Annotated in this window: 58 protein-coding genes, 1 tRNA gene and 3 pseudogenes; 25 read left to right on the forward strand and 37 right to left on the reverse strand. The window is 54.3% G+C overall.

What is annotated here, in order from left to right; genetic code table 11:
* Positions 1-56: 56 nt before the first annotated feature.
* Both N5098_RS09225 and N5098_RS17775 read right to left on the reverse strand, forming a co-directional pair.
* A pseudogene (locus tag N5098_RS09225) lies at positions 57-1,337 on the reverse strand (nitrite/sulfite reductase); the annotation flags it as partial.
* Between the two features lie 119 nt (positions 1,338-1,456).
* Complete coding sequence (locus tag N5098_RS17775; protein WP_465261601.1) at positions 1,457-1,873, reverse strand: DUF8134 family protein; 417 nt, start codon at positions 1,871-1,873, stop codon at positions 1,457-1,459.
* A 109-nt stretch (positions 1,874-1,982) separates the two neighbouring features.
* Between N5098_RS17775 and N5098_RS17780 the strand changes: the two genes are divergently transcribed.
* A complete protein-coding gene (locus N5098_RS17780) occupies positions 1,983-2,141 on the forward strand; it encodes a DUF8595 family protein (protein WP_464379773.1) in 159 nt (52 codons plus the stop codon).
* 364 nt (positions 2,142-2,505) lie between these two features.
* Here N5098_RS17780 and N5098_RS17785 read toward each other — a convergent pair.
* Together N5098_RS17785 and N5098_RS09240 are read right to left on the reverse strand one after the other, a co-directional pair.
* A pseudogene (locus N5098_RS17785) lies at positions 2,506-2,784 on the reverse strand (site-specific integrase); the annotation flags it as partial.
* 76 nt (positions 2,785-2,860) lie between these two features.
* A complete protein-coding gene (locus N5098_RS09240; protein ID WP_267637540.1) occupies positions 2,861-3,118 on the reverse strand; it encodes a hypothetical protein in 258 nt (85 codons plus the stop codon).
* Between the two features lie 393 nt (positions 3,119-3,511).
* On the opposite strand from N5098_RS09240, the gene N5098_RS09245 reads away from it, so the two are divergent.
* Positions 3,512-3,778, forward strand: coding sequence for a winged helix-turn-helix domain-containing protein (locus N5098_RS09245; protein ID WP_497007449.1), 267 nt, complete (start codon positions 3,512-3,514; stop codon positions 3,776-3,778).
* Between the two features lie 376 nt (positions 3,779-4,154).
* On the opposite strand, the gene N5098_RS09250 is transcribed toward N5098_RS09245, so the two are convergent.
* From N5098_RS09250 to N5098_RS09275, 6 genes are all read right to left on the reverse strand, one after another.
* Positions 4,155-5,456 carry a hypothetical protein gene (locus tag N5098_RS09250; protein ID WP_267637542.1) on the reverse strand — a complete coding sequence of 434 codons (1,302 nt, stop codon included), beginning with the start codon at positions 5,454-5,456 and terminating at the stop codon, positions 4,155-4,157.
* Between the two features lie 205 nt (positions 5,457-5,661).
* Entirely contained in the window at positions 5,662-7,782 is a 2,121-nt protein-coding gene (locus N5098_RS09255) for an AAA family ATPase (protein ID WP_267637543.1), read from the reverse strand.
* Positions 7,775-8,683 carry a hypothetical protein gene (locus N5098_RS09260; RefSeq protein ID WP_267637545.1) on the reverse strand — a complete coding sequence of 303 codons (909 nt, stop codon included), beginning with the start codon at positions 8,681-8,683 and terminating at the stop codon, positions 7,775-7,777. Before N5098_RS09260 ends, N5098_RS09255 begins: the two co-directional genes overlap by 8 nt.
* Positions 8,680-9,240 (reverse strand): hypothetical protein, encoded by a 561-nt coding sequence (locus N5098_RS09265; protein ID WP_267637547.1) that lies wholly within the window; start codon positions 9,238-9,240, stop codon positions 8,680-8,682. The genes N5098_RS09260 and N5098_RS09265 overlap by 4 nt, the downstream gene beginning before the upstream one ends.
* A 4-nt stretch (positions 9,241-9,244) precedes the next feature.
* Positions 9,245-10,042: a hypothetical protein gene (locus N5098_RS09270; RefSeq protein ID WP_267637548.1), complete on the reverse strand. Its 798-nt coding sequence runs from the start codon at positions 10,040-10,042 to the stop codon at positions 9,245-9,247.
* Between the two features lie 483 nt (positions 10,043-10,525).
* Positions 10,526-10,930: a hypothetical protein gene (locus N5098_RS09275; protein ID WP_267637549.1), complete on the reverse strand. Its 405-nt coding sequence runs from the start codon at positions 10,928-10,930 to the stop codon at positions 10,526-10,528.
* Positions 10,931-11,019: 89 nt separating this feature from the next.
* Here N5098_RS09275 and N5098_RS09280 point away from each other — a divergent pair, with 89 nt between their 5' ends.
* Together N5098_RS09280 and N5098_RS09285 are read left to right on the forward strand one after the other, a co-directional pair.
* Positions 11,020-11,721, forward strand: coding sequence for a hypothetical protein (locus N5098_RS09280; RefSeq protein WP_267637551.1), 702 nt, complete (start codon positions 11,020-11,022; stop codon positions 11,719-11,721).
* Positions 11,722-12,016: 295 nt separating this feature from the next.
* The gene (locus tag N5098_RS09285; protein ID WP_267637552.1) at positions 12,017-12,283 is read left to right on the forward strand and encodes a DUF7692 domain-containing protein; all 267 of its coding nucleotides are present in this window, start codon (positions 12,017-12,019) and stop codon (positions 12,281-12,283) included.
* Positions 12,284-12,306: 23 nt separating this feature from the next.
* Here the strand turns inward: N5098_RS09285 and N5098_RS09290 are convergent, their stop codons facing one another.
* Positions 12,307-12,888, reverse strand: coding sequence for a zinc ribbon domain-containing protein (locus N5098_RS09290; RefSeq protein ID WP_267637553.1), 582 nt, complete (start codon positions 12,886-12,888; stop codon positions 12,307-12,309).
* A 116-nt stretch (positions 12,889-13,004) separates the two neighbouring features.
* Between N5098_RS09290 and N5098_RS09295 the strand changes: the two genes are divergently transcribed.
* Both N5098_RS09295 and N5098_RS17790 read left to right on the forward strand, forming a co-directional pair.
* Positions 13,005-13,193, forward strand: coding sequence for a hypothetical protein (locus tag N5098_RS09295; protein ID WP_267637554.1), 189 nt, complete (start codon positions 13,005-13,007; stop codon positions 13,191-13,193).
* A 115-nt stretch (positions 13,194-13,308) separates the two neighbouring features.
* The gene (locus tag N5098_RS17790; protein WP_465261602.1) at positions 13,309-13,536 is read left to right on the forward strand and encodes a hypothetical protein; all 228 of its coding nucleotides are present in this window, start codon (positions 13,309-13,311) and stop codon (positions 13,534-13,536) included.
* Here N5098_RS17790 and N5098_RS09300 read toward each other — a convergent pair.
* The 3 genes from N5098_RS09300 to N5098_RS09310 form a co-directional block, all read right to left on the reverse strand.
* Complete coding sequence (locus N5098_RS09300) at positions 13,436-14,275, reverse strand: DUF8148 domain-containing protein (RefSeq protein ID WP_267637555.1); 840 nt, start codon at positions 14,273-14,275, stop codon at positions 13,436-13,438. The two genes, N5098_RS17790 and N5098_RS09300, sit on opposite strands and share 101 nt — an antisense overlap.
* A gap of 386 nt (positions 14,276-14,661) precedes the next feature.
* Positions 14,662-14,735, reverse strand: a tRNA-Ile gene (locus N5098_RS09305).
* A gap of 46 nt (positions 14,736-14,781) precedes the next feature.
* Positions 14,782-15,288, reverse strand: coding sequence for an FxsA family protein (locus N5098_RS09310; RefSeq protein ID WP_267637556.1), 507 nt, complete (start codon positions 15,286-15,288; stop codon positions 14,782-14,784).
* Positions 15,289-15,377: 89 nt separating this feature from the next.
* Here N5098_RS09310 and N5098_RS09315 point away from each other — a divergent pair, with 89 nt between their 5' ends.
* Positions 15,378-15,881, forward strand: coding sequence for an SHOCT domain-containing protein (locus N5098_RS09315; protein WP_267637557.1), 504 nt, complete (start codon positions 15,378-15,380; stop codon positions 15,879-15,881).
* 19 nt (positions 15,882-15,900) lie between these two features.
* On the opposite strand, the gene N5098_RS09320 is transcribed toward N5098_RS09315, so the two are convergent.
* The 5 genes from N5098_RS09320 to N5098_RS09340 all read right to left on the reverse strand — a co-directional run bounded on the left by N5098_RS09320 (position 15,901) and on the right by N5098_RS09340 (position 20,547).
* The gene (locus N5098_RS09320; RefSeq protein WP_267637559.1) at positions 15,901-16,635 is read right to left on the reverse strand and encodes a proteasome assembly chaperone family protein; all 735 of its coding nucleotides are present in this window, start codon (positions 16,633-16,635) and stop codon (positions 15,901-15,903) included.
* Between the two features lie 25 nt (positions 16,636-16,660).
* A complete protein-coding gene (locus tag N5098_RS09325; protein ID WP_267637561.1) occupies positions 16,661-17,338 on the reverse strand; it encodes a G protein-coupled receptor family protein in 678 nt (225 codons plus the stop codon).
* Positions 17,335-18,891 carry a methyl-accepting chemotaxis protein gene (locus N5098_RS09330; RefSeq protein ID WP_267637562.1) on the reverse strand — a complete coding sequence of 519 codons (1,557 nt, stop codon included), beginning with the start codon at positions 18,889-18,891 and terminating at the stop codon, positions 17,335-17,337. Before N5098_RS09330 ends, N5098_RS09325 begins: the two co-directional genes overlap by 4 nt.
* A 167-nt stretch (positions 18,892-19,058) precedes the next feature.
* Complete coding sequence (locus tag N5098_RS09335; protein ID WP_267637563.1) at positions 19,059-19,487, reverse strand: DUF3054 family protein; 429 nt, start codon at positions 19,485-19,487, stop codon at positions 19,059-19,061.
* A 106-nt stretch (positions 19,488-19,593) separates the two neighbouring features.
* Complete coding sequence (locus N5098_RS09340; protein ID WP_267637564.1) at positions 19,594-20,547, reverse strand: M48 family metallopeptidase; 954 nt, start codon at positions 20,545-20,547, stop codon at positions 19,594-19,596.
* An 81-nt stretch (positions 20,548-20,628) separates the two neighbouring features.
* On the opposite strand from N5098_RS09340, the gene N5098_RS09345 reads away from it, so the two are divergent.
* Both N5098_RS09345 and N5098_RS09350 read left to right on the forward strand, forming a co-directional pair.
* Positions 20,629-21,732: a PAS domain-containing sensor histidine kinase gene (locus N5098_RS09345; RefSeq protein ID WP_267637565.1), complete on the forward strand. Its 1,104-nt coding sequence runs from the start codon at positions 20,629-20,631 to the stop codon at positions 21,730-21,732.
* Positions 21,733-21,838: 106 nt separating this feature from the next.
* On the forward strand, positions 21,839-22,123 hold the full coding sequence (locus tag N5098_RS09350) for a DNA-directed RNA polymerase subunit L (protein ID WP_267637566.1): 285 nt from the start codon (positions 21,839-21,841) through the stop codon (positions 22,121-22,123).
* A gap of 65 nt (positions 22,124-22,188) precedes the next feature.
* Here N5098_RS09350 and N5098_RS09355 read toward each other — a convergent pair whose 3' ends face one another.
* The 3 genes from N5098_RS09355 to N5098_RS09365 all read right to left on the reverse strand — a co-directional run bounded on the left by N5098_RS09355 (position 22,189) and on the right by N5098_RS09365 (position 24,676).
* Positions 22,189-23,022 (reverse strand): hypothetical protein, encoded by an 834-nt coding sequence (locus N5098_RS09355; protein ID WP_267637567.1) that lies wholly within the window; start codon positions 23,020-23,022, stop codon positions 22,189-22,191.
* A gap of 52 nt (positions 23,023-23,074) precedes the next feature.
* A complete protein-coding gene (gene hisF, locus N5098_RS09360) occupies positions 23,075-23,890 on the reverse strand; it encodes an imidazole glycerol phosphate synthase subunit HisF (RefSeq protein ID WP_267637568.1) in 816 nt (271 codons plus the stop codon).
* A 216-nt stretch (positions 23,891-24,106) separates the two neighbouring features.
* On the reverse strand, positions 24,107-24,676 hold the full coding sequence (locus tag N5098_RS09365) for a DUF7978 family protein (RefSeq protein ID WP_267637569.1): 570 nt from the start codon (positions 24,674-24,676) through the stop codon (positions 24,107-24,109).
* A 95-nt stretch (positions 24,677-24,771) separates the two neighbouring features.
* Here N5098_RS09365 and N5098_RS09370 point away from each other — a divergent pair, with 95 nt between their 5' ends.
* Positions 24,772-25,347, forward strand: a complete 576-nt coding sequence (locus N5098_RS09370) for a response regulator (RefSeq protein WP_267637570.1) — start codon at positions 24,772-24,774, stop codon at positions 25,345-25,347.
* Positions 25,348-25,420: 73 nt separating this feature from the next.
* On the forward strand, positions 25,421-26,329 hold the full coding sequence (locus N5098_RS09375; RefSeq protein WP_267637571.1) for an MBL fold metallo-hydrolase: 909 nt from the start codon (positions 25,421-25,423) through the stop codon (positions 26,327-26,329).
* Positions 26,330-26,349: 20 nt separating this feature from the next.
* Here the strand turns inward: N5098_RS09375 and N5098_RS09380 are convergent, their stop codons facing one another.
* Both N5098_RS09380 and N5098_RS09385 read right to left on the reverse strand, forming a co-directional pair.
* The gene (locus tag N5098_RS09380; protein WP_267637572.1) at positions 26,350-26,856 is read right to left on the reverse strand and encodes a PaaI family thioesterase; all 507 of its coding nucleotides are present in this window, start codon (positions 26,854-26,856) and stop codon (positions 26,350-26,352) included.
* A gap of 134 nt (positions 26,857-26,990) precedes the next feature.
* Positions 26,991-28,130 (reverse strand): thiolase family protein, encoded by a 1,140-nt coding sequence (locus N5098_RS09385; RefSeq protein WP_267637573.1) that lies wholly within the window; start codon positions 28,128-28,130, stop codon positions 26,991-26,993.
* Between the two features lie 210 nt (positions 28,131-28,340).
* Here N5098_RS09385 and N5098_RS09390 point away from each other — a divergent pair, with 210 nt between their 5' ends.
* Together N5098_RS09390 and N5098_RS09395 are read left to right on the forward strand one after the other, a co-directional pair.
* On the forward strand, positions 28,341-30,617 hold the full coding sequence (locus N5098_RS09390; RefSeq protein ID WP_267637574.1) for a sensor histidine kinase: 2,277 nt from the start codon (positions 28,341-28,343) through the stop codon (positions 30,615-30,617).
* 103 nt (positions 30,618-30,720) lie between these two features.
* The gene (locus N5098_RS09395; protein ID WP_267637575.1) at positions 30,721-31,350 is read left to right on the forward strand and encodes a VOC family protein; all 630 of its coding nucleotides are present in this window, start codon (positions 30,721-30,723) and stop codon (positions 31,348-31,350) included.
* A 63-nt stretch (positions 31,351-31,413) separates the two neighbouring features.
* On the opposite strand, the gene N5098_RS17795 is transcribed toward N5098_RS09395, so the two are convergent.
* On the reverse strand, positions 31,414-31,524 hold the full coding sequence (locus N5098_RS17795; protein ID WP_497007450.1) for a DUF8595 family protein: 111 nt from the start codon (positions 31,522-31,524) through the stop codon (positions 31,414-31,416).
* 192 nt (positions 31,525-31,716) lie between these two features.
* Here N5098_RS17795 and N5098_RS09400 point away from each other — a divergent pair, with 192 nt between their 5' ends.
* The 6 genes and pseudogenes from N5098_RS09400 (at position 31,717) to N5098_RS09425 (ending at position 37,735) form a co-directional block, all read left to right on the forward strand.
* Entirely contained in the window at positions 31,717-32,655 is a 939-nt protein-coding gene (locus tag N5098_RS09400; RefSeq protein ID WP_267637577.1) for a replication factor A, read from the forward strand.
* Complete coding sequence (locus tag N5098_RS09405) at positions 32,655-33,245, forward strand: RPA family protein (RefSeq protein WP_267637579.1); 591 nt, start codon at positions 32,655-32,657, stop codon at positions 33,243-33,245. The genes N5098_RS09400 and N5098_RS09405 overlap by 1 nt, the downstream gene beginning before the upstream one ends.
* A 95-nt stretch (positions 33,246-33,340) precedes the next feature.
* Positions 33,341-33,631, forward strand: a complete 291-nt coding sequence (locus N5098_RS09410) for a hypothetical protein (protein WP_267637581.1) — start codon at positions 33,341-33,343, stop codon at positions 33,629-33,631.
* Between the two features lie 112 nt (positions 33,632-33,743).
* Entirely contained in the window at positions 33,744-34,187 is a 444-nt protein-coding gene (locus tag N5098_RS09415; protein ID WP_267637582.1) for a DUF8146 domain-containing protein, read from the forward strand.
* Positions 34,188-34,339: 152 nt separating this feature from the next.
* A pseudogene (gene purL / locus N5098_RS09420) lies at positions 34,340-36,556 on the forward strand (phosphoribosylformylglycinamidine synthase subunit PurL); the annotation flags it as partial.
* An 87-nt stretch (positions 36,557-36,643) separates the two neighbouring features.
* The gene (locus tag N5098_RS09425; RefSeq protein WP_267637585.1) at positions 36,644-37,735 is read left to right on the forward strand and encodes a DUF7115 domain-containing protein; all 1,092 of its coding nucleotides are present in this window, start codon (positions 36,644-36,646) and stop codon (positions 37,733-37,735) included.
* Positions 37,736-37,760: 25 nt separating this feature from the next.
* Here the strand turns inward: N5098_RS09425 and N5098_RS09430 are convergent, their stop codons facing one another.
* Positions 37,761-38,138, reverse strand: coding sequence for a DUF5830 family protein (locus N5098_RS09430; protein WP_267637586.1), 378 nt, complete (start codon positions 38,136-38,138; stop codon positions 37,761-37,763).
* Positions 38,139-38,244: 106 nt separating this feature from the next.
* Between N5098_RS09430 and N5098_RS09435 the strand changes: the two genes are divergently transcribed.
* Entirely contained in the window at positions 38,245-38,922 is a 678-nt protein-coding gene (locus N5098_RS09435; protein WP_267637588.1) for a TVP38/TMEM64 family protein, read from the forward strand.
* A gap of 7 nt (positions 38,923-38,929) precedes the next feature.
* Here the strand turns inward: N5098_RS09435 and N5098_RS17450 are convergent, their stop codons facing one another.
* From N5098_RS17450 to N5098_RS09470, 8 genes are all read right to left on the reverse strand, one after another.
* The gene (locus N5098_RS17450; protein ID WP_303651903.1) at positions 38,930-39,046 is read right to left on the reverse strand and encodes an HVO_2523 family zinc finger protein; all 117 of its coding nucleotides are present in this window, start codon (positions 39,044-39,046) and stop codon (positions 38,930-38,932) included.
* A gap of 14 nt (positions 39,047-39,060) precedes the next feature.
* Positions 39,061-42,180 carry an adenosylcobalamin-dependent ribonucleoside-diphosphate reductase gene (locus tag N5098_RS09440; protein WP_267637590.1) on the reverse strand — a complete coding sequence of 1,040 codons (3,120 nt, stop codon included), beginning with the start codon at positions 42,178-42,180 and terminating at the stop codon, positions 39,061-39,063.
* A gap of 428 nt (positions 42,181-42,608) precedes the next feature.
* On the reverse strand, positions 42,609-43,259 hold the full coding sequence (trpG, locus tag N5098_RS09445) for an anthranilate synthase component II (protein WP_267637592.1): 651 nt from the start codon (positions 43,257-43,259) through the stop codon (positions 42,609-42,611).
* A complete protein-coding gene (gene trpE / locus N5098_RS09450; protein WP_267637594.1) occupies positions 43,256-44,848 on the reverse strand; it encodes an anthranilate synthase component I in 1,593 nt (530 codons plus the stop codon). The genes trpG and trpE overlap by 4 nt, the downstream gene beginning before the upstream one ends.
* On the reverse strand, positions 44,848-45,504 hold the full coding sequence (locus N5098_RS09455; protein ID WP_267637595.1) for a phosphoribosylanthranilate isomerase: 657 nt from the start codon (positions 45,502-45,504) through the stop codon (positions 44,848-44,850). The genes trpE and N5098_RS09455 overlap by 1 nt, the downstream gene beginning before the upstream one ends.
* On the reverse strand, positions 45,501-46,508 hold the full coding sequence (gene trpD, locus N5098_RS09460; protein WP_267637597.1) for an anthranilate phosphoribosyltransferase: 1,008 nt from the start codon (positions 46,506-46,508) through the stop codon (positions 45,501-45,503). Before trpD ends, N5098_RS09455 begins: the two co-directional genes overlap by 4 nt.
* 157 nt (positions 46,509-46,665) lie before the next feature.
* Positions 46,666-46,869: a helix-turn-helix transcriptional regulator gene (locus tag N5098_RS09465; RefSeq protein ID WP_267637598.1), complete on the reverse strand. Its 204-nt coding sequence runs from the start codon at positions 46,867-46,869 to the stop codon at positions 46,666-46,668.
* 51 nt (positions 46,870-46,920) lie between these two features.
* Positions 46,921-47,376, reverse strand: coding sequence for a DUF2178 domain-containing protein (locus N5098_RS09470; RefSeq protein ID WP_267637599.1), 456 nt, complete (start codon positions 47,374-47,376; stop codon positions 46,921-46,923).
* Between the two features lie 118 nt (positions 47,377-47,494).
* On the opposite strand from N5098_RS09470, the gene engB reads away from it, so the two are divergent.
* On the forward strand, positions 47,495-48,112 hold the full coding sequence (engB, locus tag N5098_RS09475; RefSeq protein ID WP_267637601.1) for a GTP-binding protein EngB: 618 nt from the start codon (positions 47,495-47,497) through the stop codon (positions 48,110-48,112).
* 96 nt (positions 48,113-48,208) lie between these two features.
* On the opposite strand, the gene N5098_RS09480 is transcribed toward engB, so the two are convergent.
* Positions 48,209-48,520 carry a non-histone chromosomal MC1 family protein gene (locus tag N5098_RS09480; RefSeq protein WP_267637602.1) on the reverse strand — a complete coding sequence of 104 codons (312 nt, stop codon included), beginning with the start codon at positions 48,518-48,520 and terminating at the stop codon, positions 48,209-48,211.
* A gap of 373 nt (positions 48,521-48,893) precedes the next feature.
* Here N5098_RS09480 and N5098_RS09485 point away from each other — a divergent pair, with 373 nt between their 5' ends.
* The 4 genes from N5098_RS09485 (at position 48,894) to surE (ending at position 52,341) form a co-directional block, all read left to right on the forward strand.
* Positions 48,894-49,091 carry a hypothetical protein gene (locus tag N5098_RS09485; protein ID WP_267637603.1) on the forward strand — a complete coding sequence of 66 codons (198 nt, stop codon included), beginning with the start codon at positions 48,894-48,896 and terminating at the stop codon, positions 49,089-49,091.
* Positions 49,092-49,158: 67 nt separating this feature from the next.
* Positions 49,159-50,211 (forward strand): quinone-dependent dihydroorotate dehydrogenase, encoded by a 1,053-nt coding sequence (locus tag N5098_RS09490; RefSeq protein WP_267637604.1) that lies wholly within the window; start codon positions 49,159-49,161, stop codon positions 50,209-50,211.
* A gap of 58 nt (positions 50,212-50,269) precedes the next feature.
* On the forward strand, positions 50,270-51,433 hold the full coding sequence (locus N5098_RS09495; RefSeq protein ID WP_267637605.1) for a 5-(carboxyamino)imidazole ribonucleotide synthase: 1,164 nt from the start codon (positions 50,270-50,272) through the stop codon (positions 51,431-51,433).
* 113 nt (positions 51,434-51,546) lie between these two features.
* Positions 51,547-52,341: a 5'/3'-nucleotidase SurE gene (gene surE / locus N5098_RS09500; protein ID WP_267637607.1), complete on the forward strand. Its 795-nt coding sequence runs from the start codon at positions 51,547-51,549 to the stop codon at positions 52,339-52,341.
* A 28-nt stretch (positions 52,342-52,369) separates the two neighbouring features.
* On the opposite strand, the gene N5098_RS09505 is transcribed toward surE, so the two are convergent.
* Both N5098_RS09505 and N5098_RS09510 read right to left on the reverse strand, forming a co-directional pair.
* On the reverse strand, positions 52,370-54,952 hold the full coding sequence (locus N5098_RS09505) for a PAS domain S-box protein (protein ID WP_267637609.1): 2,583 nt from the start codon (positions 54,950-54,952) through the stop codon (positions 52,370-52,372).
* A gap of 273 nt (positions 54,953-55,225) precedes the next feature.
* The gene (locus N5098_RS09510; RefSeq protein WP_267637610.1) at positions 55,226-55,684 is read right to left on the reverse strand and encodes a thiol-disulfide oxidoreductase DCC family protein; all 459 of its coding nucleotides are present in this window, start codon (positions 55,682-55,684) and stop codon (positions 55,226-55,228) included.
* Positions 55,685-55,790 lie beyond the last annotated feature (106 nt).

Here is a 55,790-nt window from a genome sequence, read left to right on the forward strand (position 1 = left end):
AACCGTCTGTTCGATACCCTCGACGATCTTCGTGATGCTGCGCTCTCTGCGCTCGATCGTATCGAAGTACCAGATGTCTTCACGTACTTATATCCGTGAGTATCAGTACCGGTACACGCGATAGAACCACGTTCGAACGGGTGTGGGTCGGGGGAGTACTCTTCCAAAAGCGGTTCGTCGAGGAACGACTCCAGATCCTCGTCAGCGATGTCGGCGACGACAAGGTTCTGCCGCTGGGTCACGCCAATCATCTCGGAGCCATAGGTGTCGGCCAGGTCCGCGAGTTCGACCACCTCTTCGACGCCGACGCGCCCGGTGAGCACGGACAAACCGACGTAGTTCTGGCCGTCTTTCTGGTCGAAGACGCCGACGTAGTCGCCCGGGGCATCACTCCGGCCAGCGTTGTAGTCATACTGGTCGCGCAGGTCCCGGCCCGCCGTCGGCAACTCGTAGTCGATGTACTCCTCTTGGAGGACCCGGCGGAGTTTTTCCGGGCCCCACTCGTCGACGAGGAACTTGATACGCGCGTTGAACCGGTCGTCGCGGTCCCCGTAGTCCCGGAAGAGCGCACTCACGCCGGCGGCGACCGCGGTGACATCCTCGGGCCTGCAGAAGATGTCCACGTCGCGGGCGAACCGTGGCTCCTTCCGGGCGAGTCCACCACCGACTCGGATGTTGAACCCCGTCACCTCCTCGCCGTCGACCTGTTTGAGGGCGGGTTCGATGGCGAGGTCATTGATGTCGCCTTGGCCGGCGCCGCGGGTGTCACCAGTGACCGACACCTTCCACTTCCGTGGGAGGTCCGAGTGAGCCGGATTCTGCTTGAACTCGTCGTTGAGTTCCTGAACAAGCGGCCAGACGTTGACGTGTTCGTCAGCGTCCCGGCCGGCCATCGGCGACCCAACGATGTTTCGCCAAGAGTCGCCACAGGCCTGCACCGATGAGAGGCCGACCGCCTCGATGCGCTCGAAGATCTCGGCGACATCCTCCAGTTTGATCCAGTGAAGCTGGATCGACTGGCGGGTGGTGAAGTCCGCGTAGGCAGCGCCAAACTCGGGGTTCTCGGCTGGCCCACGGGCAAACTCGTCGGCGATCTCACCGACCGTCCGCAACTGTTCTGGCGTGAGACGCCCCATTGGCACCCCGATCCTGAGCATGAAGTACGACTCCTGACCCTTCCGCTGGTGGTACAGTCCCCACCATTTGAAGCGCTCGAACCAGGCGTCACGTTCGTCTTCCGGGAGCGTCTCCCAACCCTCTCGCGCGAACTCTTCGACGTAGTCTCGGATCTCGGCCCCGTACACTTCCTTTTTCCACGTTTCGACTTCCGTCGGCATGCGACATATCAGCGTCCACAGTAGTAAAGGGGTGTCCGCGGCGACAACTTTTCCCGGCGGGCCGAGATCCCGGCGATTTCTTCCCGTGACGGTGAGCAGTTACCCATCCGAGTGTGCGCTCAAACGGGCTCGGAGAGCCGATGTCTGCGTCGTGGCACATGGATGCTATCCGGGATAACGGCCCTGAACTGCCCGCTGGTGTGGTCGACGCGACCCAGTTCGATCCAGTCGGTGACCCCGTGTTCGCCACAGCCGACACAGACGCCGGCGATTCGCCCCTCAACGGAGCTGGCCTGCACCCCTATATCTACGAACGCCTCCGCCAGGAAGTCGGCGGGCTGACAGTCACAGACGTCGTGGCGAGCGAGCATCCAGAGGTTACTGACCGGGACAGTTCGGCTGTCGTCGACGCTGAGCCAGGCACCATCGTCCAGTTGCCGGATGGAAGTGACCACAACATGAAGTAGGCATGCCGACGGGAAACCGTGACGCCCCACGCGATCGTTGCCGGTCTCGACGACGGTCCGGGCTGACACTGCGCGCTCGATGAACGGGATACCGGCAACAAGAACCGTCGTCCCCAACCGATGACAGAGTTTTCCCCGGGGAGAGTCTATATACTTCGATGGAATTGATACCTACTCGATGGCCGATACAGAGTCCGAGGACCAAGCGCCGGAGGAACCGGATCAGAATCACCTGCAACATCTCTCGGACGGCGCGGGGTGTACAGAAATATGGGAACATCTCTCGGACTTCCGAGACGCGGAGAACGAAGAGGAGACCGATGGCGACAAGACGTAGCGACTGGACCCGTCACAGCCCCCCGGGTGGCCTCAGGACCAGCGATACCGGACGCCGTTTCTCCCTGTGACGCGGTCAAGAGGCGGCGTGGTGCCGTCAGCGCGATGACCCAGTCGAATCGCGGTCCCGACGGCAGCGACGGGGATGATGCCGGGGCCAGTCGTCGAACCGAGCGCCGGGAGCCGGTGGGAGAGCCTGTTGTGCGTGGCGACCCCGAGATAGCGGGTGGTGACGGTCGGGACGCAGTCCGGTACGACCCGGCGGACCCCGAGAGCCTCGAATCGGCTTCCGAGACGTGCGGTAGAAGGATTTTTTCGTGTAGTCCCTCCTCTGCCGCATCAATCGACTCACAAAAGTTCAGGAACACGCGCAGCGTCGATAGCTGGCCTTGCAGAGTCACAGGCTTCAGCCCGTCATTGTCCTGACGGTGGACCCGGAAGCGGTGTAGGTCTCGCCCGGTCAGGTTGTTGAGGTTGTGAATACCGTCGTCATCGCACCACTCGGCAAACTGCTGGAGCCTGTACCCGTGTGACTTGAGAGTTTCAGACGAAATCTCGCCTTCGCGGTGCTGGACGTAGAGTTTCACAGCATCCTCGGGGGCGAGCGCTTCGAGCTCGTCGCTCACGCTCGCGCACCCCCGCATTTAGACCACCCACACTCGGGGCAGAACGGACACCCACCCGACGGGTGGACGTTCGTGCTTCCGCATTCAGGGCAAGTCATGCTGACCCCCTCCGGTCGAGATCACGGTCGTAGGGACCGGCGGCTGTGAGTAGCTTCACGTCCTCACGTTCGTATTCACGGCCAGTCTTCCGGTCGACCAACTCATAGAACACGCCGTCAATCTCGTGCTGGCGCGCGCAGTTGGCACACCAGAAATGGTGGTTCGTCGGTTCCCAACTCCGGTGGCCGCGTGGACAGACGAACCGCCAACGGTCCAGCCGATCTTCGATATCGATAGTTTGCTTGTCCGACATAGCTGGTCGAAACTGACGGACGGGGTTGATAAACGACCTGTCCACACGCGGACAGTGAAAATGAAATGGTCGTTTTCGACGCGTGACGTGTCCGCTACGCCGGTGAGTCGCCGGTAACAGGTAGGTGAAAGTGATGAAAGTGGTTCGCGGGCTGTATCGACTTGTGTTAAATGCGCTTGCGTCTCGTGGTTTCATGTGTTCGCTCCAGTGCGAACACGCGGCCGACTGCTCTTTTTTCGGAACCAGATCGGAAGCAGATTCGGGTGTCGCCATATCTCGCACTGTTGCGGCCACTTCACTTAAAATCAACGTACGTTGTAGTATGACTATCTATATGTTAGTTTGTAGAGTACCCACCGATGCTACTATAGTACAGCCTCAAAACCAGAAAGTATGCGCCGTCCAAGGGTTTCATGGATGACACAGGCAGATGATAGAATTCTTGAAGCCCTCGAAGATAGTGGTCTAAGACTCTCACCGCGTATTCTTGCAGCTAATGTTGATTATTCCCGCCATTATATCGCGCGGCGGCTTGCGAAATTAGAGGAAGGTGGTTTGATTGAAAAAGTCGATGAAGGTCTTTATGAAATTACAATCCAAGGACGAAAATATCTGAGTGGTGATCTGAGTGCCGAAGATCTCGAATTTAATGAGAAATAAGACGTGAATCTGGCCTTTCTTGACCAAGAAAAATCGCAGTAACGCTAGTGTCTATTTTTACGATGAGACTGCAGTTGCAGCTCCGCCCGGTGTTGCATCGTTTAATCCGAATATAGTACGACTTATACCAAACGTCGGGTTTCAGAACTAATAGAACTTGAACTGATTGAATGAGTTGATGACGGCAAGGGTACTATCAGATTACAGACTACGGTATCCAGACGGTAGCGCTACAAAGGAATAGATAGAAGAGAGTTGACAACAGAGCCGCCACTATATGTTTAACCAGTGGGGCTCCAAACCGTCAGACAGTCTACTGATATATCAAGCTCAACTCAATGAATGGTTGCTATAGAACGACGTAGGAAAGGTCTCATTATCCAGTCGATTGCTCCCTGGTGTCCTGTTCTGCTTCTTCAGCAAGTGTGTTTTTCCACATTTCCGGCTCCTCAGTTGGGTCCGTAAAGCGCCGGACCCACACCCGTTGGATGTCGTGGTGGCCGTACTCGTCCATCTCGAATACTGGTTCTTCCGACCGATGCCAGTATGCTTCGAGAAACGTACCGGCATTGTCAGAGTTGATCTCAACGAGATCGACAACAGGCCAGACGTCCCAATCGCGTTTCGTTAGAAACTGTCCCATTGCGTGTTCAAGATGTTCGACCGAGCCATCGTAGTTCGCGAGGCCTGCCAACTCCGCCGTGTACTCGTACTTGTCCTGAAGCGTCGTTCCCGCGTTCGTTGACTCAATTACCTCCAGACCCGCATCTGACCCACTGCCGACTTCTACCCCAAACTCGTTAAGCCACGATTCGATCTTGTCTCGCTGTTCCTCTGTGGCATTCGGAGCCAGTATGAGGCGGTTGGCCATCCATTCAGTTGCTGCCGGTAGCTTCAGAAATGGATCCTCCTCAAGATCAGGCCGGAACGCGACCGGGGTCCCGTCTGCCGCTGACTCAATGAAAACGTTGCTCGTAAATGGATTAACCAGTATGCGGAACTCGATTTCGTCGTCGAAGTCCTCGCCTTTAAAGAAAGTGATAGCCGCGTTCCAGCCCGCTGGTTGGTCCTGAGTGGGGTTTTCATCCTGTTGATATTTACAGGTTCCAAACCGGATGTCGCACGTGTCCGTGGTGAACGACAGGTTCCATTCAGAGGTCTGTGTAATGTTGTTCGGACCGAAGCCGTCGTCTTCGTCTTGAATCACTGGCCAAGACGGCAGGGCTGCAACCAGCTGGCCGACGGTAGTCTCGATCGCACACCCGGCTTTCATCTCGGCATCCTGAGTGTAGCATTTCCAGATGTTGTCTTTCTCTTCGGTTCCGAGTCGCCAGCAGTTGGCAAAGTGCTGGTGGCGGGAGTCACGATGGTACTGGTCGAGCGCCTCTTGGAATTCTTCGTCAGATACTATGTCAATACCTTCGTCCATGCGCTGTCGTTTTCGCCTGGAGTCTGCTGCAAGACTGCCTTTGAGGTTATTATATCCGCCGGGATGCTCGAGGATTCCTTCGTTATTATCGTCGAAGTTCGTGAGGTGGTTGCAGAACAAACCCTCGGTGAAGTACGTCTCAATCTGGCGTTTTTCGCTCAGTGAGCGGTATCGGCGGACAATCATCTGTTCAGAGGGGACAGGTGTATACTCGGAGGAGGGGTTGCGAGAGGGGTTGAGAAAGATCATACGCTTACCTCTACAGGAAGATATAATAACAGTTTGTTTTCAGATGGTGAGGGGGATAGCCGATCGCCCACCGACCACGTGGTTATTTTGTAGAGATAAATGCAAGGGACTTAAACTATATATCAAATTCTCAATAATGGCAACTAAGGTATACTCGACTGGTTTAGCAATCTCAGAACTGGGGAACCTACAATAGTATTCTGACTTAGTCCTCAAACTGCGCCAAGTCTGCTTGTCCTTGACTTGGGTACTTTTTCATATCGTACTCACTGGCGAATGTAGATGATTCAAATCCTTCCGTAGATGCTGAAGTAATCACTATTTGGTAGTTCGGTAGGAAATCAGGAAGTTCATTCAAGAAATTTGTAATATCTTTCTCATTTTCTTTATCAATCTCATTAGTAAATGGAGAATCAATAACAAACATTCTGAACGGCAGACTATTAATTGAACTACTAAGTCTCCGAAGAAGTGCAGTATGGAACAGGAATGCGTGGATATTGGTTTCAGCGGTGCTCGGCTCTGGTCTGCGCGATCTTAGTTCTCGTTCTGGGGTTTGGATTGTGTAGTGGTACGTATCTCCCTCTTCAAAACGTGGGTTATGTGCTTCCGCAAATGTTCCATGATCAAAAACTCCTAAAAGCTCTTCAATCTCTTCCTCTAATTTCCTCTTTTCACTTTCTCGTCTCTTTTTTCGCTGACGCTTGACTATCGGCTTGAATTTTTCAAAGGTATCTCTGCGGCTTTGTTTCTCCTTAGCTATTGGAATTAATCGTTTCTGGGCACTGATTTCATAGTCTATACGTTGCAATTCGTCCTGCAGATGTTCAATATCTGATTCAATAGAGAATATATCTTTCCTCAAGTGGTCAATTTCGTCTCTTAATTTGGTTTTTTCCTCTGCAAGATCCTTCACTTCGCTATTTCGTAACTGATTCTGAACAGATTCTAACTCTTCTTCAAGATCGCTTATTTGTTTTCGTAGGTGTTTCTGTTCCCCTTCCAAGTCCCGTTTCTTCTTACGGTAATCTTGAATATCGTCATCATCGGGGAGTCTGCTGTCAGTGAGTGAATCGGGAGACTGGTGCTCATGTTCCACCAGCATCTTCTCTTCTGGCATTTCTTTGGCACAGAGCGGACAATCGCCATCGTCAACGAGCCTTGACCGCTGCTCTGCATCAACCTCGTTGGTACAAACAGGACAGGTATTCGGCACTGTCATCAGATTTCGCAGATCGTCTGCGATTCCAGACAAATCTCGATGTAACTCTGTGCTGTCGTGGCGTTCAATAAGCCGCTTTATTTGACCTAACTCGTCAGTCGTTTCCTCAAGTCTAACCTTCAAGTCGGCTCGCCGACCTCGAAGTTCATCTCTACGGTTTTCGAGGCTTTTTAGTTGGTCTTCTTCTCCTAATGTATCGTCAATTGAGTCACGACGGTCTTGAAGCTGAGTAAGACGGTTTATTTTCTGCTCGCGCGTTAACTTCAGCTCGTCAATTTCTTCTTCTAACTTCTCTTTCTTATTCCGGTATCTCGTAAGTTCTCCCTGTGCATTAGCTTCCTCTTCGCGTAACTCTAGATCATCTATTTTTTCGTCAATTGCATCTACAACTTGTGATACACTAATCCCAAATAACAAATCGATAAACTGTGAATTATCTCCAAAGAATCGCTTGAAATCTTCACCCATTAAGAAAAACAGGGATAGTATCTTGAAGGGAGAATGTCCCCTTATATTCAATCCGTAGAGACCCAATCTTTTCAGTAATTTCTTGTTGCTAATACCCTCTTCTCCGATATGCTTCTCCGGGTTTTCCATCCGATCCACTACCGAGTCAGCTTCCTCAACGAACCCCTCTCTCAAATATGGGCTATCGTATTCTTTCCGTTTACCACCTCGCCCCGTCTTCAGAAGATTTCTCTCAAGCGTATGGGGTTTTTCGTCTAATTGCCAAAATCCTATTGTGCTGAGACGCTCAGAGTTTCCATGTACAAGATTCCTCATCCCGTATTTATCTTCGTCACCCTCTGGAATTCCAGCAATATTGAACTGTATAGCTTTGATGAGACTAGTTTTACCCTTGGAATTTGGGCCGTAAAGGTAGGTTGATCGCTCATCAAAATCAATCGTCTCCGTTCGTCCTATCGCCTTGAAGAAGCGGGTTGAAAACTTCGCTAAGCGAACGTCATCCACGTTATAACGAATTTCATCGAAATTGGAGAGGAAGAACTCTCTAAGACGCTCTATATCTTCAATTGAAAAGTCGTCTCCCTTTGCATCTAACTCCTCTTCAATACGTGTCCAGACGGCGGGTGTTTCAGGCATGTGCGTTGAATTCTCCTTGCTTGGACTGCTTGTCGTTCTCTGTGAAATTCATTGGACGTCCGTGTAGGACGACGTTACCCTCCTGAGCCTGTTGAACCAGGTCGATCGACTGAAGGTATGAATGAAGGCTTTCGATCGACTCAGCAGCGAAGTCGTTCAGGACTTGTCGTTGCTCATCTTCCCAGGTTTTCAACAAGAGACTATCAAACTGGTTTATTTTCTGCTGATACCGTGTAAAGAAGAATTTGCCCCGCTCGCCCATAGACAACTCAAACGGATATTCGCAGTTGCTAAGGTTTGGAACTGTACGCTCATTAAGCAGGTTCCAACCGATAAGACGATTCTTATCTCGTTCTAAACTCTCTGAGAACGGATAGCCACTCTGCTTGATGAAAGAATACCGGTACCCCGTTCGTTGTAGATTGCCAATGCCTAGTGAATCCTCAAACCGCACAATATCATCGTTCTTCGAGAGCCGGTAGTTAACTGTAAATGCAAGATAGTATAGTTTATCTAACGGCATCTGACTATCTTCAACACGACTGCGGTACCCATCTAGTAGTTTCAGAACCATCACAAAATCTACAATTTCGTCAAGGGTGTAGTTTACTAGATGAGTTTCGTTTAGGAATTCCTCAAAATCAACATTCCCACTCCTAATCGCAGATAACTTTTCCGGAGAGAGCCCTTGATTAGTTATCGCTTCCTCGATCTCAGGCGAACTGAGGACCTCCTGATTGAGGAAATGAAAATATTCCGTGTCCATATCATACTGTTGCCCACTTTGTTCAACCGCTTTATTATGAATCTGGCTAGCGAGTCTGAGATAAGTATCTAAGTCATCTCCTTCTAGACCTGCCCATTTTCCGACTTCCTCCAAGACAATCCAATCGTTGCTCATTGTGGATCTATATACTCCAGGATTCTGTGAACTTCTTGGCTCCACTCTTTCAAGTCTTCTTGACCATTCTCAGGATTTGCGGTATGAAACAGGTAGCCCCAGACTTTACGACGGAAATCATTTTCTGAGTGTTCAATATATGCTCTCGGAATGATCCCTGTGAGTTTCTCAGCAACCTCTTCGCGATTGTCTTTACAGTCGACCCAGACTACAACCTGTCCAGTATCCGGAACAAGATTTGCGTTGTTTGAAATCGTTCCGACATGGTCAGAATCAAGCAAACAAGAATAGTGAATCAACCAAAGACTGTTTACATGGAGTTGCATTTGACTCTGATAGTCTTTATCTGCATTTTGTGCGATTTTGAGGCCTTCTGGTTCTGGTGTAGCATCAACTGAATCTGGACATTCCTCAATACTCTTCTTTTCCTCTTTGATCAAATCAAGGGGATCAGTTCCAAAGCACGTGGCGTTAGGGCCACAGATGATGACGACATTTTCATCATGGCATTGAATGTCTTCCCCGTCATCATACGGTCTGAAATTAGCTACCGACATGAACTCACTGTCTTTGTTGACCAGTCACACTCATCATACGTAAATCATTCTCCATGTCCTCAAAACGTGCTACCTGCCTTCTAGTGCGCTCTGTTGTGGGAGATTTTGGACTGTCAGGAATCATCCGAAGACGCGAAATTAGAGTATTTGATTTTGAACATTCCGTGCACCAAGTCTGTATTTTCTCATAACGCTCTTGATCTTCAACCAGAGGTTCTATTTTCATTTCTTTTGCAATATATTCTAGTCCAGAGACCAGATTTTCAGTGTCTTTGAAATCCGCATTTCCATCGCGAATTTTTGTGAGTGAGTTATGAACTAGTCTACCCTCTTCAGTAATTCTAACAGACGTTCTATCAGCCCTGATTACTCTTAATCTGAGGACTGACAGAAAGAGTGCGAATAGCGATGCTATTGCAAATCCGACACCTACGTCTCCAAAAGATGGGATCATTGGCTCACCCAGAGAGACATGGAAGAGGAGATAGCCAAGATAGGTCAGGACGATCGCAACAAGTGTTAGAGATAGAGTGGAGATGACAATTCCTGAGGAATGATGTAAGCGAGGACAAAACAAAACCTCTGCCGCAGATTTCGTGAACCACGCTGTGGACAATAGACATATTATCCCAATAGCAACACTACCTATGAAAATTTCTTGGCTGAACTCTTCTGTACCGGGAATCGGGATAGAAAACAAAGTTCCAACTCCTAGAGTTACGAAGAGCGGAAAAACTGCAATAATCCATCGTGAGAGGAGCTTTTTACCCCTCCCCCAAGTGAGCCAGTGGTGACGCTTCATAGATTATCTTATACCAAAATCAACCATTATTAATACACTCGATACTATAACCACATGACTACTTTGGTTCCCTTGCTAACGATATGGTGAATAACTGGTGTAATTTGATTTACCTATAAATTATAAATCGGATTTAAATAGTCATAGCCATCGGGTCTAAAATGTGTTCGCCGTTCCCCTGTAGAGCGAGGGATAGACGGCTTAATACAACATAGGCTTCGACCACCAGTATACAATTCCAAGAGATAACGATTCAGAGTGGGCGGGCCTGCTGTTGTACTTCAGCGTCGGTTACTTGAAAAGTGGTGATGAACTATATCACTTATATGAGATTATACCAGGGAGATAGATACCCATAAAAAACCTCTATATTACACACTCACGTTCCAACATACAGATACACCCTTAGCCCTATGGGTTGCACGTCGAGAAAAGCCGATTCTGATTTTTGCATATCAGACCAACCAGAACAGCAGACACGTTCTACTCAAACAGACTGCGAACACGGTCAAGAAAACCATCACTGTCGAGGTCGGGGGCACGACGTAGCCGTTCGTGAACGTCCTGGCTCACACTCTGGTGTGCTTCGAGATATTCGTCGAGCAGCCACCGTGACCCTGTACGCTCGTATTTGAACAGCCCCTCGACACCGTATTCGTCACAGATGCGCTTCGCACGGGCAAGCGCGTCTACTTGGGACTTTTCGCGTCCACCGTCCAGTTCGGTATTCTGGTTGGTGACGGTTATCGTGTACTGGTCGCCAGTCTGTTCTACGATAACGCCGGATTGTGTCACCTCGTGGAAACGGTCAAGGCAACTGTCACAGTAGTGGTACTCTTTGTCTGCTTTGTTGTCGGTGAAGTCGTTGCAACGGACACACTCTGGCATAGGCACGGCTTCGGAGCCTACTGTTATAAAATTATATGTCGTCCTAAGAAACGCCCCAATTTATACTCTCTTTCTGAGTATTGAGGCATATGAATTATCAGCAGTTTGGACTCTGGGATGTCTTTGGCAATATCATCCCAGGAACGGTAGTAATGTTTGGAACTGCAAGCCTGCTCAGCGAAGAGTACTTCTCTATTTTGCAAGGTGGATTAGATGCTGGTGGCGCGTTCTTTGCATTTCTCTTAGTGATTTTTAGTTTCGTTGTTGGCTGGGTATTTCAGGCACTAGCAAGAGTAATTGACGGGGCTATGCCTTACACAAAAACTACAATATCGACTTTCCGTGACGAAGTCAGTAATGCGTCCTCTGGGGATGACGGGATTAATTATACTGAGCGATACATGCGTGGAGCCAAATTATTTTTTGCCGATAACCAGGCAGATGAGTTGGATAATCTTGACTGGGAACTGAGTCAGGACTTGGTTTTTCATATGACTTATGGACATATCTACGACAACAATATTGGTCGCTCCCATCGGTTCTATGTATTAATGATTCTTTCTAGAAGCCTGTACGTTGCTTTCGGTCTCACAGCGGTGGCCCACCTGGTTATTTTACTGGCTAATTCCTTCATTGCGTATTCTCCCGTACTAAATCCCGGAGAGTCAGGAGCAATAATAGGGATTACTCTACTGAGTTCCTTTCTTATGTTCTCGACAAAAGATTACATGCAGCGGAGTCGAGTGAAAACGATGATTGGCGATTTCTACAGGTCTGAATTGACTGATTAAACTATATGTAGTGACTACTCATGGTTAACCCAGTGCAGCATCGTTGTACTGTTTTGTAGTTGCTACTGCCTCATCGATTAATACACAGTCGACAATCCCTGAGGGTTGCACGTCGACAGAAGCCGATTCGCGTTTTTGCACATGCCAGCAGCTCGAACCATGTGCAAATTCGCGCTGTTTTCGTCGAGCCTGGAGCCGTCCCATCACGATCTCCCCGGATACCCCCACCGAATCACCCTGAATTACCCCGTTGAGTAACCCCAAAAATCTAGGAACTCGGCCACCATGTGCAAATATGCGCATCAACACAGACGGTAAGAAGGCTTGGAGAAGCGACCTTTACGAACGGACCGCTGACGTACTCGATGAATCCACCAAGGCGGGCGCGATAGATAGCGCGTGCATCCACGCGAAGCAAGACGTTGAGGCAAAGCAAGAAGCAATAGAATATCTTGCCGAGCGATTATCGGCTGGCGAGCTGGAAGAAGTAACCACAAAACTCAGTACAGACACCATTGAGATATCTGCTGAAGTAAAAACGGATGTAGAGCCAACTGCGTAAAAACTCCGTCTGAATGCGGAAAGCTACTTACTCACGGCCACGGCTGACAAAAATCCAAAGAGAGTCACACCAACACCACCACATAGCGTTACATACACACCGGTTCCAATTTCAGAAACTTCTGAAAGTGCTGCAACTTCAAAATCATCAAGATTAGGTTGGAACATGAATGGATCAATTAGAAGAGCAACCATCCCAGCAGTGATACCGAGTCCAAGCAATCCAGCAAAAAGATATAGTGATGACTCCCCAGCGATCAAGCACAAGCATGACACAACGGCCAGAATGGAAACTGCGAGACCCAAATTAAAATCAAGTCCAATTGCAGTGGTACTAACACTTTGATTTAGTACACTGACAAATTCAAATTGGATCCAGTTCATAAACACTCCAACGATGGCCATACCGGTCGATATAACACCTAAGAGTCGAAAGTATTCAGCTTCTGTTGATTCTGCACCAGCTGATCCTGAGCCATCAGAGCGGCCAATCCGCTTCCGGGCACGATTCTCTGAACGAGGTTTTTGTCGTATCTGCGTCCCACAGTTAGCACAAAAAACATCATTTTTACTGACGCTTTCTCCACATTCAGGACAATAATTCATTTCTTATGCAGACACCCGAATGCCATTTAACAATAACTACTCAACTTGGGACCCACTAATTGGTCAAAAGCTACTACCTGTGTTAAACCACCCCGTCTAGTATCAGAAGAGTGACCATGAACTCTGGTCACTCCGTCCCAGAACAGGGACACACGACAGGCGTACAGACACTCCCTAGGCTCGGGCCGACGTGCTCGGGCTGTGGCGCAAAAGAAACTCATTATCTCGGCAGTGAGGGCGTGACGGACAGGTTCATCTGTCTGAACTGCCAGCACGTCGAAGAGCGGGAGGCGGGCCATGCGTAAGGATTTCGCTATCTTCTACGCGTGGCTGTATCGTCAAGTCCACGGCACCCACCCGCTGGGGACACCGATGACCGACGGCGGCAAGCTCGACTTCAACGACGCATTCATTTCTCCGATGTTCGTCTTAAGCGCGGGAGTGGATACCGGTATTTTGGGGATGACTATCTGGGGATTCAATTTCGCAAGTCCACTTATCACGCTATACGAGGGAGCCGGTATATCGGTGGCTACGATTTTGTCACTCATCGTGTTCCCTCTTGGGTTGCGCGAGAGTGGCAGTCACCACAGAGGCAGGCGAGTTCGGCCAAGCCGGGTTCTACTTCGGCGAGAAGTGATGTACTGAGAAGGCCAGCGAGCAGGCCAGCAAGTCCGGTAATCTGGGCCTCGGTAGCTGACCAGGGGCCTGTTATCAGGAAGTCGTCGTCATCCTTGATTTTCTTCGCGCGGCCTTCCTCGAGGGACTGTTCAGAATAGAGTATCGCAAGGGAGTCGTCCACAAGATCAACGAAGTGAACGTCGAACAGCAGACGGTAGTCTTCGATGCGGTTGAGGTAGGATGTAAAACCGTCGACGAGCAGTTCCCGAAGGTCATCGTCGACAGAATCGACGCGAGCGAGGTAGTTACGCAGAAACTCGCGGTCGTACGTCAGTCCTTCCGTATGGGTTGTTTGAGTAATGCCTTCTGTAATCAAGTCAAGAAGGCGCACTGTCGGGGTCACGAAAAGAACACCTGACGACTCCGATTTCCGGACGTATGGGTCGTCTGGTGCTACAAGGTCGTTGATGAAGCGGTATGCAAACTGGTAGTCTGGGTCCGAGCCGTCGACGTGCTCGCAGTGGTTCGGGTTGACGCCTTTAACCGCGTATGAAACAACGTGCGTGAGTGGCGTACCTTCTGGTTTCGACGCAATGAACTTCGCTATCCGAACTCTGTCAGTATCGCGTTGTGTGAGAGTCCCGTCGATAAGTGGGCCGTGGCCGAGCAGGTCACGCTCGTCAAGGAGGTCTGCTAAGACGGGAGTGTTACATCTATCCGCGAGGTCGAGCCCACCGAGGTGTCCTAGAGGCTCAGCGAGACTCATTCAGTCGTGAGAATAGGAGTAGCAGGTTCCGAGTCCTCAGCTGGCAAGTGGTGGGACACGAGAGGAGCATCTTGATTGTCTCGACAGCATTCCCAGCACTGCTTCGTCTGTGCAGCTGCGGAGTCGATATGATTGATACAGTCCTCGCTACAGCATGAGTGCCGACAGATGTACGCGACGAACTGAGTCCAGTCCGTCACGGGTGCGCCACCTCCGCGAGGGAAGTCTTGGCTCTAAAAACCGGCAGACGGCAGAGGGCGGCGCAAGCATGGCTTGTGAATTGCTCAGAATGATAGTTTTCTGAAAAATCCTTATCGCCCGAATATCGAGTATTCAGGCAGTTTAGAGACGAATATAGAAAATCTAAGAACGGGGAGGAATCGAAGTGGGCCGACGCGGATTTGAACCGCGGGCCTCCCGGTTATCAGCCGAGCGCTCAACCTAACTGAGCTATCGGCCCGACGCATCTCACGGTAACCGGCAGGCACTGTTAAACGTTACTTTTCTCATCGGGAGTCGTCAACATCTTCGAAATCGACGTCATTCGACGCTTCAAAGCCGCTCTCACTGGATTCGGGCTGTGTTTCGTCATCGTCCCCGGGGAAACCGCCGATGTAGACGCCGCCGCTGGCGAACCCACCAGTCTTACTGTCGGCATAGGGGACGACCACCCATTTTTTGAGCGCCAGCCGGATTGGGTACCGCGTCAGGGGCACCAACAACAAGAATCCAATGGCGTCGGTGACAAGTCCCGGCGTCAACAGGAACGCCCCGGCAATGAGCAGGAGCGCGCCGTCCATCAGTTCGTCAGTCGGTGCTTCGCCGCGGGCAGCCTTTCGCTGTATCTTCGCGAGCGTATGACGTCCCTCCAGGCGAGCGAGAAACATCCCGATTAGCGCCGTCAACACGACCAATAACACGACCAGTTGCCATCCGAGAGAGCCCGCTAACACGACGAGGAACACCGCATCGAGCAGTGGGATTAACAGCAGCAACCCGATGAGTCTGAGCATACTGGCTCTATTTTCCCCTCACCCAAACGCTTTTCGAGACTCGTCATTACGGGACAGCGTTTTTCAGGCTTCCCTCAGAGGCACACAATATGGTGCCGAGACTATCGATGATGCTCGTCCCGATATTTGCAGTGGTGACACTTCCGCTTGGTATTCTGGCCGGCTTGTACGTGAGCCTCCAAGCCGCGGTGACCGTCTTCGTCGTTGGTTGGTTCTTGCTTACCCCGTTGGCCGCACTTCTGCTCGGATTTATGTACACAAGCTCGTCTCAGATGTCGACGAATGAGGAACTCGAGCAGAGCAGACAGACGAACGAGAAAAGACAAGAGGCGGCGAACGGAGCCGACGGCAGTGACTCCGTTGCTGACCCAGTTGAAAAGCTTCGGGATAGATACGCCCGTGGCGAAATTGACGAAGTCGAGCTAGAGCGCCGTCTCGACACGCTCATCGAGATGGAAGACGTCGACTCGACTGATAAGGAAGTCATCGAGCGTGTGGCTGACACCCTCGATACGGACAACTCAGTCGAGGGGCACAGAGAAAATACCGATACCGGCACTGAGTCGGATGACTTACTCTCAGAACACGAGTGAGTGTTATCTGTGTGGGTGCCTACTGGTACATACCAAGCGGCTGGGCCTGTGTGCTTTCCCCAGTGGCCTGTTCCATTTTTTGTGCAAGCTGTTCGCGCGCCTCAGCAATCTCCTCGGCTTGCTCGACCAGCTTACTGGTTTCGACCTCGATATCAACGAGTGGCTCAATAGCGTTGACCAGCAGTATCCGGGCGGCTTCGGGGTCAGGGAACTGTTTGTTTGCCTGGACAACCAATCCGATAGCAGCAAGGTCGCGTTCACAGACCTCTGCGAGCAATGCGCCCGTTGGGCCACTTACCATCCCGTTTTCGCTTGGTTGGTCGATATCGTGTTCATCTAACAGCGTCAGTCCGTCGCCACAGCCAAACCCATACATTGCTGGGACACCATCTTTCTGTTCGGGTAGTCCACTCAGAAACACCGGTGTGATGTTTTCCTCGGCGAACCAGCCCGCCAAACAGGTTGCAAAATCAGGTGCTGAGTCGGGTGAAACCGGGACATCACTCTGAAGGACAAGCAAGTCTTTTTCCTCGTCGCCGTAGATGCGTACCGGTTGGTGGACTTGCCGGTTGTCCGCTTCGTACACTGCGACACGGGGGAGTCCGTCACAGAAACACGTCGCATACTGGGTCATATCGAGTGTACTCACTAAGTGGTCGGCCACAATTTTTCCGACCAACCCGACGCCAGGCAGGCCTTCGACAAGCATCGGTTCTTCAAACTCCATCCCGTTGTGAATCTCTATGTGCGCCATGTTCACACAAAGAGAGGGGTGAAACTTAACTGTCGGCGGTGACCGACGCCTCGAAATCATAGAAGACACTGATATTCGCAAAGAGGAAGCCTGCAAAGCCGACACGCAAGAGGAAATCGACGTACGCGATTAGTGTGTCGCTAATATCCGAGACGAAGAAATCAAGCGACGTAAAGGCAATGAGGATGAGAAAGCCAATCAAGAACAGAAGCAAGTTCCGGAACTTTCGGTACAGACGCTGGCGCGCACGTGAGGTCTGTCGAACGGTCTCGACAAACGATCGGAAATAGAGCCAACAGAGAACTGGATACCCAAAAATGACGATTAACGCACCGACGAGAGCAAGGATACCGTCGGTGACCGCTGCGCCTTGGAACGCAACGTTCATCGTCGCCGGAAGGGCAACAGCGACCCACAGCTGGCGACGAGTCACGTCAGCCAGCAGTGCTGCAGCCCCGAACAGGACGCCGTATGCGATAGAGCCATCAATCACGTTAAAAACATCGAACTCCGCGCTGCCGAGGTCAATAACACCGACAGTGAGGCCGGATAACGTGTGCGTAACCGCTGCAAGCACAACGAGACCCAGCAACGGGTAACAGTACTCTCGCAATTGGACTGGCACCCGTCGAACCCAAGCAAACAACACGGCCGACGACACCGCGTATGCCACGGCAAACGAAAGCAAGATTGGGTCAGTCATGCACTGTCACCTCTCAATTCGTGCCCGATTTCAAAGGTTGCCAGTGTCTCTCTGAGTTCTTGTGTCCGGTCGACAAGCGAATCCGCACGGGATTGGGTTGTCTTCATCCGGTCGGCAGCCTGCTGTGCAGTATCCGACAGGTCGTCGGACTCTTTGGACATCTCAGTTGCTGTGTCGGAGGCTTCCCGTATCGTCGATGCGACCTCAGCCGTCGCGTTCGCTCCGTCGTCAGTCGCACTGGCTATCTCGCGCATTGCCGTGTCGATATCTGTGACGGTATCAGTGAGTGACTGGAGCGTCTCCGCCGTTTCCTCGACGGTTGCCGTGCCCTCCGTCGTCGCGTCACTCGTGGCCTCCATCTTGTCGCTTACCTCGCGAACGTCACCGCGAACCGACTCGACAACAGTCTCAATTTCGCCGACAACCTCCTGTGATTGCTCAGCAAGCGCTTTTACCTCGTTGGCGACGACAGCGAACCCTTCACCATCCTTGTCGGCCCGTGCCGCTTCGATGTTGGCGTTCAATGCGAGCATGTTCGTTTGCTCGGCAATCTCGTCGATGAGTGTCGTTGAGTCGACAACATGTTCCATCTCCGTATCAAGTCGCTCGACAAGCGAATCGAGTTCTTCAACGGTCGTCTCGATTTCTTCCATCCGTGTTATCGCTTCCGTGATGCGCTGTTCGCCGTCACGGCCGATGTCGGCGGCCTCATCTGTCTGTTGGGCAACGTCCTGTGTCGTCGAGGCAACCTCCTCGATAGTTGCAGACAACTCGTTAGTCTGGTCAGTCGTCGAGACGAGTTCGTCAGCCTGGGCAGTTGCGGTGTTGGCCATCGTCAGAACCGACTCCGCAACCGTCTCGTTTATCGATTCAACCTCGCTTGCGTTCTCGCTGACAGTCGTACTAGCCGATTCTACATCCTCGGCGAAAGTAATCAAGTCACTGACCGTTGCCTCTAACTCCTCAGCCATCTCGTTAAACGCACCAGCTATCTCGCTCATGGCGTCGATATCACTGTTGGCTTCGAGCCGAGCGGTCATATCACCATCAGCCAACTGCCGCATCGCAATACTGAACGACTCGGCGTCGGCAACAAGTTGGTCATTCAACTCTTCTGCCTCCGCTTTGGCGCTTTTGGCGCGTTCTTCGGCCTCTCGCGCGTCTTCAAGCGCTGACTCGGACTCCTCAATAGCGTCACGAAGCGATAGTCGCATGTTATCAAAGGCTTCATACAACCTACCGATTTCGTCAGGCCGGTCAGATTCGAGTTCGAAATCAAGGTCCCCCTCTTCCATCCGACGGGTTCCATCCATCAAATCACCAAGCTCCGCCCGCAGGTTACCACTAAGTACGATACCTAACACCCCCAGATGCATGATGAAGATGATTGCTGTCCCCCCTGCAGCCGAGATGACTGCCTGCTCGTCCGGTTCGCCACGCAACAACACCCACAGAAAGACCCCTGTGAACGCGAGTGACACTAATGTCACAACCACTATCGATGCAACGACTCGGTTTCCGTATTTGTTCCGAACTGCCCCTATATAACCCATACTCCGTTAGAATTAGAGGAAGGGCATAAAAGCACGTCTAAGAATACCAAATATGAGAACAAGAAGGGCCTGTTTGTCACAAAGTAACGATATAAACTATTTAATTAAAAGAAAATGAGAATATCACACACACCAGAGAGATGGCAGTGATTGGTCGTCGATAACTGTTAGCGTCGCAGCAAGGCGACGGCCCCAAGCCGCCACGGAATCAAAACGAGGAGGCCAAAGGCAATATTCACTAGGACAAACGTTACGCCCGCACCACCCTCGAAGAACTGACTCGCTCGGATAGCAGCGGCGACCAGCGCGATGATAACCCAGCCGGGAACGAGCAACAGAAATGTTCGGCGGTAGCTTCGGAGCGTCCGGTGATGGTACAAACAGAACAGTGGTGCGAGCGCGAGCCATGCAGCGAGAAATGGTGTGAGTGTCTCTGCAGTATGTACCGGAACCTCCCAAGCCAGGAGATTATGCTCGTACAGACCCCACGAGACGAACAGGAGTAAGCCAAGCAAGTCTCCAAACAAGACGAGTGCGGCTCCCAGAGAGGCCGGCAGTTGGGGCCGGACATCGAGTGTGCGAACGGAGCGAAGCATTGGTTGATTCTCAGGAGCGCAGTCTTATCAGTCTCACTACGTAGATGTTCGTTTACCCTGAGAAGCCCTGGTCTCGAATATCGAGATTATCTCAAGAGAAACGAGTCTATCTCAGCTGGAGAGTTGCCACGTCGTACTGTGTGCTGATTTCGGTGTCGTCAATCAGTCGGTCGATGCGGTCCTGTAACGGTGGATGGGTCGAAAGCAACCGGTCGCGATTCGTCCGCTGGTCGTCGTGGATGTACAGCATAGATAGCAGCCCCCCACGAGAGTTCGTCACGCGGTGGAGCTTTGCCAGCCCACGGGCGAGTGCAGCTGGGTTGCCCGTCAACTCGGTTGCTCGACTGTCGGCTGCGAACTCTTGTCTGCGCGAATACGCGAGAAAGGCGAGCGTGAAGACGAAAAACAGCCCGCCAAGGCCGAGCAACACCGCCTGTTGGAAGTAGCCGGCGAGACCGACCCGCGACCGCCCAGGGTCACCAGCAATCCAAGCACTTCCTTGGTCGATGCCGACAAGAAAAATACTGACCGGAAGCAACGCAACGAGTACCAGCCCAGCTAGCGTACGTACAGCAGTGACTGCTAGCGTGTTCCAGAAGGTATCGAGCCGCTCCATGTGTGCGAGTTCGTGGGCCAGAATGCCTTCAAGTTCGTCGATACTGAGTAGTTCAAACAGCCGACGGTCGAAGACGACAACACCTTGTCGGGGACTGCCAAGAGAGAGTGCATTCGGTACCCCAAGGTCAGCGACCAACAGCTCTGGCTGACGTACTCGGGACTGTGCACAAAGGCGTTCGATTCGATAGAAGAGTTCCGGGACACGGTCCCGTGACAGGCGAGTGGCATCAAGACTCGAAACAACTCTGACGGTCCCAAACCGGTAGCCGACGTATCCCATACCGAGCACAACGATCAAAAACGCACCCAGCAACGTAGTCAGGGTTGGCGGGTCAGCGAACAGCCACTGCACCAGCACTAGCCATCCAACAGCGACAGCGGCGTAGACCGCAAGTACCGTCACCCCGACAAAGAACATGAGGGTTCGCATCAGGATAGACATACCCCCATTTAGCCGAGGTCGCTCAAAACGGCTTGCTTCAACAGCGTCTGACACCACCATTATGTTGTGGGACATCTAATATTGGAACAAGCAACCCCCATCATGAGCGACGACCACGCCGAGAACTCATCGCCGCCTGCCAGTGACGAGCAGACAACAGGTCTGCACGGACGCATCGTAGAAGCGGTGGGGGACCCGGTCTGTACGTTCAGCAGAAACGGGCAGTTGGGGTATGTAAACCCAGCCTTCGAACGACAGACCGGCTACACTGCCACCGAAATAGATGAGATTACAGCTGTTGTCGACGAGGCGGATTCTCAGGCCCTGCTATCGGCAGTTGAGGACCTACAGATGGCTGCCGACACTGCCAGCACAACGGTCGAAGTTTCGCTCAGGCAACGCAACGGTGACAGCGTCTCTGTTGAGTGTCATCTCACCACATTTGAGAGTGACCACCACGAAGCTGATGTCGTCGCGGCTGTCCGTGATGTGAGTGCACGGACAGCCCGTACGGAACGCCTCTCACGATTCGCAAGCGTCGTCAGCCACGACCTTCGGAACCCACTTGATGTGGCACTTGGGCGGGCTGAGGTACTGCCCGAAATCGCTGACGTCGACGAGGAGAGCGAACAGCATCTCAACGAGATATACAACTCGCTCAAACGTATGGAACGGCTCATTCAGGATGTCTTGACGCTGTCCCAACAACGGGAGGGGTCGGTGAAGACCGGGCCAGTTGCGCTTGAACCCGTGGCACGAGACGCGTGGGGGAACGTCGACACGGCTGATGCAACGTTGGCCGTAACTGCTACGGCCGACATCGAGGCCCATCGTGATGGGCTGCTCAGGCTGTTCGAGAACCTGTTTAGAAACGCTGTCGAGCATGCCAGTCAGGAGTCAGCTGATACCGCCGTCACAGTCGAGGTTGGCATAATCGACCGTGACAGTCAAGCTGGGTTCTACGTGGGTGACAATGGACCGGGCATAGACCATGGGGACCAAAACCAACTGTTCGAAGGAGGATACACGACGACTGCCGACGGAACCGGGCTCGGGTTGACTATCGTCCGTGAGATTGCCGAGGTCCATGACTGGCATGTCACTGTCACTGACCGCGACTCCAAGCAAAGCGGTGCGCGCTTCGAGCTGACCGGGGTAACGCGTCCGGACTCAGAGTCGGGATAACTACCAGAAACAATAGAGGTCGCTGACTCCGCCGATGCGTTGGCTGTGGCCCTTCGACGGGACCGATTCGAAAGCTTGAGATGTGTCCCTCTCAGTATTCGTGTGTATGGAACTACGGGTTATCGACAAACAGGAGAACGAACTCTCCATCGAGATTGCCGGCGAGGACCATACGTTTATGAACGTCCTCAAAGGCACACTGCTGGAAACCGACGGCATCGACGCTGCGACATACGATGTGAACCCAGAGCAGTCGGGCGGTCAGACCGACCCCGTCCTAACAATTAAGACCGAAGATGGTGTCGACGCACTCGACGCGCTCGAAGAGGGAGCAGACGAAGTAATCAACAAGGCAAACGAGTTCCAGGCTGCCTACGACGCCGCAGTCTGAGTGTGTGACGCCACAGGACACCACTGGTATTGGCGAATAGTTTTTTCGACTGCACTCAAGCAGCGCTATCTCCCGTTACAGCTAATCAGTCCGAGATAGATATCACCCCGAACAGAGTGTGCGTCGAGACCAAGCGCATCAGTTTCCGCGGTCAACTCAAGTCCGCGATCGGTAACGATTTTCTCCGCAAGCGCTGCGCCCAGTTTCTCGGCAGTTTCGCCGTCATTGGCCGAGACTCGAACAGTAGTAGCATGTAGCCTAGTCCCGGACTGACACGCATCGCTAGCAAGGCTGGATATCTGTTGCCCGGTGAGGCGCTCACCGTCGGCGTAAAGCGATTTGATTACCCGTTGGGTGTAGCGAGTCGCAACGTCGTCGAGTTGGGTGCTACGGCGCAATCGGTGGTCTGTGAACTGCTCGTTCAGTGCGGTAGCGGAGGTAGTCTCGACAGCATCGAGAGCGATACCGTCAGCGGCGGTCGCGTTGCCTGGAACCCCGTCTACATCCGGGACACCGCCTTGGTCGAAGCCGGGCACGTCAATAACGCCAGTGAACCCAAGCACTGCAACGGCTACGACGACAAGTGTCAGCCCGAAAGCAACGAGATACTGGGGTGTCACGAGGTCGAAATAGCCTGGAGCATCGAGTTCTGACTCCGCAACGCGTTGTTTTTGCTTTTCAAGTGTCGGGTTTCCACATCGGCTACAGGGGGGTGCGTGTTTGGGATGTTCGCGCCCACAGTCTGTACACGCCCAGACGAGCGTTGCTTCCTGCCCGTCTTCGTCGGAAAGGTCAGTCTGTCGGACAACAGCCTTCTCGAACTTCCCGTGTCCGCAGTTGTCACACGGTGGGTCATCCTCTTCGTGGGGCTTGCCACACCACTCGCACCGCCATTCCATTGACTGCTTGTTGTGAGCATGCGACGAAAAGGGTGGCGCTCTGGCCAAACGATTACAGTCGGACCGCCACGTCGCGCTCATCGAGATACTCCTTGACCTCACGGATAGAGTATTCGTCAAAGTGGAAAATCGAGGCAGCTAGCGCCGCATCGGCATCGGCCTCAGTGAACACCTCGTAGGCATCTTCGGGACGACCACAGCCCGACGAGGCGATGACTGGTGTAGAGACAGCGTCACTAACTGCGTTCATAAGCGGGATATCGTAGCCGTTTTTTGTGCCGTCAGCGTCGATAGAATTGACGAACAACTCGCCAGCGCCGCGGTCCTCGGCCTCACTTGCCCATTCGGCAGCGTCAATACCGGTTCCCTCGCGTCCGCCCTTAACGGTACATTCGAACCAACAAGACTCGCCATCAACCTCGACGTACTGTTCTCCCTCACTGTCAAATCGGCGGCGTGCATCGACCGAGATGACGATACACTGGCTGCCGAACGACGCTGCCCCATCCTCGATAAGGTCAGGGTTTTCCAGTGCTCCGGTATTTATCGACACTTTGTCAGCGCCGGCGCGAAGCGTCTCCTTGATATCTGCACGAGTCCGGATGCCACCGCCGACAGTCAAGGGTATAAACACTTCGTCGGCAACTGAGCGGACGGTATCAAGCATCGTCTCCCGACCCTCGGCCGATGCCGTGATATCGAGGAAGACGAACTCATCCGCACCAGACTCGTTGTAGCGTTTTGCCATCTCTACGGGGTCGCCCGTGTACTCCAAATCCTCAAAGTTGACTCCCGTGTACACCGCTGGATTGCCATCGTCGTCGACATCAACGTCGATACAAGGGATAATGCGTTTTGTAAGTGCCATAGAAGCTGGTGAACGTTCTACCTTAGTGTAGCACGGGACTGTACGTAGACCTTTCTATCACCGAGTTCCTGGCATAACAGCAACGCCGACTGTAAAACAAGACTCAGCGCCAGATGTGCGACCGATTTTCCGTATGCTCGAACGATGAACACGGGTGAACTGATAATCACAGGACGGCGCTCGGAGAGCAAAACACGATACCCGTCGCTCAGACAGTTAGGACTGAACGTGGGTCATGTAGCTGCCGATACCACCAAGACCACCGAACACGACTGGGTAGACGAGACCGCCAAGGACCACAGCTCTGGTCGTGTCGATTCCAACGAACGCGAATCTCGCGGTGTTATACAGTGTTGCCAGACAGAGTCCAACAACGAGAGTGTACCCTATCGCTATGCTCGCTCCGTGCAAGAATGCCTCTTGACCGGTATCGGCAGTCAGTCCCGTGTGACACAACCAGCCAAAGTACCCGAGCAAGAGAGGCACAGCAAACGTATACGCCGGCTCGGGAACTGTACCGACACCCGCAACACCGAGGACAACGCCATCAGTGACGCCAATATGTGCGCTAAAAAAGTCACCAAGTGTTGCTCGAAAAAGCGTCTGGATACCGATTCCCGAAAACGTCACATTCGCCGTCGTCAACACGTGTATCCCAACGAAGAGTGTGACTGTGACGTACGTTCCAAGACCAGCGACGACACCGTAGACGGCCCCGCGAAGCGGCAGTGGCCAGCCTTCGATACGCTCATCAGGAGGATTTGCTTGACCGACGCTATCTGCCATAGTCAGAGATAGTGGTGGCGGCAGTAAACAATCTCGTTACACGAGCCGAGACTGTGACACATACACTTATTATACCCGGATAGCCAACTAAGAGTGTGTCCGCCCAGCGTGATACTGCCACGGTGTTGGTCGTCGACGACGAAGAAGAAGTCGCCGACGTGTACGCACTCCGACTCCGGAACCAGTTCGAGACGCGCGTTGCTTACAGCGGGAGCGAAGCGCTGGATGTGATAGATATCGATGTCGATATTGTCCTATTGGACCGTCGCATGCCGGATATCGCCGGCGACGAAGTGCTGACTAAACTGCGTGAGAAAGGGTACGACTGCCGGGTCATCATGTTGACGGCTGTTGACCCTGGCCTCGATATTGTCTCGATGCAGTTCGACGACTATCTCTGTAAGCCGGTAGAAAAAGAGGACCTTGTCGATGCAATCAATCATCAACTCGACATCATCGAACACGACGAGACAGTCTCAGAGTACTTCGAACTTACCTCAAAGCTGGCACTGCTCGAAAGTGAACTGAGCGAAGAAGAGACTGAGACAAGCGACGAAGTCGCCGAACTCCGCGACCAAGTCCACGAACTCAGGGAGGAACTCGACGATGTACTCGATGAGATAGACGATATTGAAGCAGAGTTCAGCAATATTGGACGGTTCCCCGGGTGACCACGGGCGGTTGAGGCGAGCTACGGACTACCGCAAGAGAAACGTTATTGTGACGGCGACGACGGCCTAGTGCATGGCGCTTGGTGACTTACACGAGGCGACTGCGGCAGAAACGAATAATCTCTACTATGTCGACGTTGGGATGTACGATACTCCTGCGTACGGACTGGTGTATATCCTTGATGCGGAGCGCCCGGCACTCATTGACACGGGAACCGGCTTCAATTACAAAACAGTACTCGACGCGATGGAGACGGTCGGTATCTCTCCTGAAGAGCTTGAAGTTATTGCTCCGACACACGTCCACCTTGACCATGCGGGTGGAGCACACCTGCTCGCTGATGCCTGTCCGAACGCCGATGTCTGCGTCTACGAGGCCGGCGCACAGTTTCTCACGGACCCCACAGCAATCTGGGAGGGAACACAGAACGTTATCGGAGACCGTATTGAATACTACGTCGAACCCGAACCGATTCCAGACGACCGGGTCGTCGGACTCGAAGACGGCGAAACGCTCGACCTTGGCGACCACTCGCTCGAAGTCCATCATGCTCCCGGCCACGCTTTCCATCAGGCGGTCTTCTATGACCCAGTTAACGATGGTGTCTTCACCGCTGACGCCGCGGGTATCAACTCACCCCATATCGATGGGATCACTCATACGAGTCCGCCACCGGGCTTTGACCTTTCGGGCTGTCTGGCCGATGTCGAACTGCTCCAAAGCCTCGACCCTGCGGCGCTGTACTACGCTCACTTCGGCGACAGAGAAACCGGCACCCTGCTCGATGAGTACGCTGACCGCCTGGAATCGTGGGTCGACCGCGTCGCGGCCAAACGTCAAGAGCTTGACGACGACGAGGCCGTTTTGGAGTTTTTCGCCGAGCGTGCAAAAACAATGGATGCTTGGGGTAAGGCCCACGCAAAAGAGGAAGAGCGTATGAATGTCAGCGGCGTTTTGCACGACCTCGACCAGCGCGAGTAAGACACAGGCCCGAAGTTGTCTCACTCCGATGGCTCGTTCGTGGAACGGTCGGCTTGTGCTTGCTCGTGGCCTTCCCACGGTGCTTCGTCGCCTTTCCAAGGGGTTGCCTCGCCTTGACCACCAGTTTTGTAGGTCCCCTGGGCACTCGCGACTCGCTCACCCTCGGCGTTATGGATATCCACATGTACCATCGCAAGACTCGACCCGAACCGGCTGACTTCTGCCGTTGCAGTCAGGTCCGATGTGGCCGGTGCAAGATAATCGATACGCATGTCGACGGTCGGAGTCACGTCCCCGGCAAGGGAGATGGCTGCTGCGCCACCGACGGTATCGGCGAGCGCATACGTAGCGCCGCCGTGTGCAACGGAGCCAAAGTTGTTTGACCGCATTTCCTCGCTGAAGGGAAGCCGGCCTTCAGCGTAGCCGTCCTCCGCTTCGGTCAACTCGATACCAAGGTGTTCGACAAACGGTGTCTGATTGAACAGTTCTACGAGGTCCATGTCCTCGTTGAGACGCCACGAACCCATAAAGCCACGAAAACTACGAGAAACGGTCAGCAGGTGGTTTTCTCTCCGTAGCTAGTGTCGCTGCCTCTATCGACTGCCCAGATAGACAACTGACAAAAATATCGCTTTGAGTGAAGCATAGCGCGACCGGTTGCTCAGGGTAAGTGGAGTTCGATAGCCGCACCCTGCCCGAAGCCGACACACTCCGTTGCGAGTCCGAGTTCGGCGTCCCGGCGGTTCATCTCGTGGGCGAGTGTCACTGGCAGACGCGCACCCGACGCACCGAGCGGATGGCCGATGGCGATTGCACCGCCGTTGACGTTGAAGCTGTCGTCGTCAAATCCGAGTTCTTCCTGACAGTAGAGCGTTTGACTGGCAAAGGCCTCGTTCAGCTCAACGAGGTCGTAGTCATCGATATCGCGGCCGGTCCGTTCCGAGAGTTGGCGAACGGCGGGGACCGGGCCAATGCCCATAACTGTTGGGTCGACACCGGCGACGTTGTGGTCGCCAATTTCGGCGAGCACGTCGAAACCGTGCTCGTCGGCGAACTCACGGCTCGTGATGAGGAGACCGGACGCGCCGTCGGACACCTGCGAAGCGTTGCCCGGGGTGACCGTTCCCTCAGCCTTGAACACCGTTGGAAGCTCTGACAGTGCCTCGAGAGACGTCTCGGGACGGATACCCTCGTCTTTCTCGACCACGCCGTCGTCGGTTTCGATTGAAACGATTTCGTCAGCAAAGCGGCCCTCCTCAGTTGCTTTGGCAGCCCGTTGCTGGCTTCGGAGGGCGTACTCATCTTGTTCCTCGCGACTGATATCAAACTCCTCGGCGACCGTTTCGGCGGTCATACCCATCCCGAGTTCAGCGACGTTGTAGTCGTTGTTCAGGCGCGGATGTACGTTGTGCGTGTTCGCGCCCATCTCGACGCGACTCATCGACTCAACACCGCCAGCGATAAGACAGTCACGCTGGCCGGCGGCGATTGAATCAGCAGCACGCATCACGGCCTCAGCCGAGGAGGCACACCACCGGTTGACCGTGCTTGCCGGCGTTTCTTCACCGAGGTCTGACAGGAGCGCGATAACGCGGGCAAGATTGTTCCCTTGTTCGTCGCGTTGCTGGGCACAACCCCAAATCAGGTCATCGACATCCTCACCGGTTACTCCGGTTCGGTCAAGCATCTCATTGATAAGCGGGACTGAAAGGTCCTCGCTACGGACGCCCGCAAAAGCGCCGTCTTCTTTTCCCTGTGGTGTGCGAACCGCCTCGACGATAACGGGAGTGTTTGCTGACATACAACCCTATTGTGTAGTGACAGTGTTAAACACACTGGAACTGCAAACCCGTGGTGAACTGTTGTTTTGCCCGGAAGTAAAAAACCAATGACAGGTCAAATAGTAGACAGAGAACCGGTATCGACGCGTGTCAGACCCCAAAGCTCAATTGTCTCATCAACAAACCTGTGCAATAGTTCAAGAGACGGTCGCCACTACCGGATGTGATCCATGGGCCTTAGAGAGAACATTCCAGACTTCCTCCGTTCGCGGTATGCAGTCAAGCTGTTCATAGTTGCACTGCTCATCGTCGCAGTTATTGGGACAATAAGTACGATAATGGCACTGCAGGTCTCCGATGAAGTAACTGCCGGACAACTACAATCCATCGAGAGTAACACGGAACTCGAAGCGGATCAGCTCGCAAAGTGGTTCGAGGGCGAACAGGAGTCGATTCGTGTCCTTTCTGCTCACCGAGGTATCACCGGTGACAATATTATAATGACGCGAGGGACATTTCGATCTGAGCTGGCTCAACGGTCAGACGAAATCGTGGGTTTTCACCTTGTTGAACGGACAGCTAACTCATCGTCCAACGGGACAACAGAGCAGATTATCGTAAGCACGGATCAGCAACTTGAAGGCCAACAGCTCAGTGCAACAAACATCAATTGGGGCGAGGATACCAATGGTAACGAAATTTCGTTCACGTTCGACGGCCAAGATGACGTTCTTGTCTCGTGGGTGTATCTCGATAACGGTAATATGTCCGTTGCGATGGCGTCACCGACTCCGGACGGAGAACACGTCCTTATTGGCGAATACCAGCCGAGTGTACGCATCGGGGAATCAACACACGTTGTCAACGGGACCGATACTATCGTCCTTGGCGGTGTGAGCGCGTACGTGATGTTCGAAGCCGATAGCCCCAATGAGTTTCGGCCATACAAGGGCAACAGAACAACAACAGACGTTGGCACCCGTATTCTCGAACGCGATAACCAGTTTGCCCCATTGAGCGGGTCGAATATCGACGATAACGAGGTCAGAGGATACCACAGTGTGCCAAGCGAGGGGGTCAACTGGGTCGTCGTCAAAGAGGCACCGCGATCAAAGGCGCTCGCACTGACTGGTCAAGTCCAGCGAGACCTTGCAATCCTGTTCTGTGCGGTCTTTCTGGGGTTCCTCCTTATTGGTGCAGTCATTCACTTTGGACCAATTCGCTCAATCAAACGACTGGCTGGGCAGGCAGACGCCATCGCCGAAGGTGACCTCAGTGTCGAAATCGAAGATGAAGCACGAACCGACGAGATCGGCCAGCTCAGAGAGAGTTTCAGAAACACGAAACAGTATATCGAGACGATTACACGTCAGTCCGAAAAGCTGTCACAACAAGAGTTCGACTCCGAAATCCTTGATAAGGAGATACCTGGCCGTGTCGGCGAGTCAATGGCGGACATGCAGACTGACCTGAAACGATTTATCGACGAGATAGAAGAGGAGCGCGAGCGGTACACGACACTCGTCGAGCAGAGTAACGACGGCGTCGTCGTTGTTCAGGACGGACGGTGTGTGTTCACGAACGAACAGTTCCTCGAAATAACTGGGTACGACCACGATGGGCTCGTTGGTCGTAAGTTCGTGGATATCGTCGTACCGGCCGACCGTGACCTTGTCAAGGAGCGGTATCAACAGCAACTTATCGGAGAGTCGCCGCCGACGCAGTACGAGGTCGATATCGAAACACGCGATGGTGACCGGCGGACCGTCGAGCTATCGATTGCACGGATTGAACACGACGACGACCCCGCAGCACTGATTAATGTCCGTGATGTGACCGAACGGAAACACCGCGAGCAGCGGCTGGAAGTGTTTAATCGCGTGCTCCGTCACAACATTAGAAACCAGTCCGACATCGTCAAGAGTCACGCTGAGGTGTTGAGTGATCGCACGGACGACCGTCATGCACAACAGATTCAGGAATCTGCGGATCGGCTCGCGGTAATCGGGAATCGAGCGCGGACTATCGACCAAATAATATCACGGGACGTTCAGTCCTCGGAGGTTGACCTCTCGGACCTGTTACGGAGAATAGTTCGCCAGATCGATGCCGATGGTGTGACAGTTACGACTGAAATAACCGGCGCAGGATCGCTCGTGACTGATGAGTGGATTCTCGAAGCAGTACTTGAAAGTATGCTCCGTAACTCGTTGCTGTCCGCAGATTCGACGCTGACAATCGCTGCCGACGCGTACGAAGATGGCTACGTCTTCACGGTGGAAGACGACGGCTCCGGACTTCCCGAAGACGCTGTCGCAGCGCTGCAGGCTGGAACCGAAACAACCCACCAGCACAGTCGTCGGCTGCTTGGTCTCTGGCAACTCAAATGGGGCGTAGATAAACTCGCTGGCGAACTTGTGTTCGACGAAGGGCTGGAAACGACTGTCCAAGTGACGCTCCCGGATCGGAAAGAACACCCAGACCACACGCAGGAACGCGCGTCCTGAGAGATGTTTGCCTACGTTTAGAACAGACAATGATGCTCTGTTGAACATTGTCGAGAAAGGAGTTGACCACAGAGATATTGCCACTTCAGCCCCAAGTTACGATATGTCCGAAAAGAAATCCCAGAAGGCTCCAGTCACAGCAACACCGCCAGAGAGTCCGTTTCGGACGCTCGGCACCGACCATATCACCGTCTGGGGCTCTAACCCAAAGGCAACAATCGAGTACTACCGTGACCTACTCGGAATGTCGCTCGTCTTGCGCCAGCCGAACCTCGATGACCCCTCGCAGGAACACCTATTTTTCGATACTGGCGACGGAACGATTATTACGTTCTTCGTCAGTAGCGACCGTGAGGCAAACCCCAAGCCACAGCGTAACGGGGTCGGCGGTGTCCATCATCTCTGTTTCAACATCGACCCTGAGCGGTTCGAGGAAGTTGCTTTGGCGCTTGATGACGCCGGACAGTCCTACAACGTCTTCGACCGTGGAATTTTCTTTTCATTGTACACCCGCGACCACGACGGCTTGATGATTGAGCTTACCGCCGATAAGTTCGATATTCCCGACGACCGGAAGGGTGAGATACTCGCAAAAACCCAAGCGATTCGTATCAACCAAGAGGCCGAATACGCCAAGACACACCATCTCGAAGCTGCGCTTGAAGCGTTAGATATCGAAGCGACAGCCTACGATCTGCCCAACGCCACAAGTGGAGTCGGCGGGGTCAACTAATCAGTTCGCCACCCCAGAGGCAAAGACCGGTCAGTACGGACGGACGACTACCGTTGACACCGACTACTCACCCTTACGTTCATCAGAGAGTTTCTCCCAAATCTCGACACAGCCAATGCCACCATCAATATCGTCCAGATGATTATTCTCATCTGTTTCCTCAGCCTCATCCATATAAGTTGAACAGGACCGAGGCAGTATCTAGGTTGTGGTTGATAACATATCACACAGAACACCGTACAATAAACGAGAAACGGTTTTTGGCCCGAGTTTTACTTTCACTGCCCTTGGGGAGATTTTTATAGGATGGAAAAGCAAGTGTCGTATGTCTCCCACAGAAACACAAGCGGAGACAGTGAGCAACCGATGACCGAGACAGATTTGCATACGCACGCAGAAGAGATACACGAACAGTTTTCAGACCAGGTCGATATTACCGTCGAAGAGGTCGAAGAACGGCTGAATACGCTGGTCAACGAGTACAAAGTTCCGACAAGTGAAGCGCGCCGTAGCGTTGTGAACACGTACCTCGACGAAGCAGGGATGGAACGAGATGACCTTTCGGGCGGTGGCGGAAACGAACAAAAAGCCGTTGCTGATATCGACCATGCCGAGGAGTGGATTGATATCACAGCGAAGGTTGTCGAGCTCTGGGACGCAAGCAGCGATGCTGTCGCGCAGGTTGGCCTGCTCGGCGACGAGACCGGGACCGTCAAGTTCACAAAGTGGTCGAAATCCGACCTGACCGACCTCGAAGCTGGGTCAGTCTACGATCTCCGGAACGTTGTCACCGACGAGTATCAGGGGCGCTTTTCGGTGAAGCTCAATCGGACAACCACCATCGAAAAGCGCGACGAGGAGATTGAGGTTGGTGATGACTCCACCGAGGTCGAGGGGGCACTAGTTGACATCCAGTCCGGTTCTGGGCTTATCAAGCGCTGTCCCGAAGAAGACTGTACGCGCGTACTCCAGAACGGGCGCTGTTCCGAGCACGGTGAAGTCGAAGGCTCGTTCGACCTCCGAATCAAGGGTGTCATTGATGATGGAACCGATGTCCATGAGATTATTTTTAACCGCGAGGCGACCGAAGACCTTACTGGGATTACACTCGATACGGCACAGGAGATGGCGATGGACGCACTGGATACATCCGTTGTAGCCGACGAAATGCGCGAAAAAGTCCTCGGTCGATACTACCGGATCGTCGGCCCGACACTTGGCCGATATGTTCTGGCCAACGAGTTTGAGCAGTTAGAATCGCCAGCCGATTCTGAAGCTGTTCTCATCAAAGCGAGGTCGATATAATGTCGAGTGCACCAACCCGTGAAGTTGCCCGCCGTGTCTTCGCAGCAGAGTTCAACGACGCTACCTACACCTTCAAAGAGAGCGACGACGACCGTGCGCCGGTGTACGTTCTTTTGCCAACCGGCGAGCGTGCCAACCGTGTGTTTGTCGTCGGCACGCTTACAGAAACAGAGGACGTGGGCGAGGACTCCGAATACTGGCAGGGGCGTATTGTCGACCCGAACGGTGACACGTACTTCACGTACGCCGGGCAGTACCAGCCTGACGCCGCATCGATGCTCCGCGAGCTTGATGCACCGGAGTACGTCTCCGTCGTCGGCAAACCACGAACCTACGAGACCGACGAGGGCGAGGTAAACGTCTCTGTCCGTCCAGAGTCAATATCGACAGTCGACGAGGCAACTCGAGACCGCTGGGTCGTCGAAGCCGCCGAACGGACAGTAGAACGCATCAAGCGGTTCGAGGAAGACAGCCCTGATGAGTATGTCCAGATGGCCAAAGACGAGTACGACTTACCGACCGAAAGCTACCGTCAAGCCGCTGTCTCTGCGCTTGAAACCCTGCAGGAAGCCGAGACAAGCACAAACTGACTCCCGGTTTCGGGAGCTGTGAACGCTATCCAGACGGTTTCGGGCCTGGAAACCGCTGCCCAGGCTTCTTTTAATTATCGCTGTAACTCAGTAGTGTGATCGACACACTCGTCCTCGCCACAGTCGGAGTGATTGTCTTGGTTCCCAGCATCGCCATCGTCGGCGGGCGAACCGAGTTGCTGACTCACTACCCTGACAGTGGAGGCTCACAGCGGGTCCGGTACGGGGCCGGTGGTGCTCTCGTTGGATACAGCCTCTTTACCGTCGCCACCGCCTTTGCACTCGTCCGCACCGACCAGACCGGTCTACTCTGGGCTGGCTGGACTGTGTTGACTGTCGTGATTGGATTCGGTGTTAGTGTCTTTTCTGTCTCTCAGGGGGCGTAACTCTGACTCAGTGAGCGTCGTGTCAGCGGCCAGAGCCACGCTGTGACGAGTCACGTCATGCGTTTGTCTGACAAACGATTAAATGTGAGGAGTTATGAGTATCCAGTTGACAATGGGCAACAAGAATAAAACAATCTCCTTTCGCGTGAGCCAAGAGAAATTCGAAACCCTGCGCGACATCGCAGAGGAGCGTGATATTTCGCTTTCGGCAGTCTTCCGAGACTACGTAGATATGCTGGTTGCCCACGATGGTCAAGTTGAGGTCGTCCCAGAACACGAGCTTAAGGGGTCTTCCGAAAGCGACGAAATGAGTCAGAGCTTCCCGCCGAAAGTCAAGGTACCCAAGAGCTTCGTTCGTGAGCACGAGCGCCTCGAACTAGAAGCCGAGCATCTTCGCGAACAACTCGAAGAACACAAACGCTACGTGACAAAGCTCCGTCAGGAGCTCGACGAACACGATCAAGAAGACGTGGTCGACCTCGACGAGCTTGACGGCGACAAAGGGGAAGAGGAATCTCCCTACCGCATCGGAAACGAGTTCGAAGACTCCCTCTAGTTGACGGCGTTCTTTTTATACCCGACTGTCGTGGTTGGTAAGTGGCCTGTTGTCACTTCGTTGTCTATTCAAAGCATGCCACACAAAAAACAGAGTCAGTACCCACCACTATCGCATGGAAAGCGATTTAGCCAGCCTCCAGCAATGAGTCCGTAATGACACTGGCCGATTCAGACAGGGAACTCGTCGTTGCGGAACTCGGCCGCGAGCCGACAACCGCGGAAGCGGCACTCTTCGAAAACCTCTGGAGCGAGCACTGCGCCTATCGCTCCTCACGACCGCTGCTCTCGGCGTTTGATTCCGAAGACCAGCAGGTTGTTGTCGGGCCGGGCGACGACGCCGCAGTCGTCGCGTTACCGTCCGACGGAGACGATAAGACATACATCACGTTAGGCATCGAGAGTCACAATCATCCATCTTACGTCGACCCGTTTGATGGCGCAGCGACAGGCGTCGGCGGCATCGTCCGTGACACACTCTCGATGGGTGCCTACCCCATTGCGCTCGCGGACTCGCTGTATTTCGGTGATTTCGACCGCGAACACTCACGCTATCTCTTCGAGGGTGTCGTCGAGGGGATTAGTCACTACGGTAACTGTATCGGCGTCCCAACTGTCACCGGGAGCGTCGCGTTCCACGACGACTACGAGGGGAATCCGCTGGTCAACGTCGCCTGTGTCGGTCTTATCGAGGACGACGACCGACTGGTGACTGCAGAGGCTCAGGAACCGGGCAACACGCTCGTCCTTGTGGGCAACTCGACCGGCCGGGACGGCCTCGGTGGGGCATCCTTCGCCAGTGAGGACCTCTCCGAGGATGCCGAGACTGAGGACCGCCCTGCAGTCCAAGTGGGCGACCCCTACACGGAGAAACTTCTCATCGAGGCTAACGAACGCCTGATCGACGAGAATCTCATCGAGTCCGCGCGCGACCTTGGAGCTGCTGGGCTGGGCGGTGCAAGCAGCGAGATGGTCGCAAAAGGCGACCTCGGAGCACACATCAAACTCGACAAGGTTCACCAGCGCGAGCCGGGGATGAACGGTCTCGAAATCCTCATCTCCGAATCACAGGAGCGGATGTGTTACGAGGTCGACCCCGAAAACGTCGACCGCGTCCAGGAGATAGCCGAGCGCTACGACCTTGGCTGTTCGGTCATCGGCGAGGTCACCGAAGGCAACTACGTCTGTACCGTCACCGAAGGCGAAGACCAGGAACGCGAGACACTCGTGGATGTGGACGCGGAGTTCCTCGGCGAGGGCGCGCCGATGAACGACCTGACCATGGAAGAGCCGACCCAACCAGCGCGTGACCTGCCCGATATTGCGTTGACCGACGCATTCGAGGCAGTCCTGAGCAGCCCAAACACAGCGTCCAAACAGTGGGTTTACCGCCAGTACGACCACGAAGTACAAGTTCGGACGGCAGTCGCTCCGGGCGACGACGCCGCGGTGCTTGCGGTACGGGAAGCTGGCATAGATGCTGCTGAAGCGGCAAGCGATAGTGACGACGAGACAGGCGTCGGGTTGGCATTCTCGTCCGGGGCCGACCCCAACTGGACCGACGCCGCGCCATACGAAGGTGCACGCGCAGTCGCACTGGAAAACGCCACGAACGTTGCCGCTAAAGGAGCAACCCCACTGGCAGCAGTCAACTGTCTTAACGGTGGAAACCCCGAGAAGTCAGACGTATACGGTGGCTTTGGCAGTATCGTTGACGGCCTCGCCGATATGTGCTCGACTCTCAACACACCGGTCGTCGGTGGGAACGTCTCGCTGTACAATGACTCCCCGAGCGGTCCGATTCCACCGACGCCGACGCTTGCACTCGTTGGAACAAAAGACGGATACGATGCACCGTCACTGTCGCTTGATGGCACGGGCGAGCTTCTCGTCGTCGGCGACTACGCACTAGCCCAAGCGACCACAGCACGGCTCGGTGGCTCAGAGTATCTCGCACAGTTCGACGGCTCCGATACATTCCCGACACTTCCAGAGACACCAGACGAGCTCATCGAAACGATTGCAGCGGTGGCCGACGCCGAGTCAACTTGTGCTACACACGACGTGAGCCATGGCGGCCTTGCCGTCACGCTTGCAGAGATGGTTACCGCCGACGCAGGCGCAGCTGTTGAAATATCCGGCCCGAACGCGACTGAGTTGCTCTTTCACGAGCAGGCGGGGCGCGTCGTCATCGAGACGACCAAACCCGAACAGGTCCGAGACGCGTTCGATGGTGTCGCACCGGTGACACAGATAGGGCGTGCAACCGACAGCGGGACGCTCTCGTTATCGGCTGGTGATTCAACGATTCACGTCGACGACGATACGATTGCCGAGTATCGGGAAACTATCGGGGAAGAACTGGCATAATACGAAGGTACCGACGCGACACAGCAGTTATCAACGAGGCCAGCGAGTACCCTCGGATTTATATCCTCGCGGCGGAACATCCACAGCATGGAGATACCGGACACAATCAAACAGCGACTCGGAGACGAGGAGCTGGAGTCCGCGGTCAACCTCGGGGATGAAGACATTATCTGTTTCACCCCGTCCCGGACACTCCTCTACCGTGGGGAGGGGTTGTTGAGTGACGATTCACTAGACACATACGACCACGATGTCGAGCGCCTAGATATCTCAGAAGGACGGCGAAAGACATCGTTCACACTTACGTACGTCGACAGCGAGAAGCGGTTTACTGTCGCCGGCGACCGGACCGAAGCAGTGCTTGAGCGTCTGATCGCGGGCGTCCTCAAGGACTCAGATGTGACAGCGAGTGGTGAAGATATCGAAGGCGTCTTTCGGTTCAGTGAGCTGACGCTCATCATCACCGACAAGCGCATCATCAAACACGTCGGCTCGTACCTCTGGGACGCAGATTACGAGGAGTATCCGTACGCAAACGTGACACAGCTTGAATTCGAGGAGGGAAGTGTCGCAACCTCCATCGTCATCTCTGTCGATGGAAGGCCACAACGAATCAAGGCACCGCGTGGCGACGATGCAGTCATCCGACGTGCGCTTACAACTGCCCTGTTCAGCTACTATGAAGTCGACACACTCGACCAGCTCAACAGTGTTATCAGCGACGACAGCGCGACGACCAGCGAGAGTGGGTCCTCACTCTCTTCAGATATCGAACTTGACGACACCATTGACCCACTAGTTACGTCCGACGACGACGAAGACGTTACGCCACTCACTGAGGAAGAAACGACAACAGACCTAAACACAGAGACCACTGCCGAGTCCGCTGATTCCGGGCCGACCACACAGACCAGTACCACAGATCGACAGGCAGCCACAAACGAGCCGGAGCCGACACGCACCGTCGATACGCACCCAGAAGAACACACCAACTCAAGCAGTGCCGACCAGACACCGACACCGGTCCAGACCGAGGTAGCAGTTGACCCGGATGATATCGAAGCGATGAAATCGCGCCTCGCGACGCTGACAAAGGTCTCCAAACGCCAAAACGAGCTGCTCAAAGAACAGCAAGAAACGATAACCCAACTCGTCGAGGAGCTACGACGCCAGCAGTGAGAGTCTTACCATCCTGTACCGCCTCTTACTCTCGGCCAGTCACTTTCCGGATACACGACGAGCCGAAAGGACCGTGCTCGCCTGCATCAAACTCGATAAAATAGCCGGTGGTGATACTTGTCCCACAGCGACGGCAAACGAACTCGCCCTCGCGCGAGGTAACGTCGGCCTCAAAGCTTACGAACTGTCCGCTTGTGGAGCGAATCAGGCCATCCTCGCGTTCGATGATGCCACGGAGTTCAGCCGTATCGAGAATTTCTCGTGTCACTGCGGGGTCGGTGGTCAGTGTCTCTAATCGGTCGAGTGCCTCCTTGAGCGAGAGTTTTGGGTCTTCGAGATGGGCGAGCAACTCGACACCGAGTTCAACTGTCTCCGTTAGCGGGTCCTCATCGTGCCCGGACACAAACGAACGCTTGGACGCCGGGTACAAAGTGTTTATCTCGACAGCCGACGCCGCGTGACGAGCGGGACCACAAAACGTTTGTCGTCAGGGGAACGTTGTTTCGATGATGAAACGGGCGACAGTCCGCCAGCTTATTGGACTGACGGGCCTCTGTGGACTCGCCGCCGTGGCCGCAGTGCTGTTCTCTGTCGACACCGTTATCTCCGAACTCGAAGGACTGGCCTCTCGCCCACTGCTTTTTTGCCTTGCGCTTGGAATTGTCTACCTTGTTCGACCGTTCCTGCTGTGGCCCGTCTCCTCGCTCGCGCTCGCGCTTGGGTTCCTGTATGGTGCCGCGATTGCGTTTCCGCTCGCGCTGGCTGGGGCAGCGCTGTCGGCGCTCCCACCGTATCTTATCGGTCGATACGCACAGACCGATATCGGGCTGTTCGGCGCTATCGGTCACTCTGGTGAGGCCTTCGTCGCGACCGTTGGGGAGTTCCGGGGTGTCGTCGCTGCCCGTTTCTCACCGGTCCCAGGTGACCCAATTTCGTACGGTGCTGGGCTGACTGGTGTCTCTCTGCAGCCGTTTCTCTCGGGAACGGTCGTCGGTGAGGTGCCATGGGCGCTTGTGACCGTCTTCACCGGCGCGTCAATGCGAAGCCTGTCGCTGTCAGAGTTCGCCGTAAGCCCAGAACTAGTTGTCGCTCTTGCAGGACTGACAGTCATTTTGCTTGCAGGGCCGCTGTACAACTACTACAGAGGCGAGCGGCGGACAGGTGCACCGACAGTCTCACAGGACTGAGCCCGTGTCAGTAAAACGTATCAGAGCAGTCGTAGACAATACCGTGTTCCGGACAGACGTACTTGCAGTGACGGTGGTTCATCGGTCGGTCACAGATCGGACACGGACGGCCACCGTCATTCATGGCTCCGTAGTGTCTTAGCACTCGCTCCAGCCACAGGACTCACAGGTCTTGCAGCCTTCGGCGTAGTACAGCGAGAGCGAGCCACAGTCAGGACATTCCGGACTTTCGCCCGCCTCGATGATAGTCTGGTGGTCGGACTCGATACTTGCGGCGTCTTGTCCGACAGCACCGCCGTCAGTCTCCGGACCGGTCGACTCGACGGCAGCGTCGTTTCTCTGTTCATCTTGTGGTTCGCCAGCAGTCTCTTCGAGCGTCGCTTGGTCAGGGTATGCCTTGTCGACCTCGTCATCGAGGTAGCGCCGAAGGGCGGTCCCGAAGGCGTCAGGGATCGAGTTGATTTGCTCGCCTTTATCCCAGGCAACCTTCGGTGAGCGGATACCCTGCAGTTTGTCGACGATTTCGTAGGGGTCGACACCAGAGCGCAATGCGACCGAGATAGTCTTGGCTAGCGCGTCAGTAAAGGAGTTGGTGAAGCCACCAGAGTGACCCGTGTTGGCGAACAGCTCGAATGGCTCGCCTGTCTGTGGGTCCTCGTTAGTGGTGACATAGAGCTTGCCGTAGCCGGTATCGATACGCTGTGTGATGCCATGAAGCTGGTCAGGCCGTGGCTTCTTTTCGGCGTAGAGCGAGCCGCTGTCAAAGAGGTCATCTAGGTCTGCTTCGAGCTCTGCACGGACATCTTCGTTGTCGAGGAAGTCCTCAATGCCACCGAATAGCTCCTGAATCTGCTCGACGATGGCTTCGGCGGCCTCGTCTTCATCGGAGAATTCGGTGTTCTGGGCACGGGTGGTCAACACCTGCTTCGAGCGTGTCCCGTCACGGTAGTAGGTGACGCCCTTGCCACCGTTCTCGTAGATATACTCGAAGACCTCCTTTGCATCGGCGACCGTCGAGTCGTTTGGTGCGTTGACCGTCTTCGAGATAGCTGAGTCGACGCCCTGCTGACAGGCTGTCTGGACGCCTGCGTGTTGCTTGGCCGAGAGATCACCGGTCGTCACGAACAGCTCTCCGACAGCGTCCGGAACCGTCTCCAAGCCATCGACACCATCGAAGTTGTTGGTTGCCATCTGCTCTTGGGCTTCTTGCTTGACCGCTTCAACGTCGATGTCGTTGTCCTCAAGCGTGCGCAGGAAGTAGTCGTCAAATTCGACGAGCATCTCGTCGCCCTGCACGTCGTCAGAGACGTTCTTGTAGTAGGCGACGTTGTAGATAGGTTCACAGCCACCAGTGGTGTTACCGACCATGCTGGTCGTCCCGGTTGGCGCAATCGTTGTCGTGTTGTGGTTGCGGATGGCGAAGCCGTCTTCCCACTCATCGGCATCGAGACCGGTTTGTTTTTCGAACCACTCACGGTATTCGGTCGGGTTGGCGAACTTCGAGTTGTCCCACTCAGCGAACGTACCACGTTTCTGTGCAAGTTCGTGGCTTGTCCATTTTGAATGGTGGTTGATGTGAGTCATGAGCTGGCGTGCGACCTCGTTTGCCGGGTCGCTCCCGTATTTCAGGCCGAGCTGGATGTACAGTTGTGCCAGCCCCATGATACCCAGCCCAATCTTACGCATCTCTCGGACTTTCTGTTCGATTTTATCGACCGGGAAATCTGACATGGTGACCACGTTCTCCAAGAAGCGAGTCCCCATTTCGATACGGCGGTCGAATTCATCCCAGTCGATGGCAGCATCGAGGAAGGCCATAATGGCGTCGTCGCGGCTCTCGAACTCGTCAGCGTGCTCATCAGCCCAGACACGCCAGTCGGGCGTGTCCTGAGAAGCGAGCGTCGAGAGGTTGATGTGCCCGAGATTACAGGCTTCGTACTCCTCAAGTGGCTGTTCGCCGCACGGATTCGTCGCCAGAATCTGGTGGTCAGGGTGTTTCTCAACGTCAAAAGAGTGCTCTTTGTTCACTCGTTCGAGATAGATGACACCAGGTTCACCGTTTTCGTGAGCACCCTCGACAATGCGGTCCCACACTTCTCCAGCGGGCACCGAAAGCACCTCACCGACCTCGACGTGTTCGCCAAGACCGAACATATCGTACAGTTCTTTCGTTTCCTCGGTAGCGATATGTGGTTTCTCGGTCCGTGGGTTGGTGAACGTGTACTCTTCGTCGTTTTTGACGGCTTCCATGAACTGGTCGGTGATGCCAACCGAGATGTTGAAATTCGAGAGGTGGCCCTCAACAGCGTTCCGGAGGTGCTCCGGAACGCGCCCGTCGTCATCGATTAGTTCACGAGCTTCATCCAGTGCATCGGTAAAGGAGTTATGTGTGAAGTCGTCGGGATCGTTGAGACGAAGCGTGTTCGCAAGCGAGACATCTTTGTTCTTTGCGTGGATGAACTGGATGACGTCTGGGTGTGAGACACGCATGACACCCATCTGTGCGCCACGGCGTGCCCCGCCTTGTGCGATTGTCTCACACATTTGGTCGTACGTACGCATGAACGTGATTGGGCCGGACGCGATACCGCCCGTTGACCCGACTGCGTCGCCGTAGGGACGAAGTTTCCAGAACGCATACCCCATACCTCCGCCGGACTGGAATACTTGGGCTGCCTCCTTGGCTGTCTGATGAATATCGTCAATGTCGTCGGCCGGCGAATCGACGAAGCAGGCCGACAGCTGCTGGAGTTCGTCGCCAGCGTTCATCAGCGTCGGACTGTTTGGCATGAACGACAGTTTCTCCATACTCTCCTGAAACTCGGCTGCGACGCTTTCGACGTGGTCCTGAACGCTGTCGGGCAAATCCCCAACAATCGTCTCGTAGGAGAATTTGTTGACGTTGTACTCCGAGAGAACGGTTTCAACGTCGTCGTCAGCCGTGACACCTTTTCCGAAGACTTCAGCAGCGAGTTCGTCGCGCCGTGGGTGGTCTGGCTTGAGCTGGTCCGGCGTCACCGTAACTTCGATATCTTGTTTACGCGCCTCAAAAACAGCTTCTGCAAGCGAAATGTTCTTCGCAACGCGCTCGAAGAGGTCTGCCTGTGATTCGGTAACGTCACCGTCGGCATCTTTTCGGAGATATCGGGCCGGGAGAATATTGTGATATGCGTTACCGGTGAGTCGTTCTTCGAGCGTGTCTCCATCCGTTCGTTTGATCGGTAGCGTCAGTTCGTCAGCCGCGAGCTCCTGACTCATACGGAGTCACCACGCTGCGCTGTCTGACGGGCGATACACCCTTCCTGTAGCGTTCCCTTGGCTATCATTTGTGACGGAAATTCCTTTCGTGACGGGACCCAATAAGGGTTCTGTCCTGCGATTGTTAATAACTTCTGACAGTTGCGACTGTGTTGATTACTGCACTGCGAGACACCTCACTCACGGGTGTAACCTCGCTGGCTTATACTGATGGGAGAAAGCCTCTTAACAGTTCGTAGACCAGAGTGAAAGTAAACAGTACACGGCAGATATCGGTGACAGCAGCGGGATATCCAGCTGAACAGATGGGGGGTTTCATGTGGAGGTTTCCCCAGTTGTGGTTACCGAGATAACCGCCAGTTCACCACCAACCACGTGCCAGTTCGTCAAGGCGATAAGCAAACTCGCATCGCTAAATATGTCCGAAATTATATATGTGTTAGGAAATTTCGGATAACATCGTGGCCGACCGCGGTGAGCACCGATTCAGGGTGGAACTGAACACAGGCGAGAGGGTACTCGTGGTGGCGAATTCCCATGACGAGTTCGTCTCCGTCGACTGTCGTTGTCGCAGTGACAGCAAAGCAGTCAGGAACATCCGTCGCAATCAAGGAGTGATATCGCCCAGCTTGGAACTCCTCTTCGAGTCCACGATAGACGCCCGCGCCGTCGTGGTCGATTGGGAATGCCTTGCCGTGAACTGGTTCGGGTGCCCGACCCACGTTGCCACCGTAGGTGTGGACTGCAGCTTCCAATCCCAGACAGACGCCAAGCGTCGGTACCTCAGGGCTTACTTCGCGGAGTACATCGGCGCTGACACCCACATCACGGTCGTTGGCCGGGTGGCCCGGACCCGGCGAAATAACGATTGCATCGGGGTCGGCCTGACGTATAGCCGATAGATCGGCTGTGTTCCGAACGACCGTTACCTCTGTGTGCTCACGTACTGTTTCAGTAGTATCAGCCTCAGAATCAGGCGACGAGGTATGATTCGCCTCCTCGACGTACTCCACAAGGTTGTACGTAAACGAGTCGAAGTTGTCGATAAAGAGAACCCGCTTTGTGGTGGTTCCAGTCATCGACTCACCTCCGGTGTCTCTGTCTCGATTCGCTCTAATGCCGAAAGGACACCGTCCATCTTCTTTTCTGTCTCCTCGTACTCCGCAGTCGGATCACTGTCTGCGACGACGCCCGCACCTGCCCGAACAGTGATACGCTGTGATTCTGCCGTCTCCTCGATAGTTGCCGTCCGGATGACAATAGCGAAGTCGGTATCGCCCTGCCACGAGACGTAGCCGACGCCACCCCCGTAGACGCCTCGCTGTGTGGATTCGAGGTCGTCGATGAGTTCCATCGCACGCATCTTTGGCGCGCCCGCGAGCGTTCCTGCTGGGAACGATGCCCGCACTGCATCGAACGCATCGGCATCGGCAGCCAGCGTTCCGGTCACCGTAGACTCGATGTGCTGGACGTGAGAGTATTTGAGGACGTTCATGAACTCTTGGACGCGGACGCTTCTGGGTTCAGCAACCCGGCGAACATCGTTGCGTGCGAGGTCGACCAACATGGTGTGCTCTGCTCGCTCCTTGTCGTCGGCAAGCATCTCGCCAGCCAGTCGGCGGTCCTCGACAGGACTTGACCCTCGCGGACAGGTACCGGCAATCGGGTTCGAGACAACACGTCGGTTTCCAACCGAAACGAGTGTCTCGGGGCTCGCGCCGACAATAGACCGGTCGCCATACGAGAGGACGTACATGTACGGCGAGGGGTTGATATCTCGTAACGCCTCGTATAATCCAAGCGGGTCAATATCTCCGTACAGCTCTCGCGTGCGTGAGATGACTCCCTGATAAATTTCGCCGTCAAAAACAGCCTCTTTGGCCGTCTCGACAGCATCCTCATACACCGACTGGTCGCCTGCTACCTCGTTGTCTCGCTGGAATCCTTCCGTTTCGAGGGGGTTGGCTTCGGCTAGCAGTGTCTGTATGTGGTCGAGGTCTGTGATAAGTTCGTCGTAGCGCTGGCCAGCGTCCTCGTCGGGACGGACCACTGGTGTACAGACGAGCGAGAGAGTTCCCTCGGCGTGGTCGAATGCGAGCGTCCGGGTCGTGAGCACAAACTGTGCATCGGGTCCATCAGACGCAGGTTGCTCAACGCCGACCTCAGAGAGGTGGAGGTCATAGACAGCATCGTAGGCCAGAAATCCCACAAGCCCGCCATCGAGATGTTGGCGGTCACGGTCAGGTACCCCTCGTAGCTCCACGTCTGGCATGGCATCACGCACTGTATCCAGCGTGTCCCCGCCGTTTGTCGTGACTAATCCCTCATACCGCTCGTCAAGAATATCGAGGTCTGCCTCGCCGTCATTGACCGTAATAACAGCGGCAGGGTCGTAGCCGACAAACGAAAACCGTGCGTGGCGTTCCTCTGGCGCGGCTGTGAAGGCGCCATCGGGGTCACTGGAGGGGACTTTTTCGGCGCTTTCGAGGAGGAAGCTGTACTGTGCAGTTTCGGTGTCAGCCGTCCGACCTGTGACCGCCGCATACACATCAAGCGGGTCGGTGTCAACACCGAGTTCCGCCGCAACTCTGACCACAGCCGGACCATCGGTGTCTGCCATTTCGACGAACTCCTCGCGGTCTACACCAAACGTCGGTCTTGCTGTCATCAGGCAGACACCTCCGGCCGAGTCGCCCGGCGGACAAACGTGGCAATAGCATCGTGGCTCTTGTGCCCGTCCGTACGTTCGACGCCTGTAGCCGTATCAACCGCGAACGGCTCAACCGTTTTGACCGCACGCCCGACGTTCTCCGGTGTCAACCCGCCTGCGAGCAGAACCGGCGTCTCAGCTCTATCGACCAGTTGACGCGTTCGCTCCCAGTCATGGGTATCGCCAGTTCCGCCTGCGCCGTCCGCATCGGTTGAATCGACTAAAACGGCATCAACGACATCTGTAACAGCCATCACATCTTCGTCGTGTACGTCGACAACACCAATGACGGCTGCGTCAACGCGGTCAGTGAGTTGTGCCAACTCAGCCGGTGTGAGGCCACCGTGAATCTGAAGCGTGTCAGCACCGATACGCTCGTGCAGGGCAACTGCATCAGTCACCGACTCGGGCATCGTCACCAACACTGTATTTGCGAGTGGCGGTGCACCCGAAACGAGGGTGGCTGCCTGCTCCGGCGAGAGTTCCCGAGGTGTATCGACGGGAACATCGACAATGAAGCCAAGCGCATCTGCGCCCGCTCTTATGGCTGCGTCGCGGTCAGACCCGTTTGTGAGGCCACAGATTTTGACCCTCGTTCGCTCGCCAGCGGTCATGTTTGTGCAGTCACGCCACAGAGGTCATCAAGTTTCTTGGCCGCACTTCCAGAGTCAATACTCTCACGAGCTAATTCGATACCCTCGGTAAGTGAGTCGGCAGTGTCAGTGACATACAGTGCTGCACCTGAGTTAGCAAGGATGATATCTCGTTTTGGTCCGTCGATTTCGCCGGTGATAATCCCGCGGAGGTCCGCAGCGTTTTCTTCGGGCGTTCCCCCCGCGATGCGCTCGATTGCAGCGCGTTCGAGTCCGAGGTCAGCAGGCGACAGGGTGTACTCGGTGACAGTTTCGCCCTCAACTTCGGCAACAGTCGTCTCGTCGTGAATCGCAATTTCATCAAGCCCGGAGCCGTGAACAACCATCGCTCGCTCGACAGACATTCTCGATAGTGCACGTGCGAGGACAGGGACGAGGTCGGGATCATAGACACCGACAACCTGTGCTTCGGCCTCAGCAGGGTTCGTCAGCGGCCCGAGCAGGTTGAAAATCGTCCGCATCCCGAGTTCCCGACGCGGGCCAATAACAGCCTTCATCGCCGGATGGAATACCGGCGCGAGCATGAAACCGATGCCATCAGCTTCGATGTCAGCTTCGACGGCCGACGGTTCGGCATCGACAGTGACTCCAACTTCCTCTAAGACATCCGCGCTGCCCGATGATGACGAGACAGAGTAGTTGCCGTGTTTGGCGACCGGCACACCTGCACCCGCAACTACCATCGCACTTGTCGTCGAGACGTTGATTGTGTCGTAGTCATCGCCACCGGTCCCACAGGTGTCAACCATCCCGTCACAGTCGGGACGTATCGTTCGGGCGACCGCGCGCATCCCTTGAGCAAAACCCGCAATCTCCGCCTCGGTTTCGCCTTTCGCTCGCAGTGCGCTCATGAGTGCACCCATCTGTGCTTCCGTAGCCTCCTCAAAAACTAGGCGTGAAGCCTCCCGCGCCTCCGCCTGCGTGAGGTCTTTCCCGGCGGTAACACGCTCGATATATTTTCTCATTTTATCTCACCAATGTACGATTTAGGTATACAATGAACAAATAAGTACAACAACTTAAGCGTGTCGTCTGTCACGACGGGACGTATTCTACAGGCGGAACAGGTTGAGTGCCTCGGGGCTTGACCCCGAGCGGTTCACAGCGAACAGTGGGTTTCGTTCATCTGTCTGCAATCTCTGGGTCAAAGATATCCGCAATACTGCAGTCAAAAAACTGTGCAAGTTTGAACGCCAGTTCAAGCGAAGGATCGTATCGCTCGCGTTCGATGGCGTTTATTGTCTGTCGAGAGACCCCAACTGCAGCCGCGAGGTCTCCCTGGGATAGATCGTGCCGGTCGCGTAATTCGGGAAGAGTATTATTCATGCTGTCTCGAAATTTACCGAGGACATCGTCTCAGTCGTCTGTTTTCTGCGGTTAGTGCTGTCGTTTGACCCACCACGACGTGGCTCCAGTAAGCGTGAACAAGAACACGTACGCGATGATAACGCCCCAGAGTATCTCTGGGACATCGAACCAGCCCGTTGTATCGGCTGCCGTCGCCAGCGGTGTAACTGTGACGAAGACTAGCCCGACAATGTAAATTGCGAGTCGGCCTGCCTCGTTTTCTATCTGCATCTCCCGCTCGTCGCGCACCTTCATCGGACTCGCGGAGTTGATTGCAATATAACCGACGTATCCAAGCGGGAGCGCGAACGACCCAGCCCAGAGTACGGCGTCGATATCGAACACCGCCCAGAGAGCCATCGACGCGAAAAGTATACTTATCCCGCCCAGAATGCACCGTTCCATCCACTGTTCGTACCGCTGTCGGCGCTGCTGTCGTTGCTGTGCTGCCTCCAAATCCGCCTGTGGAACTGAGTCGTCTATCATGTGTAAACCTCGCTTTACAGTAAAGGTTACTTTACACTGGTATTTAGTATTGTCGACCTATTTCTCAGGCAGGTTGGCCGATAGACACCCTTATCGGCGGCTCGTTCGAATTACAGGTATGTTTGAGACACGACCAGACCGCAAGCACGAGGTTGCGCTTCTCGGTCGCTCTAACGTCGGAAAGTCGACGCTGATGCGCGAGATTACGGGACATACGTTTGACACTGGGCAGCGGCCGGGTGTTACTCGCAAGCCAAATCACTACGACTGGGCAGGCGAAGATTTCGTTATCACCGACCTCCCCGGGTTCGGGTTCATGAAAGGAACACCTGAGGATGTCCGCGAGCAAATCAAGACTGACATCGTCCACTACGTCGAATCCAACGCAGACAATATCCTCGCAGGCGTCCTCGTCCTCGACGGAAAGGCCGCTGTCGATATCATCGACCGACACTCGGGACCCGACGAAATACCACACACCGTTGAACTGTATCATTTCCTGCAAGATGTAGAGATTCCCACTGTTATCGCTGTCAACAAGATGGACAAGGTTGACGACCGAGACGGGCGGCTAGACGAGATTTCCGAGCGGTTCGGACTGGTTCCGCCCTGGAAGCAATGGCAGGACACGATTGCGCCGATCAGCGCTAAGCGGGGTAATATCGACACACTCAACGATGCAGTCAGAACACATCTTCATGCCGCCAAACGCGACGACCTCTTTCAATTCTTTTAGCTGCTGTTGCTCGCTGGCGGCGATAGAGTGAACTAATGTGTGGCGTGTCAGCACAAAAAATGAGATGTTGCGGCGACAGCTCGTCGTCCAAGTGCCTCAGATTTCGTCGAGGTGCTCGACACCCTCTTTGGAGACATTGCCTTTCGTAATCTCTTGGGGCATCCAGTCTGGCTTGTCATCGGGCGCATTCTCTTCCCAGGCCCACCCCTCATAGATGTGTACTTTCTTTTCGCCTTTTTCCCGGAGCCGAAGCTCCTCGGGGGTAGCATCATCCTCTGAAGATGCTGGGTCAAGACGCCGCGCCGCTTTCAGTGCAGCCTGCCGGGGTGTTCGTCCCGAAAATACGCTCGTTTCTTCGCCGCCATCTTGTCGGAGCGCAAAGTTGCGCTTGTCGTTATCTGGTGCCATGGTTATCACCGCTCCGTGTGAAATCAGCACATGACCCGTAATAAATATATCCCCAAATTCGGGTGCCGTCGGTCGGTCTCTTATAAAAGAACCTGCCAGAATTGATATTTTCGGCGGTTGCCTCGGCAAAAATAGTCTCTTTGTGACGGCTAACAACTGGGGCGCGCCGAAAATCCCCCGATAGCGGTGGTAACAGAGAGTTTGTCGCCTTGATACAACCGGCAGTACCATACGGACAGGGAGGCTCGAAAAGCGCCAGCATATCCAGAAACGTGACTGGGTCTAGTCACCGCGCCGTAGGCGGTCAAACCACCAACCGGAGCGCGGTAGACTTAAGTTTATGCTCCAGTGAACCACAGAATACGATAGCTCGATGGTACGGAAGAAAAAATTGAGCCCGAGTGGTGCAAAGGACGAAGACGGCGAGTACCACAACGTCCACATCAACCTGCACGAGGACGAACTCACCGTAGCAGGAATGGAAATTGGTGATGAAGTATTCGTCCGCGTGCGTGACAGCAAAATCGTTATTCAGAAGGCCGACCCGGACGACCTTGACCACGAGTTCTAACCCGTGGCAATAACAGTATCCGTACTGTCAGAGATTCGACTCCAGAACAGTCACAGACTGATGTAATATGAATCTATACAGCCTCGCAAAACCCCTGTTGTTTCGCCTACCAGCGGAAACGGCCCACCATGCAATTCACACGCTACTTGATGGGTTTCAGCGGACACCGCTTCACTCACCGGTAGCGAAGCAACTCACCGTCACTGACGAGCGACTCGAAGTCTCTGCGTTCGGCCAGACGTTCACAAATCCTGTTGGACTTGCTGCAGGGTTCGACAAAAACGCAGAGTTACCGCGCGCGATAACGGCTCTTGGTTTTGGCTTCGTTGAGGTTGGCGGCGTTACCGCTGAGCCACAGGCAGGGAATCCACGACCACGGCTGTTTCGCCTGCGTAAAGACAACGGCCTCATCAACCGTATGGGGCTGAACAACCACGGCGCGTCGGCAATCGGACACCGTCTCGCTGAGACGACCGTCGACGTGCCGTTGGGCGTCAATATCGCCAAAAGCGAGCACGTTGACCCCGAGGACGCACCAGCAGACTACTGTCAGACGTATGAAGCAGTCGATTCTGCGGACTTTTTTGTCGTAAACATCTCTTGCCCCAACTCACAGGGGTTCGAGGCACTCCAGAACCGCTCGGCAATGGCCGAGATTATCGGTGCACTCCGAGACCGGGGAGCATCACCGCTGCTGGTCAAGCTCTCACCGGACCTGCCAGAGCCTGCTGTCGACGATGTACTCGCAATTGTCGAAGAGTTCGATCTTGAAGGTATCGTCGCAACGAACACCACGACCGAACGCCCGGCCTCACTCAAATCGTCCAACCGGAGCGAGAAGGGGGGTCTCTCCGGTGAGCCAATCAAACACGATGCAACAGAAATCGTCCGCTATATCGCCGCACGGACTGACGTCCCCATTGTCGGTGTCGGTGGTGTATCGACTGCCGAAGATGCGTACCAGAAGATTCGAGCAGGCGCAAGTGTTGTCCAGTTATACACCGGACTTGTATATCAGGGACCGACGATAGCGCGTGACATCAACCGCGGGCTGCTCGAACTGCTCGAACGCGATGGATTTGACTCTATTGAAGCGGCGGTCGGCGTAGACTCGGAGTAAGCACCACAGTCGTCGGTGAACCGAGCTATCTTTTACTCGGGTCGAAAAACGGACAGATATGCAACTGACTGTAGAGGGGACGACTGTCGGTATTGTCGGGGGTGGACAGCTCGGTCGGATGTTAGGTGAGGCTGCAGCTCCACTCGGTATCGACCTTGTCGTTTCCGACCCGACACCGGATGCACCGGCGGCTCCTGTCACAACTGAACAGATTGTTGGTGCCTTTGACGACGAATCAACAATTCAGGAGTTGGCCAAACGGGCAGACTACCTCACCTTCGAAATCGAGCTTGCGGACCCAGACGCACTCGAACGCGTGCGTGAGGAAACTGGAACGCCGGTCCACCCAAAACCTGAGACGCTCCGTACGATACAGGATAAGCTAGTCCAGAAGCGTCGTCTCTCCGAGGCTGGTATCCCTGTTCCTGCATACCGTGCGGTCGACTCCGCTGACCAGCTCCGCGAGGCACTTGAGGAGCTTGGCTATCCAGCGATGCTCAAGGCCCGAGAAGGTGGCTACGATGGACGTGGAAACGTCCCTGTAGAGACTCCATCGGACGTTTCGGCGGCGTTCGATGCTATCAATGGGCCAGCAATGGTCGAGGAGTTCGTCGATTTCGAGCGTGAGCTTGCGGTTATGGCCTGTCAGGGCGACGGTGAGGTCGATACGTTCCCCGTCACGGAAACGATTCATGAGGCAGAAATCCTGCGTCAGATGATTTCACCGCCCCGAACCACAACATCAGTCCGCGAGCGCGCAAAGGAAATCGCACTTGCAGTCCTCGACGTGCTCGATGGTCGCGGCGTCTTCGGTATCGAGCTGTTCGAGACGCCTGACGGTGAGATTCTGCTTAACGAGATTGCCCCGCGACCACACAACTCAGGCCACTGGACAATCGAAGGCTGTCACACCTCCCAATTCGAACAGCATCTCCGAGCAGTTACCGGCCAACCCCTCGGAACGACCGAGCGACGATGTCCAACGGCGTCAGGCAACATCCTCGGAGATGTCGACACACGGCAGCCTGCCAAGCTGTGTGATGTCGAGTCAATCCTCGCTCAGGACCGTGCCGCATTACACTGGTATGGGAAAGGAGAGGTCTATAACCTACGGAAGATGGGACACGTCACACTTCCTGGAACCGACGACGTAGCTCTTGATTCCCTGCTTGATATGCTCGATGCTTGTCTCTCGCCGCTGACATTTACCGACGAGGCGTAACTGTAAGCGCCTCCACAGTCCCAACTGTTGTCTGGAAAACGGTCAGTGAACGTGTTTAGTTGTTTCAGCTATCGAGCGCTAGCTTGATTGCTGTCCCGGCCCGACACAGCGGTATGGATGACCTGGACGTGCTGTTGACGAACGACGACGGCATCGACGCGACCGGATTACAGGTGCTCTACGACAAGCTTTCGCGGGTCGCAAACGTCACGGCGGTTGCGCCAGCGACTGACCAGAGCGCTGTTGGCCGCGCAATCTCTCACAGCGTCACCGCCCGCGACCACGAACGTGGATACGCCATCGAGGGGACACCCGTTGATTGTGTCGTTGCTGGTCTCTCGACGCTCGTCCCGGAGGCAGATATGGTTATCTCTGGGTGTAACTGCGGAGCAAATCTGGGTAGTCACACGCTTGGGCGCTCGGGCACGATTAGCGCAGCAGTTGAGTCCGCGTTCTTTGGTGTCCCTGCCATCGCTGTGTCGGCGTACATCCCAGCCGAAGAGTTCACCGAAGAATCGATTGCCGATATCGAGGTGCCGGCACATCAGTATGCCGAAGCAGCACAGGCAACCGAGTTTCTCCTCAAGCGAACGCACACGGGAGCTGTCTTTGACCACGCAGACTACCTGAACGTCAACGCGCCGATTACTGACCGTGCGACCGGTGAGATGGTGCTCACGCGCCCCTCACACATCTATCGGATGGATGCCAGCCGGGACGGAGAGACAATAGCTCTCGAAGATAATATCTGGGGTATGATGGCCGAGGGGCAGGTACCCGACGAAGACGGGACCGACAGACAGGCAATCATGGAGAACAAGATTAGCATTTCACCGCTGACGGCCCCACACACCACTGAGCACCACGACGAATTGGAGACAATCACAGAAGACTATCCCGCAAACTAACACTGGCCTGTAGGCGGCTACCCTCCAGTCAGCGTGAAGAGGCGTCAGTTGCCGTCGGGAGCTGGACAGTCACAGCACTCCCACCGTTAGACACGTACTCGTGGCTCAGAGTCCCGTTGTAATCGTCGACGATAGCCCGGACCAGCCAGAGACCAAACCCAGTTCCGTGTGTGAGCTGTGTCTGTTCCTCGTCGGTGACGATGCCCGAAAGTTCATCTGGCGGGATACCCGGCCCGTTGTCGACAATGCGGCCCAGAACAGCCCCGTTATTTTCGGTAACAGAGACAGTGACCGATGGGTTATCGTGGTCAGCATGGATGATGGCATTCTCGATAAGCTGTTCGAAGACTGGTTCGAGACGATGGTCCGCGCTGACAAGGCTGTCAGTTTCGACCGATAACGTAATTGACGCCTCAGGAAACTCTGTTCGGAACTTGGAGACAACATGCGAGAGAGTGTCGGAGGGATTCATGGGTCGCAACTGTGTATCAGCCTCGATGGTGAGCTGGAGCAGTTCGTGGGCTGTCTCCGCGAGTTCAATGAGTTCGACGGCTGCTTTATCAATCTGTTTGAGATACTCTAGGGGCCCTGTGCTAGCAATCTCGTCGAAAAGAACATCTGTTGTCCCTTTGATTACCGTCATCTTGTTCCGAAGATTATGACGCAAAAACCGGTTGATGATTTTGAGATGGCGCTCACGCTCTTTGAGGGCGGTTATTGTCCGCCCTTCTGGGACGAGTAGGGTGACCTCTCCTTGTTCGTCAACAATCGGTCGGACCGAGAAGTCGATTATCTCAGTTCGTTCCGCTCCTTGTACCTCGAGTTCTTCGCGGAAAGGCGAGCCAGTCTGTGCCTGCTCAACTGCCGTCTTGACAACCGACGTATTTTTTTCGCTGTTCTGGAACAAATGCGTATCCCACAGCCGCTTGCCGACGACCTCGTTGCGTTCGAGTCCGCCAAACTGAAGTGCAGTTTCGTTAATCTCGATCACCGTACCGTCAGGTTTCATCAGTCCCGTAAACTGGTAGGTGTTGTTGAAAACTGCCTCAAACCGTCGTTGGCGTTCTTTCCGTCCAGAGATATCACGTCCAAGTCCGACGATTCCGAGCAGGTTGCCGGTTTCGTCGGTCAGTTTCGTGCCGGTATACTCGTATGGAATTGGATCTCCGTCTTTCTGTCTAGCACGTGCCTCAAACTGAACCGTCTCATCGTGCTCGATGATGTTGGCAATCCCCTCAAAGACTTCTTGTCTATCGTCTTCGACGACGAACTCGGATGGGTGCATTGAGGCAATTTCCTCGTCTGTATATCCGCTTACCTCGTTTGCACGGTCATTCCAGCGAATGAACTGTCCGTGCTCGTCGAACAAAAAGAAGATATCTGGAAGTGTGTTGAAAATTGTATCACTCAGTGCTTTCTCCTCGCGCAATTGCTGTTGACGCTCTTTTTGGTCGTTGATATCAACGTAGACAGCGAACCCTTCTGTGCCGTCGTTATAGACCGCAGTCTGGAGCAGAAAGTAACGCTTCCCGTCCGCTGTCTGGCGCACAACTTCGTCGGCGACAAATTCATCACCGGATTTGAGTTTCTGGTTGAATGTTGCAGCCTGTTGATTTTTCGGTTGTGGAACAATGTACTCGTCGACGGACTCTCCGAGAAGTTCGTCGGAATCGTAGCCGAATGTCTCTTCAAATGCGGAGTTGACGCGTTTGGCCACAGGGACGCCATCCTCGAACTCGAACTCAACGGTCGGTTCAGGAAATCGGTCGAAGAGGATGTTGAGTCGTTTGCGTTCCTCGCGGAGTTGCTGCTCGCGTTCCTTGCGTTTGGTTATTTTACGGGAGGTAATCACGACGCCGCTAATATTCGGGTCGTCAAATCGGTTCGTTCCCCGCGACTCAACCCACATCCACTCACCGTCAGCATCCTGAACTCGATACTCAAAGCTGTGAATCTGGTCCGGACAGTTTATTACTTCCTCGAAAACGTCTTTGACTGCTTCTCTGTCTTCTGGGTGGATATGCTCGAACCCGGACGTGCCAAGCAAGTCTCCCGGGTCGTAACCCATCAGGTGTTCGACGGCAGGGCTGACAAATTTATATGTCCCATCCCTGTCAAGTATGCTCATTCGGTCGGACGACCATTCAAGAAGTGAATCAATCAGTTGGTCGTGACGACACGAAAAATAGTCCGAATCAGCATTCGGTGGCGAGATGGTTTCAGTATCCCGAGACTGCTGTTTGACAGCGTTTTGCACCCTGTTTGCCAGAATCGTCGGCGCGGCCTCCCGGTCGCAGTCGATGACATCTGTCGCGCCCGCGGCAAGTGCATCACGCGCTGTTGGACCAGCCACATTGGTCACTAGTATTGGAACGTCCGGCCAGTTTTCTTGCAACCGCTCGATATTTGCTGTGAGTGTCCCCGTTAACTGTTCAGGGGCAACCACGAGACAATCAACTGCTTCGGGTTTATTGCCAGTAAGTCCTGAAATAGCTTCCTCAACCGAGGATACGTCCCACGTAGTAACCGTGTTGGTAACCGCTAGTCCCTCCCATGTTGGAGCCCCATCAGTTCCAAAGCCAACACCAAGGATTACGATACGGTCACTCATTGGGTTCCGAAAATCCACATGCTGTCTGGGGGTTGCCTACCAGTGCACTTATCAAATATAGTATATTGTATGTGAAATCTGTAGTGGGCCACAGAGACACCCTCTGTACAGGCACCGTCATAGCATATAGTATTTGCTGGGAACTCTAAAAAGGCAATGATAGACCAGGAAGTTCACCACAGCAGAGAAAGGTGATCTCAAACGGTATAGGCACTGTTGCTGACAGCCTCCACAAATACAGAGGTAGTGCGTTTCTATATCCAACCGTTGAAATTAACGGTTATTGGACTGATCGTCGGCTGTTGATGGCGACGGTACATCACCAAGAAACCGCTCTCTGATATCGGGTGTCGGCACCAGGCAGTTATCACGTTTGCCAAACCAGTCGTACCGGTTGGCAGCAATCACGTCATAAGGGTAGTTACGGAGTCGCCGCGGAATCACGCGCAACAACCACAAGAACTGGTACAGCCCATTAAGATGGTTTGCTGTCCGGAGCACAGCATCCGACTTTGTGTAGTATGTTTCACCCTCAACAAGCACGACCGAATCACGATGCTCCTGATTAAGCCCACAGTTAGCTAGCAACTCTCGGGCAACATCGGACTGTAACGGAGCGAACTTCAAGATACCGTCTGGGTCTCGCTCAATAATAAACTGCACCCAGTAGTTACAGAAGTTACAGACACCGTCAAACAGAAGCACCGGCTGGTCAGCAGGAACCTCGGTCATCGGTTATTGATACGGTCCTGTAACGGTTCAGCGTTGTGCCAACAACTAGTTGATGCCGACAGGAGAGTTCCGGATTCAGCAGCCATCCACAGAGGCCGGGCCAAAT

The sequence above is a fragment of the Halovenus rubra genome, from assembly GCF_026586665.1.
GTDB lineage: Archaea > Halobacteriota > Halobacteria > Halobacteriales > Haloarculaceae > Halovenus > Halovenus rubra.

Bases quoted from the DNA above. Each gene is read 5' to 3' on its own strand.
- N5098_RS17780 (WP_464379773.1), top strand. From the start codon at position 1,983: ATGGCCGATACAGAGTCCGAGGACCAAGCGCCGGAGGAACCGGATCAG.
- N5098_RS09240 (WP_267637540.1), bottom strand. From the start codon at position 3,118: ATGTCGGACAAGCAAACTATCGATATCGAAGATCGGCTGGACCGTTGG.
- N5098_RS09245 (WP_497007449.1), top strand. From the start codon at position 3,512: ATGCGCCGTCCAAGGGTTTCATGGATGACACAGGCAGATGATAGAATT.
- N5098_RS09250 (WP_267637542.1), bottom strand. From the start codon at position 5,456: ATGATCTTTCTCAACCCCTCTCGCAACCCCTCCTCCGAGTATACACCT.
- N5098_RS09255 (WP_267637543.1), bottom strand. From the start codon at position 7,782: ATGCCTGAAACACCCGCCGTCTGGACACGTATTGAAGAGGAGTTAGAT.
- N5098_RS09260 (WP_267637545.1), bottom strand. From the start codon at position 8,683: ATGAGCAACGATTGGATTGTCTTGGAGGAAGTCGGAAAATGGGCAGGT.
- N5098_RS09265 (WP_267637547.1), bottom strand. From the start codon at position 9,240: ATGTCGGTAGCTAATTTCAGACCGTATGATGACGGGGAAGACATTCAA.
- N5098_RS09270 (WP_267637548.1), bottom strand. From the start codon at position 10,042: ATGAAGCGTCACCACTGGCTCACTTGGGGGAGGGGTAAAAAGCTCCTC.
- N5098_RS09275 (WP_267637549.1), bottom strand. From the start codon at position 10,930: ATGCCAGAGTGTGTCCGTTGCAACGACTTCACCGACAACAAAGCAGAC.
- N5098_RS09280 (WP_267637551.1), top strand. From the start codon at position 11,020: ATGAATTATCAGCAGTTTGGACTCTGGGATGTCTTTGGCAATATCATC.
- N5098_RS09285 (WP_267637552.1), top strand. From the start codon at position 12,017: ATGCGCATCAACACAGACGGTAAGAAGGCTTGGAGAAGCGACCTTTAC.
- N5098_RS09290 (WP_267637553.1), bottom strand. From the start codon at position 12,888: ATGAATTATTGTCCTGAATGTGGAGAAAGCGTCAGTAAAAATGATGTT.
- N5098_RS09295 (WP_267637554.1), top strand. From the start codon at position 13,005: ATGAACTCTGGTCACTCCGTCCCAGAACAGGGACACACGACAGGCGTA.
- N5098_RS17790 (WP_465261602.1), top strand. From the start codon at position 13,309: ATGTTCGTCTTAAGCGCGGGAGTGGATACCGGTATTTTGGGGATGACT.
- N5098_RS09300 (WP_267637555.1), bottom strand. From the start codon at position 14,275: ATGAGTCTCGCTGAGCCTCTAGGACACCTCGGTGGGCTCGACCTCGCG.
- N5098_RS09310 (WP_267637556.1), bottom strand. From the start codon at position 15,288: ATGCTCAGACTCATCGGGTTGCTGCTGTTAATCCCACTGCTCGATGCG.
- N5098_RS09315 (WP_267637557.1), top strand. From the start codon at position 15,378: ATGGTGCCGAGACTATCGATGATGCTCGTCCCGATATTTGCAGTGGTG.
- N5098_RS09320 (WP_267637559.1), bottom strand. From the start codon at position 16,635: ATGGCGCACATAGAGATTCACAACGGGATGGAGTTTGAAGAACCGATG.
- N5098_RS09325 (WP_267637561.1), bottom strand. From the start codon at position 17,338: ATGACTGACCCAATCTTGCTTTCGTTTGCCGTGGCATACGCGGTGTCG.
- N5098_RS09330 (WP_267637562.1), bottom strand. From the start codon at position 18,891: ATGGGTTATATAGGGGCAGTTCGGAACAAATACGGAAACCGAGTCGTT.
- N5098_RS09335 (WP_267637563.1), bottom strand. From the start codon at position 19,487: ATGCTTCGCTCCGTTCGCACACTCGATGTCCGGCCCCAACTGCCGGCC.
- N5098_RS09340 (WP_267637564.1), bottom strand. From the start codon at position 20,547: ATGTCTATCCTGATGCGAACCCTCATGTTCTTTGTCGGGGTGACGGTA.
- N5098_RS09350 (WP_267637566.1), top strand. From the start codon at position 21,839: ATGGAACTACGGGTTATCGACAAACAGGAGAACGAACTCTCCATCGAG.
- N5098_RS09355 (WP_267637567.1), bottom strand. From the start codon at position 23,022: ATGGAATGGCGGTGCGAGTGGTGTGGCAAGCCCCACGAAGAGGATGAC.
- hisF (WP_267637568.1), bottom strand. From the start codon at position 23,890: ATGGCACTTACAAAACGCATTATCCCTTGTATCGACGTTGATGTCGAC.
- N5098_RS09365 (WP_267637569.1), bottom strand. From the start codon at position 24,676: ATGGCAGATAGCGTCGGTCAAGCAAATCCTCCTGATGAGCGTATCGAA.
- N5098_RS09375 (WP_267637571.1), top strand. From the start codon at position 25,421: ATGGCGCTTGGTGACTTACACGAGGCGACTGCGGCAGAAACGAATAAT.
- N5098_RS09380 (WP_267637572.1), bottom strand. From the start codon at position 26,856: ATGGGTTCGTGGCGTCTCAACGAGGACATGGACCTCGTAGAACTGTTC.
- N5098_RS09385 (WP_267637573.1), bottom strand. From the start codon at position 28,130: ATGTCAGCAAACACTCCCGTTATCGTCGAGGCGGTTCGCACACCACAG.
- N5098_RS09390 (WP_267637574.1), top strand. From the start codon at position 28,341: ATGGGCCTTAGAGAGAACATTCCAGACTTCCTCCGTTCGCGGTATGCA.
- N5098_RS09395 (WP_267637575.1), top strand. From the start codon at position 30,721: ATGTCCGAAAAGAAATCCCAGAAGGCTCCAGTCACAGCAACACCGCCA.
- N5098_RS17795 (WP_497007450.1), bottom strand. From the start codon at position 31,524: ATGGATGAGGCTGAGGAAACAGATGAGAATAATCATCTGGACGATATT.
- N5098_RS09400 (WP_267637577.1), top strand. From the start codon at position 31,717: ATGACCGAGACAGATTTGCATACGCACGCAGAAGAGATACACGAACAG.
- N5098_RS09405 (WP_267637579.1), top strand. From the start codon at position 32,655: ATGTCGAGTGCACCAACCCGTGAAGTTGCCCGCCGTGTCTTCGCAGCA.
- N5098_RS09415 (WP_267637582.1), top strand. From the start codon at position 33,744: ATGGGCAACAAGAATAAAACAATCTCCTTTCGCGTGAGCCAAGAGAAA.
- N5098_RS09425 (WP_267637585.1), top strand. From the start codon at position 36,644: ATGGAGATACCGGACACAATCAAACAGCGACTCGGAGACGAGGAGCTG.
- N5098_RS09435 (WP_267637588.1), top strand. From the start codon at position 38,245: ATGAAACGGGCGACAGTCCGCCAGCTTATTGGACTGACGGGCCTCTGT.
- N5098_RS17450 (WP_303651903.1), bottom strand. From the start codon at position 39,046: ATGAATGACGGTGGCCGTCCGTGTCCGATCTGTGACCGACCGATGAAC.
- N5098_RS09440 (WP_267637590.1), bottom strand. From the start codon at position 42,180: ATGAGTCAGGAGCTCGCGGCTGACGAACTGACGCTACCGATCAAACGA.
- trpG (WP_267637592.1), bottom strand. From the start codon at position 43,259: ATGACTGGAACCACCACAAAGCGGGTTCTCTTTATCGACAACTTCGAC.
- trpE (WP_267637594.1), bottom strand. From the start codon at position 44,848: ATGACAGCAAGACCGACGTTTGGTGTAGACCGCGAGGAGTTCGTCGAA.
- N5098_RS09455 (WP_267637595.1), bottom strand. From the start codon at position 45,504: ATGACCGCTGGCGAGCGAACGAGGGTCAAAATCTGTGGCCTCACAAAC.
- trpD (WP_267637597.1), bottom strand. From the start codon at position 46,508: ATGAGAAAATATATCGAGCGTGTTACCGCCGGGAAAGACCTCACGCAG.
- N5098_RS09465 (WP_267637598.1), bottom strand. From the start codon at position 46,869: ATGAATAATACTCTTCCCGAATTACGCGACCGGCACGATCTATCCCAG.
- N5098_RS09470 (WP_267637599.1), bottom strand. From the start codon at position 47,376: ATGATAGACGACTCAGTTCCACAGGCGGATTTGGAGGCAGCACAGCAA.
- engB (WP_267637601.1), top strand. From the start codon at position 47,495: ATGTTTGAGACACGACCAGACCGCAAGCACGAGGTTGCGCTTCTCGGT.
- N5098_RS09480 (WP_267637602.1), bottom strand. From the start codon at position 48,520: ATGGCACCAGATAACGACAAGCGCAACTTTGCGCTCCGACAAGATGGC.
- N5098_RS09485 (WP_267637603.1), top strand. From the start codon at position 48,894: ATGGTACGGAAGAAAAAATTGAGCCCGAGTGGTGCAAAGGACGAAGAC.
- N5098_RS09490 (WP_267637604.1), top strand. From the start codon at position 49,159: ATGAATCTATACAGCCTCGCAAAACCCCTGTTGTTTCGCCTACCAGCG.
- N5098_RS09495 (WP_267637605.1), top strand. From the start codon at position 50,270: ATGCAACTGACTGTAGAGGGGACGACTGTCGGTATTGTCGGGGGTGGA.
- surE (WP_267637607.1), top strand. From the start codon at position 51,547: ATGGATGACCTGGACGTGCTGTTGACGAACGACGACGGCATCGACGCG.
- N5098_RS09505 (WP_267637609.1), bottom strand. From the start codon at position 54,952: ATGAGTGACCGTATCGTAATCCTTGGTGTTGGCTTTGGAACTGATGGG.
- N5098_RS09510 (WP_267637610.1), bottom strand. From the start codon at position 55,684: ATGACCGAGGTTCCTGCTGACCAGCCGGTGCTTCTGTTTGACGGTGTC.